The sequence below is a fragment of the Kluyvera cryocrescens NBRC 102467 genome (genome assembly GCF_001571285.1).
Taxonomy (GTDB): Bacteria; Pseudomonadota; Gammaproteobacteria; order Enterobacterales; family Enterobacteriaceae; genus Kluyvera; species Kluyvera cryocrescens.
In genome coordinates this window covers 115344-172087 of sequence record NZ_BCTM01000012.1, presented here as the reverse complement: position 1 = coordinate 172087, position 56744 = coordinate 115344, and the positions used below count along the sequence as shown (strand labels likewise).

Below are 56744 nucleotides of genomic sequence, written 5' to 3'. Positions count from 1 at the left end.
GCATGGTTTCCCCTCACCCCGACCCTCTCCCCACAGTGGAGAGGGTTAGGGTGAGGGGTATGCTCCAGACGAAAAAAAACCTCTCCCGGTTGGAAGAGGTTTTTTTATGCGTGCAATCTTACGCTGGCATCGCGTCGCGCGGAATAATTGCCCCACGGTGCTGGATCACGGTGCTCGCTGTCTGATGACCACGTTTTGCCGCCGCCTGAGCGTCGCCGCCGGTGAGACGTACGGACAAATAGCCGGCACTAAAGGAGTCGCCCGCCGCGGTGGTATCCACCACTTTCTCTTTTGGCAGCTTAACCGCAGGCACATCAACCAGCGCTTCGCCAACAACGGAAACCAGGCAGGAGTCCGCTCCGCGTTTGACCACCACTTCGCTAACGCCTGCAGCGTGGGTGCGTGCGATAACCTCTTCAACCGGCTTCTCGCCCCACAGCGCGTCTTCGTCGTCCAGCGTCAGGAAGGCGATATCGGTGCATTCCAGCATCTGCTGATACACTTTCTGCGTCTCTTCTTTGCTGGCCCACAGGCGTGGACGGTAGTTGTTATCGAAGATAACTTTCCCCCCGTTGGCGCGACACTGGCTCAGCAGTGCCAGCAGCTTTTCACGGCTGGACGGGCTTAAGATCGCCAGACTAATGCCGCTCAGGTAGAGGTAGTCAAAGTTTGCCAGCTGTTCGCAAATAGCTGCAGACTGCGCGCTCTCCAGCCAGAATTTTGCCGCCGCTTCGTTGCGCCAGTAGTAGAACGTACGCTCGCCGGTGTCATCGGTTTCGATGTAGTACAGGCCCGGCATGCGGTCACTCATACGTTGAATCAGGTCGGTGTTGACGTTCTCCGCCTGCCATGCGTCCATCATTTGCTGGCTGAAGGTATCGGTGCCTAACGCCGTGACGTAATTGACGCTGAGTTCAGCCGGGGAGACCTGACGCGCGATATAGACGGACGTGTTTAAGGTGTCGCCGCCAAAACCGCGGTTAACTTGTGAGCCCTTCTCGGACAGTTCAATCATGCATTCGCCAATCACGGCAATTTTTTTAGACATAGTCATCAACCTGAATCGGTAAATTTTTCGTAGTGTGCGCTGTGGCTAATCGGTGGTCAACTATATTAAAACATCGTTCCATTATTTTTTTTGAGCTAGCGCGTGTTACGGCGTATTAGTCATCCTGGCAGAAAAATAAAATGGCTAAGTCTGGACATAAAGTTATCAAATACCCCGCCGATAACCTTATGACCAGACCCTCTGACCCTCTATTCACAGGAAGCTTAAATGACGTTAAAGCAGGTGAGCCAGCGGGCGAGAGTTCCTGATACGGAGCTGGATAGCCTACAGCAGCTGCGTTATTGGCAAGAGTGTGAGCGCGTCTATACGTATCAGCCTATCTACACCACCCAGGGTCGCCTGATGGCGATAGAGGTGTTAACGGTAGTGACCCATCCCTCTGACCCCCAAAAGCGTATCGCACCGGATCGTTACTTCGCCGCAGTCTCTATCGGTCAGCGAATTCATGTCATCAAAGAACAGGTGGCAATGCTGGCAAAAAAGAAACATTTCTTTGTACAGAATAAGGTGCTGGCCTCGGTTAACGTTGACGCGCCCACGCTGCTGGAAATGCGGCAGGACCGGATCCTGAAAACGATGATTGAAACGCTGCCGTGGCTGCGTTTTGAACTGGTTGAACATATGGCGCTACCGCAGGATTCAACTGTCGCTTCTCTGTGCGAATTCGGCCCGCTGTGGCTGGATGATTTTGGTACCGGGATGGCCAACTTCTCGGCGCTTAATGAAGTCCGCTATGACTACATCAAAGTGGCGCGCGATCTGTTTATCATGCTGCGTAAAACGCCGGAAGGCCGCAAGCTGTTCATTTTGCTGCTACAGCTGATGAATCGCTACTGCGAAGGGGTCATCGTTGAAGGCGTAGAGACGCTGGAAGAGTGGCGTGAAGTGCAGCAGTCGCCGGCGTATGCGGCGCAGGGTTATTTCCTTTCCCGACCGGTACCGATGTCAACCTTAGATAATTTGATGATTCACCTGGTATAACGCTGGCCTACGCGAACGTAGGCCAGAGAGAAGGGCTTACAGCGATTCGTGACGGGTTTCGTGCGTCAGCAGCAGTGCAATCAAGGTTAGGGCCGCCATGGCCGCCAGATAAACACCCACGTAGAACAATCCATAGCTACTCTGCAACCAGGCTGCGATATACGGTGCAACTGAGGCCCCCAGAATCGACGCTACGTTGTAAGAGAAGGACGCGCCGGTATAGCGGACTTCCGTTGGGAACAGCTCCGGCAGCAGCGCCCCCATCGGGCCAAACGTCAGCCCCATCAGGCTTAAACCCACCAACAGATACAGCATAATCAGCGACGTGTCCCCTGAGCCCAGCAGCGGCTGGAAGAAGAACAGCGCGAAAACGATGATCAGACTGGTGATGACGATCATGCTTGGACGACGGCCAAAACGGTCAGCCAGCATGCCGGCGATCGGAACCATCACGCCGAAACCGATAACCGCCAGCATCAACATCCACAGCACTTCATTACGCGGCAGGCCCAGACCATTCGGCGCGGCAGCGGTAGAGTACGTCATCGAGTACACGGTCATGATATAGAACAGCGTGTAGGTCGCCAGCATGATAAAGGTGCCGAGGATCGTGACGCGCACGTGTTTGCTCAGCAGGGTGCCCATGGGCACTTTAACCTGTTTCTTCGCTGCGGCGATTTTGGCGAATACCGGCGTTTCATGCAGCGAAACACGCACATACAGGCCGATCAGCACCAGCACGGCGGAGAAGATAAACGGAATGCGCCAGCCCCAGCTCATGAACTGCTGGTCGGTCAGCAGCCAGGAGAGCAGCAGGAAGGTGCCGTTGGCAAAGAAGAAACCAATCGGTGCGCCCAACTGCGGGAACGAACCGTACAGCGCACGCTTGCGCGGTGGTGCATTCTCGGTGGCCAACAGCGCAGCGCCACCCCATTCACCCCCTAAACCCAGACCCTGGCCAAAACGCGCCAGCGCCAGCAGCATCGGTGCCAGAATGCCAATGGACTCGTAGGTTGGCAGCAGGCCAATCAGCACGGTTGAGATCCCCATGGTCAGCAGCGAAGCCACCAGAGTGACTTTGCGTCCGACACGGTCACCAAAGTGGCCGAATAGCGCGGAACCGATAGGACGCGCGACGAAGGCAATAGCGAAGGTGGCCAGCGATTGCAGCGTCGCCGCCGTCGGATCGCCCTGAGGGAAGAAAATATGCGGGAACACGATCACCGCGGCGGTGGCGTAGATATAGAAGTCGAAGAACTCAATGGCGGTGCCAATGAGCGAAGCCACGACGACTTTATTACGTGAGTTAACCGGAGCGGAAGCCTGTTCGTTATCGAGTGTTGTGCTGGTCATAGTCTTTTCTAATATGTATAGCGAACGAAAGGCCATATTAGACATAGCAAAAGCGACATTTCAATGTGTAACGGGAATGTAAAAACAGGCAAAAATAGCGAAAAAGTGGATAATTTTTATACCCGCAGATTATCAAACATGAAATGCTTCACATTTTTTGTCAATTAGATGATAAAACTGGTTTTTGGTTAAATAAAAGTTACAGGCTGGATTTATATGCTGAAACGATGTGTTGGGCTGAAATTTTTCATTATCTCTCAGCCCAACATCGTGTTTAACGGTGGGTTTTTCCCGGCATTCTTGGGTCGTCTTTGTATTCGGCGGTGGCAATCCACGCCGCACAGAACAGGGTCAGTCTCGCAAAGAAGTAGAAGAATGCCATCAGCCCCAGGACCGAGCCAAACGCCGCGCCGGATGGGGATTTCACCAGTGTCGGCAGTGTCCAGGTCATGATAATTTTAATTACCTCAAAGCCGACGGCTGCGATAAATGTGCCGCGAATCAGGGCTTTTTTACGCGGACGATGGCGCGGTAGCCGCCAGAAAATCCAGAAGAACAGCAGGTAGTTAGCGAAGATGGATATCGCCAGGCCAATCAGCCGCCAGGCCGGTTTAAGCCATTCGATGCTATCGAGATACAGCGAAGAAATAATCAGCTGCTGCGCGGAGCCGGCAACCGAGGTAATCGACAGGGTAACGATCAGCGCGATGAGCAGGCCAATCAGCGAGATAAAGTCACGCAGATATTTCAGCCACAGCGCTTCCTGATCCTGCGGCGTGCGCTCCCAGACGTCGCGCGACTGCGCGCGAATAGCCTCGCGCAGGTTGCCCATCCAGTTGATACCGGAGTAGAGCGCAACCCCCAGACCGACCAGCCCGACGGTGGTACGCTGCTGCACGGCGGTGTTGATGGTGCTCTTCAGCGTCGCGGCGAGCGTGGGGTCGCTGACGTTGACGAGGATTTTATTGAAAATGTCCTGCAAGAGCGTCGGGTGTGAGGCCAGTACAAAACCGGCGGCAGCGAACGACACCATCATAATGGGAATCATGGATAGGAATGAAAAATAGGTAATCGCGGCGCCAAACTGGTTGCCCATGCGATCGTTAAAGCGCTCGGCGGCGCGAATCAGATGGGCGATAACCGGGCGGCGCTGGATCTTCTGCGCCGTGCTGGTGACGGTGTCCAGCGCTTTGCTGGCCTTTTGCTGCGTTCGGGAGAGGTGGCTTGGTTCCGCTTCCTGCAGCGGACGCTTCTCGTCATGTTCCGACGTCATCAGGGATATTTTCCTTTTTATTGCTTTTACTTAAGTATAGATCGTTCACCGGAGTCGGTGCTGGCGCGCCTCGTCCGGGTGATATTACAGCGCACCAGACACTGGGCTGAAATTAATCCACGTAATCCTGTAATGCCGCGGTTAACCACTCCATAAACAGGTGCACCCGGCGCGAGAGGTTACGGCGATGCGGATAAAGTAGCGATACCGGCATTGGCGCTGCCCGATATTGTGGCAGGATTTCCACCAGTTTGCCGCCGTGCAGCGCGTCGCGTACCCCCACGCGCGGAGCCTGAATGATACCCAGCCCTGCCAAACAGGCAGCGTGATAGGTTTCGGTGCTGTTTACCGTCAGGACGCCGCCAGCCTTAACCCACTGTGTCCCATTTTCTTTCGCCACTTCAAAGCCCGGCGGGCGCACGCCGATGTTGGTGGCATAGTGCACCAGCGCATGGGTGCTGAGGTCGTCCAGCGACTCTGGATAGCCAAAGCGCGATAGATAGGCTGGGCTTGCGCAGTTGATGACCGTGAGTTTACCGAGCGGTCTGGCGATAAGGCCAGAATCCTTTAACGTGCCAACGCGCACCACGCAGTCAAAGCCCTCGCGGATCACGTCCACCAGGCGATCGCTGCTGCTGAGCTCCAGTTCGATTCCCGGATACTGCTGCAGAAAATCTGGTAGCTGAGGGATGACAACGTGGCGAGCGACGGCGACCGGCATATCGACACGCAACCGCCCGCTGACGCTGCTGGGGTCGCTTTGGAACATGCTGTCCAGTTCGTCCAGATTGCTCAACAGATCTTTGGCGCGCTCGTAATAAACCATTCCATCCTGGGTTAACAGCACCCGCCGGGTCGTGCGGTGTAGCAGACGGCAGCCTAAGTGGTTCTCCAGCGCCTGGATCTGCCGCGATACGCTACCTTTAGGGAGGCCCAGCGTGTCCGCCGCGCGGGTAAAACTCTCCAGTTCGGCGACGCGTAGAAACAGCTGCATTGCGTGAATTTTATCCATCAAAACGGCCTATTGTTGTCGTAAATGAGACAGTGAAGCGTAACTGGCGATATTTATTGTTCTTTTATCACCTAATAAGCTTGTTCTCAACGTACATACCATCTGAAATGAGGTTCCTATGACCCAACGTATCGCATTAGTCACCGGCGGCAGCCGTGGTTTAGGTAAAAATGCCGTGTTGAAGCTGGCTGCGGCCGGAACAGATATTATTTTTACCTACAATAGCCAGCGTGAAGCAGCTCTGCAGGTTGTTGCTGAAATTGAGCAAATGGGCGCGAAAGCGGTGGCATTGCAGCTGAACGTCAGCGATGTCGCAAGCTTTAGCGAATTTGCTCAGCAGGTAAAAGCGCAGCTGCATCAGGTGTGGGGACGCGAAAGTTTTGATTATTTAGTGAACAACGCTGGTGTTGGCCTCTACGCTGCGTTTGCCGAGACTTCAGAAGCGCTGTTTGATGAGCTCATGAATATCCACTTTAAAGGACCGTTCTTCCTGACCCAACAGCTGTTACCGCTGCTGGCAGACGGTGGCCGCATCCTTAATGTTTCAACGGGATTAGCGCGTTTCGCCCTGCCGGGTTATGCCGCCTACGCTTCGATGAAAGGGGCAATGGAAGTGTTGACGCGCTATCAGGCCAAGGAGCTTGGCGCACGGGGTATTTCCGTGAACAGCATTGCCCCGGGGGCAATTGAGACCGACTTTGGCGGTGGGCATCTGCGGGATAATGCCGATCTCAATCGCTACGTTGCTTCGCAAACTGCGCTGGGCCGCACGGGATTACCGGACGATATCGGTGATGCCATCGCCGCTCTGCTCAGCGATAACCTGCGCTGGATGAACGCCCAGCGTATTGAAGTTTCCGGTGGGATGTTCTTGTAAACGAAGACGTTCTGCCATATTGCCGTGATAAACAAATAATGCTGAAATAAGTTCGGAGGCGGACTTATTTCGTTTTTTATTTCCCATGATAGCGGTAATCCGATATATTTTTATTAATTAATATTATTAACCCTTACTCTATTTTAATCATTTTCTTAATTCATTTGTGATGAGTTATGTGAATGCGTAATTGATGAGAAAGGGTTGTAAGCATTCATAATTATGATGTTTGCATTATTCGGTATCTACGTAGAATGCCCTGGCCAAATGGCGAGCCCTTATTCTATGCCGCGAGAAATAACTTCTCCGGCCATGAAGGGGCTTTTTATTTTTTAATGGGGGGAACCGTTATGCAGGTAATCATGTTTGACAGGCAGTCAATATTTATTCATGGAATGAAAATCAGCTTACAGGAACATATTCCAGGAATTGATATTTCTGCCGTCAGTCAGGCCGATGACCTCTGGCGGCAGCTTTTACGCTATCCGGATGCACTGTTGATCCTCGATGGTGAGATGGATTATGGTTTTTGCCAATGGGTATTACAGGAAAAGTATCAGCAGTTTCCTGATTCGAAGGGCATTATTGTCGCCAATACCCATCACCACGCCTGGCTGCGCGATATGATGGCACTGAACGTGCAGGCCATTGTCTCGCGCACTGCCAGTATTGAGATCTTTGTTAAAACGATCAGAAGCGTGATGTCTGGCTTGATATGCCTGCCGGGAGACTGGCGATTGGAGTATGAACAGGAAAAATGTGGAGTGGATAACCTGAGCCATCGTCAGCGTGAGATATTAACGCTGTTGGCAAATGGTGAATCTAATAAAGAGATTGGCCGAGCATTGAATATCAGTGCCGGTACCGTCAAAGCACACCTGGAATCACTGTACCGCCGTTTGGATGTCAGGAATCGTACCCAGGCGGCTATGCTGCTCAATACCCGCGATGTGTCATCGCATATCTGTCTGGAATAAAGCTGACTCGGCCTGGCGCTGTCTGGCCAGGCTGTTTTGCTGCTGATCTTCGGCCCGCCAGACGGCCAGCGCCTTGCGATATTCTCGCCGATTAACGCTATGGACGACAGAGGACAGTTGTATGGCTTCTGGCCCCAGGCTAAAGGCCAGCGACAGCAGGGCATCGAACTGATTCTGCGTCAGCGGCGTCTGTACACAGCGGTTTAAAACCTGCCGATAGTAGCTCACATCCTGCACAAAGAGACTCTCTGCCTGTAAACGGGTAATGGGCTGAGCAAACGTCTCATGATCGCGAATCAGATGGCCATAGCCAATAATCCACAAACCGTCTTGATCCTGATATTTCTCCAGCGAAAGTCCCTGATAGCGTTTAATAAAATCCAATCCCTGTGGGCTGGGCGTAAGGGAAGAAAGTGACATCTTTTATCCTCAAAAAACGGAGGGCTGAGTGTAAAAGAATCCCTTGATAGCGGCTATCGGCCGGATGGCGATGACTTATCATACTCATGGCTAAGTAAGCCAAAAAGCCAGTCATTGTGCCATTCGCCAGCCAACGAATAGCTTTCGCGCAGCTCGCCTTCCAGGCGGAAGCCGATTTTCTCCAGGGTTCGGCGGGAAGCCACATTGCCCGCCGTAACCGTTGCGGTGAGTCGGCGTATGCCCCCTTCCCGAAACGCATAGTCGCATACCGCTCGCAGCGATTCGCTGCCATAACCCTGGCCCTGGGCTTCAGGCGCAAATAAAAACCCCACTTCGGCGCAGTCAGCTTCCCGGTGAATATATCCGGTGACGCCGAGCGCCATATTTTGCGCATCGCGTACGACCAGACAAAGCCAGTGTGATGCGCCGGGAGACCACGGATGCAGACGCGAATCAAAGGTTTCGCGGATCTCACTTTCGCTACGATTATCCGCGACATAGCGCATCACCTGTGGGTTTTGCTGCAACATGAGAAAAAAAGGCCAGTCGGCGGGCGTGATTAAGCTGCAGGTTAAACGTTTCGTGGTGAGCGCGATCATAAATTCACCTTCTCAAGGTGGGGACAGGACTGTTAATTTGCCTGATTTGCTCTATGGTGTAACGACAAAAATAACAAAAAAATAACACGTTAATCCTAAGGCTGAATAGCCTTGTTGTTGATTAAGGAAATTGAAGATGTCGACCCCATCGCATCAGATTGACCAGCAATTTGAACATTGCCTGAATGTCATTCGTCAGGCCTCTGTCGAGATCCTCACGTTACTGAAAATGCGCGTCACGGAAGGCAAAGATCCGCGCTGGTTTCTCGAACAGTTGGACCAGGCACGTCTGAACTTGGGCGGATGGGGAGCGGTGGCCCAGCGTTTGAAGATTAACGACAGTCAGCTCAGCGAATTTATGCTCCAGCTACGCCATTTGCAGCAGGGAACTGTTTCTTACGAACATGGGCTGCACGCGACGGAGAATCAGCTCATCGCTGCCGAACGTTTTGTGGTCACGCTGGAACAGATAAAACTGCAACAGACGCTGCTGAGATATACCACCGGTTACGAGAGTGACGCCGACCAGCTTCAGGAGCAGGCGGAGCGTCATATTCGGACAATCCATCTGATGCTCAGTGGGTTAGTGACGCAGATATGGCCTGATACGCCGCATCTTCACCATCATCTTAAATCCCTGTTTGGCGAGCAGGAGGTGGCTCGCTGGCACTCGCGTAGCCCGTCAGGTGAAATTCTCAATGGCATGTCTTTTAGTGAACTGGCGCTGCTGGTGGTGGATAAAAAGACTTTTTCCCGCCATTACGCTTCGCTGTTCAACTACGGGAATGCGCTCACCTTTCTGATTGAACAGCGCCTGACGCTGCATGCTTTTCTTGATGATATTCGCCGAATGCGCAATAAGCTGCTGGCGCACCATCCGCTGACCGAGATTGAATGCCTGCTGCTCGACCACTACGCGCAGCAAATTACCGCACCGGTGCAACGCGCCTATGAACAGGGGCGTACGCGGGTCAACCCCGCAAGCCTGATGGTGGCTGACGGCAGTGAAGTTCAGCATTACTGGCAGGACGCTGCCGAATATACCCATGCCTGGGGGGCGGACGCCCACCCCATTGCCGACAGCATTGAGCGCGTTCATCACAAAACGCGCGAACACTCGGACACCCATGAACGGATTATTACCGCCATTTTGTGGGGGGCGGTGGGCGTTGTAGTGCTGGGGATTCTCTTCGGTGGGCTCAGCATTTTTCTGTCGCCGCCTGATGCCGCGCAGCCGATCGTACAGCGCTACGCCACTCATGTGATTGATGAAGCGGTCGGAGAGATCCCTTCTCCCCGCGAAATTCTCGCCCGACGAGGGATCTTGTGGGATAACAGCGCGCTCCGTTCGGCTATCGATCGAAATGATATTGAGGTGGCCGAGCTATTTTTGCGTGCTGGAATGAACTGGCAGCTGGCGTGGACGGATCTGGCGATGGCATCTCAACATGAGCCGGTACTTAATCTGCTGCTGCGCTACCGTAACCAGATGGATGAATCCAAGCCCTGTCGACGTTTTATCAATACGCTGACCCACGAGCTCGCGCGTGGTAAGCGGCTTGATGCGGTGCGTAAATCCTATCTCCAGACCTTTTGCACGACGCCGGCGGTTGTCACCCGGCAGCGGCTGGCGGTAGATAGCGCGCAAAAGCGCAGTAAAGCGACAGGAGACGCGCAAAGCAAGAAATGGCTGCTGATTCAAAAGTCGGTGTACGACGTCATTAAATAAGTCAGGCGCGCTACGTAAAACTTGCTGAGTACACCCCCGTACCCCAGCGCCTTTCACGTAGCGCAATGCGGGCTACAGCAGACGGTAATGGGCGTCTGGCTTTATTTTTACCGGTACGACGCTCTCTTTCAGCATCTCCCGCAGATCTATCTCTATCGCATTACAGATGGCGTTTAACGGCAGATCGTTGTCTTCTGTGCCGAACGGATCTTCCAGTTCGGTGGCGATGGCATCTAGCGCCAGTAGGGCGTAGGTAGTGAAAATAGAAAACAGCAGCGTGAGAAAGCCAAAGTCGTGGATCAGCAACAGCGGATAAACTGCGCAGAAAATACCCACTGTACGGTGCAACAATAGCGAGTAGGCGTAGGGAATAGGCGTGTTGCTGATACGCTCGCAGCCGCCCTGAATGGCGCTAATTTGGTTGAGATAGGTATTGAAATTCCGATACACAAATTCATTCGGGCGATGCTGATAAAGCCACTGGCTGATGTTTTGCAATAGTGCGTTACAGGGCGTGGTCAGGTGCTGATAGTCCAGCGCTCTGCATACCGGAACCGGCCCGTGGCGTAGTTTAGATTTGAGCGTCTCGCAGTAGGTGACCATCAAATCCAACACCACTTTTTTTTCCTGCTGGGTGGTTTGGGTCGTCGTCATGATTTCCCGCATCAGCGATCGGTTGACGATTAATAAATCCCCCCACAGCTTACGGGCCTCCCAATAGCGTAGCCAGGCGGTATTGTTGCGAAATCCGAGAAATACCGAGATTGAAATAGAGATCCCGATGAAATAGAACGAGCTCTCTTTGACAATAATTCCGTGGAGGTGCAAGAGCGGCAGCATAAAGAGATATGCGATATTGAGCATGATAAAAAAGCACAGCTGCGGCGATATTTTTCTCATGATGGATCCGCGCCATGAGAACAGCTTTCTAAACCAGGTTTGCTCCGGCCTGACAATCATGATGAAGCCTTATCCTGCGACAGCGCCAGAATGGCGTCATAAATGACCTGCAGACGTTGCAGATAGTGAGCAAAGACGCCGGCTTTATCTTGTACCGAAATGATGCCATCGAGATTGCCCTGTGCATCAATGTGCGAAGGCTGAAGCTCCAGGCCGCTCAACTCATCAGACTCTACCTGAAAATCAATACGGACTTCACCAAAGGTATGCGAGCGGATGATATTGATATTGACGCAACCGAACAGGTTAACGCTGAGGCGGCCTTTCTCACTGGGTTGGATCTGATGGTTGTAGAGACGTTCGGTGGCGGTAATCTGGGTTATCAACTCCATGGAGTAGGTGTTCCAGTATTTATCCATTTTGTTTTTATGATTGAAAATTTGGATGGATTTTTCTTCCAGGGAAGTCGCGCTGTTCATCATGGTTTACTTATCAATAAAGAGTTTGAAAATATCTGATGTAATGGAAGTAACGTGATATGGCGTTATTGGCATTGCATCTACCGGGAGCTTAAATGTCCACGTATACAAAATACCATGGTTTATATGATGGCGCGGCAACTACTGACCGTAAATAATAAGGTAGACGCTGGCTGCCTATTATGGGTTATTTTAATAATCAATGATGAGTAAGCTATTAATATTAGCAATGATGTTAGCGGGCTAATGAATAGGCGTCGCGAGGAAAATATTAACAGGATATTTTCGGTGTTTTATTTCCCACTTGAGTGCGATGAAAAACGATGCATCTCGGCTGCGGGTAAAATAGGGTGCCGGAACGAGGCATGCAGTACGTTCCGACACCGCGGTGGATTAACGGCGTAAATTAATCCAGCTTAATACGTGCGATGCTATCGAGGCCTTTGGTCGAGTAGTCTTTGTTGAAGTCAGTTTTGAGCGTGACGAACAGCGTTTTACCATCGTCGGACAGCAGCAGGCTATTTGGGCGGCTGGTGAAGTCCCAGCTTTGCTTCACGGCGTAACTGGTGGCATCCAGGCGCAACACTTTCTTCGACTCGCGCTGGCTAATGAATATCTCATTGCGCTTCGCGTCAAATTTGATGGCTAACGCGTCGCCATCGATGCGCTTAATCACTTTACCGGTGTGCTCATCGAACACCAGCGTCGTTTTCGCTTTTGAATCGTCGGTGACAAACAGACGGCCGGTTTTCGGGTCTTCCGCCATGTTTAGCAGCAGGTACTCTTTGCCGTCGCCTGGCGTCCAGCGCTGCTCAATTTTGTAGCTCTGCGGGTTGATCACCAGCACTTCGCCAGCGCCGTTGGTGGCGTAGATGCGTTTGGTGAGCGGAGAGTAGATAATCCCGGTAACCCATTTCCCTGCGTTATCGATGCGCCCTTTGAGGGTCATGGTGTTGGCATCCACGATGGAGATAAAGCCAGGCTCTGCTACGCGGCCGATAAACAGCAGACCATCGTGGAACAGCACTTCACGTGCGCCCGTCGGATCGCCATCTTTGTCTTTTTTACCGTCCAACACTAAACGCTGTAGCACTTTACCGCTTTTGGCATCGACCTTCGACACCGCGCCATCCAATGAGTTGGTGGTGTAGAACACTTTGCCATTGTCATCGACGGCCATACCGAAGTTTTTCAGATCCGTGTGGGTGGTGCCTTTGGTGGCGAGAGTGGCCGGGTCGAGACGATAAATCACGCCGCCATTTACATCTTTGAAACTCTGCGCGCTGGCGACAAACAGTGCATTTTCTGCTGACAGATAGGCCATTTCATACAGGCCATCGCCCAGTTCGCGCTGGGTTACGGAAGATGCCGTCTTCAGCGCAGCGGCGCTTTCGACAGGCTGCGCATTATCAGCAGCAGCAGGCAGTGCGGTCAGGGTTAAAGCGGCAACGAGCGCGGCGGAAAGTGCCGTTTTCCGTGGGCTGAATAACGATACCATTCGAAACTCCATCAGTGGATAAGCCATTCCCGAGTGAGGCGAAGCCGCGGCGGGAGTATTTTAATAAGAATGAGAATAATAATTATTTATGTAGAGTGAGCAAGCCCCCCGATCGCGTAGTGCAGGATGAGATCTCCTCGTCGGCATGCTCTTGATGACAATATTTCCCCCAACCAACAGTGAAAATCTTCAGCAATGCGCTGATATAAAAGGAATATACATTTACTTACATTTAACCAATAAAAGCACCTGCGTTATTTAAAGCGAGTAATTATCATTAGCGTTCTCATTTGTCGCCATGCTCGCTTTTTATGCAGGCCAATTGCTTATGGAAAAGCGGGTCATTCCTTGGTGCTGCGGGCGGAAGGGCTTCACTCACAACAACAAGATTTGATGGGAATACTTATGCATTTTTATGGCAGGGAAATAAGCGGCAAACCGCTTACCGTTTTGCTGCTGGCGCTGGCCATTCACGGCTTCGTCCAGCAGGCGTATGCAGAAGAAAAAAGTCAGGAGATGGTGGTATATGGCAGTACGGAAAGTGCCGCTGATGAACAGCAGGACTATGCCGTCAAAACTACTCGCGCAGGGACCAAAATGAATCTGGCACCGCGCGATATCCCGCAGTCCGTCAGCGTGGTCACGCGCCAGCGCATGCAGGACCAGAACCTGCAAACGGTGGATCAGGTACTGACTAACGCCACTGGGATTTCATCACAGCAAATCGACTCCGAACGCTCCTACTACTACTCGCGCGGTTTTGAAATCACCAACTTTTCCTATGATGATATTCCGACCTCAATTGGCGATGCGTGGAACTACGGCGACGCCGCAGAAGATACCGCGATCTACCATCGTATCGAGGTAGTGCGCGGTGCCAATGGCCTGATGACCGGCGCAGGTGACCCAGGTGCAACGGTCAACATGGTGCGTAAGCGTGCGGACAGTAAAACGGCGACCGGCAATATCAGCGCCAGCTACGGAAGCTGGAATACGCAACGCTATGTGGCCGATATCTCGACGCCGCTCAATAGCGATGGCAGTCTGCGCGGACGCGTTGTCACTGGCTATCAGGACCAGGACAGTTGGCTCGACCGCTACCATAAAACCAAGAAATTCCTTTACGGCGTGGTCGATGCCGATCTGACCGACCACACGACCGTATCGCTGGGCTGGGACTACCAGAAAACCAATACCGGTAACCCAACCTGGGGCGGCCTGCCAAGCCTCTACAGCAACGGCACGCGCACGCATTATGATCGCAGCACCAACTCGGCGGCAGACTGGACGCGCTACCAGATTGAATCACGCAAGGTATTCGTTGACCTGACCCATGACTGGGATAACGGTTGGACCTATCGCTTTAACGGCACCCACGGTGAGCAGACCTTCAATGACACGCTGTTGTACGTGATGGGTAATCCGGATGCCGATACCGGCGACGGTGCTAGCGGCTGGGGCAGTAAAGACAAAGGCAAACGTACCATCGACTCTTTCGATACCTATGCCAGCGGGCCGTTCAATTTACTGGGCCGTCAGCATCAGCTAATGGCTGGGGCCAGCTACAGTCGACAGCATAACGCCACCGAAAGTCAGGATGGGCCGATGGATGCCAGCCAGATTGGCATTTTCGACAACAACTGGAACGGTAGCGTCGCGCAGCCGACGTGGGGGGACTGGTATCAGAACGCCAATGATATTGTGCGACAGAAATCAGCTTACACCGCGGCGCGCCTGTCGCTGGCCGATCCGCTGTCGCTGATAATTGGCGCGCGCTATACCCAATACAGTACCGACGGTAGCAGTGGCGATATGCGTAAATACAACATCACGCCATACGGTGGTCTGGTTTACGATTTGACCGAAAGCCTGTCGGCCTACGCCAGCTACACCTCCATTTTCTCACCGCAGACCAAACGTACCGCCAGCGGCACATGGTTGTCGCCGATAACCGGCAAGAACTATGAAACCGGTCTGAAAGCGGATTGGATAGATGGGCGACTGACCACTAACTTTGCCGTATTCCGCATTGAGCAGGAGAATGTGGCCGAAGAAGTGAGCGGCGAGTTCGTGAATGGCGGCAGCGAGCAGGCGTACCGGGCGACCAGTGGCGCGGTAAGTAAAGGGGCCGAGTTTGAGGTCAACGGCGCGGTGACCGATAACCTGCAGCTGACTTTCAGCGCCACGCGCTATGTCGCGACGGACAGCGATGGCCGCTACAACAGCTTTGCACCGCAGACGCAGCTCAAGCTGTTCACCCGCTACCGCGTGCCGGTGATGCCAGCGCTGACCATTGGCGGTGGTGCCAACTGGCAAAACGGCGTCTACAAAGATGTGACCGGGCCGGATGGTGAAACGCAGCGCCTTCGCCAGGGTAGCTACCCGCTGGTGAGTCTGTTTGCCCAGTATCAGGTCACCAAACAGCTGGCGGTACAGGCGAACGTCAACAACCTGTTTGACCGCGAGTATTACTCTTATCTGGATGATTCCGCGGTGTACGGCGAACCGCGCAATGTCTCGGTGAGCATGAACTACTCATTCTAAAACCATACCCCCGGCCAGGCCGGGGGACGCCGCTAGCTGGGCTGTGCCACCTGGCGGCGAATCTCTTCCAGCACCGCGTCGAGAATGAACTGAACGCGCCATGGCTGATATTCGCGTTTACGGTAAATGGCCACCAGATCGAGCCACCACTCATACTGTTCAGCAAAGCACGGCGCGAGTACGCCGCATTGAATGTCAGCCTGCACGCTACTTTTGGGGGCAAATACAATGCCGAGGCCATTGCGAGCCAGCTCGAGCGCCGATTGGTTATTGTCGCAAATGTAATTGCCGGTGACGCGAAAATCGCGGATATCCTCGTTTCCCGCCAGGCTAAAGCGCCAGATATTGGCGTCATCAATCATCATCGAATCCAGCAGAATGCACGAGTGCTGCGTCAGCTCTTCCGGGGAACCAATGGGATGCTGTGCCAGATATTGCGTGCTGGCGTAGGTGCTGACGGCGTATTTGGTAATGAAGCTGGCAACCAGCGATTCGTTTTTGGGCTGGACGCAGGAAATTAAAATATCGCAATCATCGGGAAATTCTGAGCCATCATAAAATGATTTAGGCTCAAGATTAAATGTTTTTAAATAAAGGCTAATATTACCGATGTCTTTAATGGTGTTAATGACATTGCGCGCTAAATAGGCATTGATCATGGTCGGCGAATAGAGGGTGACGCGCCCACTTTTCTCGTGCTTATAATCATCAATGAAATTATTAAGCTGGTTTTCTTTTTCCAGTAAATCGTTCACATAGGGTAGCAGCGACTCACCAAAGCGCGTCAGCGAGAGTTTTCGCGAACTGCGCTCAAAGATCTTTAAGCCAATTTTTGATTCAACATCAGTGAGATATTTGCTTACATTGGCCTGCGCCATGCCGAGCGCAGTGGCAGCGCGGCTGATGTTTTCACTGTCTGCAATCACCGAAATTACTTTTAATTCCTGCGGCTTAATTTGGCTTTTCTTCATCGTCAGGCTCTATATATAAAACGATATAGTGTTATATAAATATTGAGATTGCAGCAATATAAATACGAACATTATCATATTTGACATCAGGATATGATATTAGGTTGGAACAACAGGAATGTCAATTAAGCGTAATGCTACGCTGCTTATGATGCTATCTTTTATTGGTAGTGCGTCGGCAACGGAATTATCTCTCGGGGTGGCGGTAATATATAATGAATCAGCCTATCGCGGATATAATAAAAATACACATGTGGTGCCTATCGGGCATTATGAAAGCGACGCATTCTATGTTCGACAAACCACATTAGGCTACGCCTTATTTAAAGATAAACGTGATGAATTGAGCCTGACGGCATCGTGGGTACCGCTGAATTTTGACCCGGCGGATAACGACGATCGCGCTATGCGGAGGCTGGATAAACGCGACGGCACGGCGATGGCTGGTGCCGCGTGGTATCACCATGAGCAGTGGGGCAGTCTGAAGCTGTCAGCGGCGGCGGATATTCTGGATAACAGCAATGGCTGGGTAGGGGAGTTGACCTATTTCCGCGTGCTGCCCGTGGGTAAATTGTCGATTACGCCTGCGCTGGGGGTCTATTACTACGACGCAAGCTTTAACCGTTACTACTACGGTGTGTCGGGCGCGGAGTCCCAGCGCAGCGGTTTGTCCCCGTGGTCGCCCGAAAGCAGCTGGATGCCGTATGTGGGATTAACGCTGAAATACCCGCTTACCCGCAATCTGGTGCTGCTGGCGAATGCCTCCTACAGCGTGCTGCCAGATGAAGTCAAAAACAGCCCGATGGTTGACCGGGATGACAGTTTTACCCTGCTGACCGGCGTGAGCTGGCGCTTTTGATGGCAATTGCCAACAGAATACCGACATAAAAAAGCCAGACCGCGGTCTGGCTTTTTTGTTTTATCTCGTCGCGCGGGCTTAACGCATGGTCACAAACTCTTCCGCCGCCGTTGGGTGAATCGCCACGGTGTTGTCGAAGTCTTTCTTGGTTGCGCCCATTTTGAGCGCCACGGCGAAGCCTTGCAGCATTTCATCCATCCCGAAGCCGATACCGTGAATGCCGACAATTTTCTCATCCGGACCGACGCAAACCAGCTTCATACGGCACGGCTGGCGGTGTGAGGTCACGGCGGTATACATGGCAGTGAAGGACGATTTATACACCTTCACGGCGTCGTCACCGTACTGCTCACGCGCCTGTGGCTCGGTTAAACCCACGGTGCCAATTGGCGGGTGGCTGAAGACCACGGTCGGAATATTGCTGTAGTCCAGGTGCTCGTCCGGTTTGTTGTTAAACAAGCGCTCGGACAGGCGACGGCCCGCGGCCACTGCGACCGGCGTCAGCTCAACGGCTCCGGTGTTATCGCCCACGGCATAAATTCCTGACACGTTGGTGTTCTGGAACTTATCTACCACGATATAGCCTTTATCGTTGGTTTTTACGCCGGTTACCGCCAGGTTGAAATCATCGGTAGCCGGTTCACGGCCAATCGCCCAGATCAGGCAATCAACGGTCTGGCTGCGGCCATCTTCCAGCTCCAGCGTCAGGCTACCATCGGCATTTTTCACCACGGCTTTTGGAATGGCGTTGGTATGCAGCTGTGGGCCTTCGGCGTTCATCACTTCGACCAACGTCTCAACGATCAGCGGATCAAAGGTACGCAGCGGCGCGTGTTTACGCACGAACAGGTGCGTCTCCGCGCCCAGGCCATTAATCACCCCGGCCAGCTCAACGGCAATATAGCCTGCGCCGACGACCGCAACGCGTTTTGGCAGCGCGGGTAGCTCGAAGAAACCGTTAGAGTCGATACCGAACTCGACGCCAGGAATATTCGGGTGGCTTGGACGGCCACCGGTAGCGATCAGAATGTGATCAGCGGTGATCGTTTCGCCGTTTACTTCGATGGTTTTCGCATCAACGAAGCGGGCAAAACCTTTAATCACGTCGACCTTGTTCTTACCCAGTACGTTGTCGTAGGAGGTATGAATACGGTCGATGTAGGCGGTACGGCTGGCGATAAGACGGTCCCAGTCGAAGTTATTGATGGTGGCGTCGAAACCGTAATCCGGGCCATACAGGTGGATGGCTTCGCGAATTTGCGCGGCATGCCACATCACTTTCTTCGGGACGCAACCGACGTTGACGCAGGTACCGCCAAGGTCTTTGGCTTCAATCAACGCGCACTTCTGGCCGTACATGGCCGCACGGTTAATCGAGGCGATACCGCCGCTGCCGCCGCCGATGGCGATGTAGTCGTAATGTTTGGTCATGGCCGCTCCTCAAACGTTCAATGTCGGACGGGTGAGCGTCATGCCCACCGTCAAAATACTCGCGATTGTATACCTGAAATTAATAGGTTCCACCGATGTCTGCGATTACTCCGGCACAATCCAGTTGACCAGCGTATGGCCGATACCGGTCGGTACCAGTTTGCTGTGCAGCCACGGCAGAACGTTATTCATCTGCGCTTCGAGCTTCCACGGTGGGTTGATCACAATCATCCCGGAAGCGGTCATGCCGCGCTGATCGCTGTCGGGACGAACCGCCAGCTCGATCTGCAGAATTTTGCGAATGCCGGTGGCCTCAAGGTCTTTGATCATGCGCTTGATCTGCGCGCGCAGTACCACGGGATACCACAGCGCGTAGGTGCCGGTAGCAAAACGTTTGTAGCCTTCGTGAATACCGGCAACTACCGCCTGATAGTCGCTTTTAATTTCGTACGGCGGATCGATAAGGATCAGGCCGCGGCGAGAAGCCGGTGGCAGTTTGGATTTAAGCTGCTGGTAGCCATCGGCTTTTTCCACACGCGCACGATTGTCTTTCTGGAACTCAGAGCGCAGCAGCGGGAAATCGCTTGGGTGCAGTTCAGTCATCTGCAGGCTGTCCTGCTCGCGCAGAAGCTGGCGGGCAATCAGCGGTGACCCCGGATAGTAGCGAAGCTGGCCGCTGCGGTTGAAGTGCTCCAGCACGGAGATGTACGGCTTGAGCTCTTCCGGCAGATCGTCTTGTTGCCAGATACGAGAAATGCCTTCCAGGTATTCACCGGTACGCTCGGCGTGCTCGCCGCTCAGTTGGTAGCGGCCAGCACCGGCGTGGGTGTCCAGATAAAGAAACGGTTTTTCTTTCTCTTTGAGTGATTCAATGATCAGACTCTGAACGGTATGTTTTAGGACGTCGGCGTGGTTGCCAGCGTGAAAGCTGTGGCGATAACTGAGCATGGATGCAGAGATTCCGGGAATTAAACAAGATAACCCACAGTTTACCGCAGATCCGCTCAGATTACCGCTGTACTACGACGTCGTTTCTATTGTGGCAATAATGTTGCAAAACATGACCGTGTCATAAAAACGTCAAGCAGTAGGATTAGCGTCAACGGCAGGCAAGGTAATTGTTTGAATAAAAGGAAAAATAATGAAACTGCAAATCACGCTATTGGCATCGGCGCTGGTGCTGGCGCTGCCGGTACTGGCAAAAGACGTTTCGGTGTCTCAGGCGGGGGCAATCGCCAACAGCGTCACGCCGACGGCGGAGCGCCCGGCATTTGATGCGCTGGAAGGCCAGTCGCTCACCGCGCTGCGTGCGGCGCTAAAAGGCTCTGCTGCCGTGCTCAGCCGCGACCGGTTAGAGAGCGCGAAACAGAGCAAAACGCAGGCCGACAAAGCCTGGCTTAAAGCCAGCGGCTATGATTTCCAGGCCAAAACCAATCAGCAGGCCGGAATCGAACTGCTCTCGGCTTTCAGCACGCTGCCGGAAACGGTGGTAAAGCAGAACCTCGCGACGGTCACCGACATTAACCGCGATGCCAGCCAGAGCGCGCGCCATCAGGCGCTGGCCGATGCCGAAGGCATCAACTATCTCTACTTCCTCAGCGATGCGATGGGGCCGCGGCTGGGCAAAGCGTTTATCGCCGCCTACGACAAAGGGGAATTGAGCAAAGCGGCGGCGCTGATTAAAGCTTCAGAGGTCAGCACCGGGGCGGCAAAAAAACACTTCAACAATCCGCGGCCATTCCTTATCCAGGGCAATACCATTCACCTGGTCCCGGATGACGTGGTGGTGAAAGATAACCACCCTTACAGCGCGGATGCGGGCTCGTTCCCCAGTGGCCACACCAATACCGGCTATACCGACGCGCTGCTGATGGCGCAGATGATCCCAGAGCGCTTCGATGCGCTGGTCACCCGCGGTGCGCGCTATGGCTATTCGCGTATTGTTCTTGGTGTCCACTATCCGTTGGATGTGATGGGCTCTCGCATGGTGGCAGAGCGCAATGTGGCCCACTACCTGAACGATGCAAAATACCGCGCGCTGTTTAATGAAGCGCGCGATCAGCTGCGCACGGCGCTGGAAAAAGAGTGTGGTACAACGCTTGCCGAATGTGCGAAAACGGCGGGCAAAGATGACCCGTATCGCGACCCGGCGATGCGGAATTTCTATCATTTTACAATGACTTATGACTTGCCGCAGCACAAAGGCGAAAAGCAAACGCTGACGGTGCCGGATGGGGCAGAAGTTCTGCTGGAGGCGGCGCTGCCAAACCTTTCAGCGGCCCAGCGCCGCGCGTTGATGGTGAAAACAGCGCTCCCGGCGGGCTACCCGCTCTCCGGGACGACCGCCGATCAGCAGTTCTGGCAGCGCGTGAACCTGCCTGCCGCTTACCAGATGGCGAAAAAAGCGCATTAATCTAGCGTAGATAGTTGAGCGAGGGCGGTACCGGCTGCGGTATCGCCTGTTTTAACCCCTGATACAGCGTATCGATGGCCGGTGCATGGGGTGTCCCCTTCGGCCACACCAGCCAGTAGCCGTCGCCTGTCGCTACTGCCTCGTTAAACGGCAGCGCCAGCAGGCCGCTGGCAATGGCTTCGAGACTTAACAGCAAATCGCCAACCGACACGCCGTGGCCGCCGATGGCCGCCAGATAGCCGTGCTCAAGGGTATCGAACACTTTACCGTGCGCGGTATTGAGAGCGTCGTGCTGCTGCGTCCGCTTGAGCCAGCGCCGCCAGTCCCGCCGGTCGGGGGAGGGATGAATCAACTCACAGCTCGCGATTGCGTTTCGTGCTTTATCGACGAGCGTGGGTGAGCAGATAGGCACCAGCCACTCGTCGAACAGCAGGCGGCCCTCAGTGTCCGGGCCAAAATGCCCATCACCGAGCAAAATCGCACAATCGTATGGTTCACGCTTAAAGTCCACCGTATCGGTATCCATCCAGACGCTGGCCAGCTCGACCGGCGGCGTCGGGTGGTTTTTTAGCGCCGCTAATAGCCAGCGCAGCGTGAGCGTGGAGGGGGCTTTTAGGCGCAGCTCCTGGCGTCGGCGGGCAAATGCCTCGCAGGCGAGCTCCAGGCTATGAAACCCCTCGCCGAGCTGGGCGGCGAGAACGCGACCAGTCGCGGAAATCGCCACGCGCGGCCCGTGGCGGCTGAAAAGTTCGCAATCAAACCACTGCTCCAGCGTGCGGATATGACGGCTGATGGCTCCGGGCGTGACGTTGAGCAATTCGGCGGCTTTGCTGAATGAGCCTAAGCGGGCAGCGGCTTCAAAGGCGCGCAGGGCATACAGAGGGGGTAAGGGCATGGGATTGCCTATGTTGAGTTTTACTCACATTGAAGCGCAGTTTTTTACGTTTTTCAACGCGCGCTTCCCTCCCTAATAATGGCGGCCACTGTTTGTCTTATTGAAGGCTTAACTGGATGAATGTCCCCCTGCTGACGGCCTATATGCTGGCCGTCTTACTGCTGCTCATTACCCCTGGCCCCGTGGTGGCGTTGATTACGGCAACCGCCGCGCGCGATGGCCGACGTCGTGCGTTTGCCACGCTAGTGGGCACCAATTCGGCCTCGCTGGTGCTGATGCTGCTGGCGATGTTGATGCTGTTGGGTGTGGTGGCGCTATCGCCCACTTACCTGTCCCTGCTGGGCATTGTCGGTTCGCTTTATATTGGCTGGAGCGCGCTGGGCGGGCTGATGAACCAGCCCCAGCCTTGCGAGGCGGTGAACCATCGTGGCGGCATCATCAAAGGCTTTCTGACTGGGATTGCCAACCCGAAAGATATCCTGTTCTTCGTGGCCTTTTTCCCACAGTTTATCGCCGTGACCGATGATTTCACCCTCAGTATGGTGACGCTATCGCTGGTGTGGACGGTTTTTGATGTGCTGGTGCTGTCGCTGTACATTCTGGCGGTGACGCAGTGGCTACCAGGACGGTATCATCGCCGTCTGGAATGGCTTTCATCGCTGATTTTGCTGGCTATCGCAGCGGTCGGTCTGTTCTACAACGTGGGCGAAATGAGTACCTACTATCATTGAAATTCCCCCAACTATCCCCCATTCTAGATCTATCGCTAAAGCGCCGCTGAGCGCTTCATTTCTTTCTTAGACCAGGACTGCGCATATGACCAATCCATTACTGACCCCCTTCGAGCTGCCGCCGTTTTCCCAGATTCAGCCAGAACATGTTGTGCCTGCCGTCACTAAGGCGCTGAACGACTGTCGTGAAAATGTGGAACGTGTCGTCGCGCAAGGGGCGCCGTATAGCTGGGAAAACCTCTGCCAGCCGCTGGCGGAAGTGGACGATGTGCTGGGGCGGATCTTCTCGCCGATTAGCCACCTGAACTCGGTCAAAAACAGCCCGGAGCTGCGTGAAGCCTATGAGCAGACGCTGCCGCTGCTGTCTGAGTACAGCACCTGGGTTGGGCAGCATGAAGGTCTGTACAAAGCCTACCGCGACCTACGCGACGGCGATAACTACGCGACGCTGAGCGTGGCGCAGAAGAAAGCGGTGGATAACGCACTGCGTGATTTTGAACTGTCCGGCATTGGTTTGCCGAAAGAGAAACAGCAGCGCTACGGTGAGATCGCCACCCGCCTGTCGGAACTTGGCAACCTCTACAGTAACAACGTGCTCGACGCGACCATGGGCTGGACCAAGCTGGTGACCGATGAGTCAGAACTGTCCGGTATGCCGGAGAGCGCACTGGCTGCGGCCAAGGCACAGGCGGAAGCCAAAGAGCAGGAAGGGTATCTGCTGACGCTGGATATCCCGAGCTACCTGCCGGTCATGACCTACTGCGACAATCAGGGGCTGCGTGAAGAGCTATACCGCGCCTACTCGACTCGTGCTTCCGATCAGGGGCCGAACGCCGGTAAATGGGATAACAGCCCGGTCATGGAAGAGATCCTCGCGCTGCGCCACGAGCTGGCACAGCTGCTGGGCTTCGAAAGCTATGCCTTTAAATCTCTGGCGACCAAAATGGCCGAGAACCCGCAGCAGGTGCTCGACTTCCTGACCGATTTGGCGAAACGCGCTCGTCCGCAGGGTGAAAAAGAGCTGGCCCAGCTACGCGCTTTTGCCAAAGCCGAATTTGGCGTTGATGACCTGCAGCCTTGGGATATCGCTTACTACAGCGAAAAACAGAAACAGCATCTGTACAGCATCAGCGATGAGCAGCTGCGCCCATACTTCCCGGAAAACAAAGCCGTTAACGGCCTGTTTGAAGTGGTAAAACGCATTTACGGTATCACCGCCAAAGAGCGTACCGACGTCGACGTCTGGAATCCGGAAGTGCGCTTCTTCGAGCTGTACGATGAGCAGAATGAACTGCGCGGTAGCTTCTACCTTGACCTGTACGCGCGCGAACACAAACGCGGCGGGGCGTGGATGGATGACTGCGTCGGGCAGATGCGCAAGCTGGATGGCACGCTGCAAAAACCGGTTGCCTATCTGACCTGTAACTTTAACCGTCCGGTTAGCGGCAAACCGGCGCTGTTCACCCACGACGAAGTGATCACTTTATTCCATGAATTTGGCCACGGTCTACACCACATGCTGACCCGCATTGAAACCGCAGGCGTGTCCGGCATTAGTGGGGTACCGTGGGATGCCGTCGAGCTGCCAAGCCAGTTTATGGAGAACTGGTGCTGGGAGCCGGAAGCGCTGGCGTTTATCTCCGGCCACTATGAAACCGGCGAACCGTTGCCAAAAGAGCTGCTGGATAAAATGCTGGCGGCGAAAAACTACCAGGCGGCGCTGTTCATCCTGCGTCAGCTGGAGTTTGGCCTGTTCGATTTCCGTCTGCACGCCGAATTCAGTCCACAGCAGGGGGCAAAAATTCTGGAGACGCTTGCCGAGATTAAAAAGCAGGTTGCCGTGGTACCTGGCCCAAGCTGGGGCCGCTTCCCGCACGCCTTCAGCCACATCTTTGCTGGTGGCTACGCGGCGGGCTACTACAGCTATCTGTGGGCTGATGTGCTGGCGGCCGACGCCTTCTCCCGCTTTGAAGAGGAAGGTATCTTTAACCGCGAAACCGGGCAGTCGTTCCTCGATAACATCCTGACCCGCGGCGGTTCTGAAGAGCCGATGGCGCTGTTCAAACGCTTCCGTGGCCGTGAGCCGCAGTTGGACGCGATGCTGGCGCATTATGGGATTAAAGGCTGATTATTCGCGTGAAAATCTGCTTAATGGATGAAACGGGCGCCGGAGACGGCGCCTTATCTGTTCTTGCCGCTCGCTGGGGGCTGGAGCAGGACGATGACAACCTGATGGCGCTGGTGATGACGCCGGAACATCTTGAGCTGCGTAAACGCGATGAGCCAAAGCTTGGCGGCATATTTGTTGATTTTGTCGGTGGTGCGATGGCGCACCGCCGCAAATTTGGCGGTGGTCGCGGCGAAGCAGTAGCGAAAGCCGTAGGCGTCAAAGGTGACTATCTGCCGGATGTGGTGGATGCGACGGCTGGGCTGGGGCGCGATGCGTTCGTCCTGGCTTCGGTAGGCTGTCACGTGCGGATGCTGGAACGTAACCCGGTGGTGGCGGCACTGCTCGACGATGGTCTGGCGCGCGGTTATGCCGACCCGGAAATCGGCGGCTGGTTGCAGGAACGCCTACAGCTCATTCACGCCTCCAGTCTGACGGCGTTAACCGATATCACGCCGCGGCCGCAGGTGGTCTATCTTGACCCGATGTTCCCGCATAAGCAGAAAAGTGCGCTGGTGAAGAAAGAGATGCGTGTGTTTCAGTCGTTGGTGGGGCCGGATTTGGATGCCGATGGGCTGCTGGCGCCGGCGCGCCAGTTGGCGACCAAACGGGTGGTGGTGAAACGCCCGGATTACGCGCCGCCGTTGGCAGACGTGGCCACGCCGAATGCGGTGGTGACCAAAGGGCATCGCTTTGATATTTATGCCGGGACGGCGGAGTGAATTTCCCCTCACCCTAACCCTCTCCCCACAGGGGAGAGGGGATCGTTCAGAACGGGCTGTGGGCTGGGGTGAGGGCAACAGCAAGCGCCACTGCCCCTTATCGCTTAAACAAACGGCGCGTACGGATCCGCCATGTCAAACGCCGCCTTTCTCTCCGCTTTCGGCGGGTAAATCAGCTCGCTGACAATCGATACCTTCAGTTTTTTCGCCTCTTCGCGGGTCAGTTTCACCTGCTGATCCCAGCCTTCAGAGTACACCGCACCCCATGCGCCCAGATCCAGACAGGTGACGTACATCTCCTGACGATACGGGAGCGGCTCGACGTCCAGCAGGCTTGCCGCCGCATTGCTACCGGCAAATTTACCCAGCAAAATCGCATGTTGGCAGGTCATCAGCGCATGATTGCCTTTGTCATCGGTCGCCGCGTAGGCCACGTCTCCGGTGGCATAGATATCTTCGTGGCCCTGTACCTGGAGATTGCTGTTCACGTGCAGACGGCCCTGACGGTCGCGCGGCGCGTCAATCTGTGCGGTCAGGCCGCTCGCCTGGACACCAACTGTCCAGATGACGGTCTGTGACGTGATGACCTGACCGTCCTTGAGCGTTACGCCAGAGGCATCAACGCTTTCCACTTCGGCATTCACCAGCCACTCAACGCCCAGCTCGGCTGAGGCTTCGATAATCACATCGCGCAGTTCTTTGCTCCAGCGACCGCCTGGTTGCGCACCGCGTTCAACTACGACCACTCTGGTCTTAGCATCGGCACCCAGAATTTCACGTAGACGGCCCGGCAGTTCCAGCGCCATTTCAATCCCGGTAAAGCCACCGCCGCAGACCACGACGGTATTGCGAGCGTCGCTTTCTGGCTGATTGGCTAGATCCAGCAGGTGTTGTTCCAGCACGCTGGCGCTTTCCAGCTGATCGAGATCGAAGGCGTGCTCTGCGGCACCCGCGACCATATCGCGATTGACGTGGCTGCCGCTGGCCAGAACCAGACGGTCGTAGCGACGCAGACGGACTTCACCGCTGTCATCTTTCCAGCTTACCTCTTTGGAGGCGGGAAGAATTTGTTCAACGGTACCGCGCAGGAATTTAACGCCCGTCACATCGAACAGCGGCTGCAGCGGAGCAACCAGCGTCTGCACGGCGCTTTCATAAAAACGTGGACGCACGCGCAGCTCGGGCTGTGGCGCAATCACCGTAATATCAATGGACTGCTGGTTAATTTCCGCCAGGCGCGCGGCGCTCAGGGCTGCCCACATACCGGCAAAGCCAGCACCGACGATCAGAATTTGTTTACGCATTGCTTTTTCTCACTGGTGACTACGATTTGTTGACTCGGATTTTATTTGTCGTAGTTAAGAATTGCAATGCGGATCCACATTTAATGACAAAGTTGTGCGGTGATTTTTGGTTATCTGATTGATATTTAATTAGTTAAAATTTTGATTGAATTGAAGCTATGTTGACCGTATGGCATCTGTTAGCTGAAAAAGATACAATTAACTCAGATTAATTTTGGCTGAGATAAAAGCATGGCATTCTACAGTTCTGGGGTTGAGTACGGCATTCATAGCTTGATGTGTATGGTGGACAGCAAAGGCGACGCCCGCGATATGAGCGTGCGTGAAATCGCTGAGCTGCAAAGCGTGCCTTACGACTACCTGGCCAAAATTTTCACCCGCCTCTCTAAGGCCGGGCTGGTACGCAGTATCGAAGGCAAGGGCGGCGGTTTCCAACTGGCGAAACCTGCCGAGCACATTACGGTGCTGGACGTGGCGAATGCGATTGATGGCGATAAGCGTATTTTTGAGTGCCGCGAGATTCGCCAGCGCTTAGCAGTTTTTGACGAGCAGCCGCCCGAGTGGGCCTGTGAAGGCATATGCGGCGTGCGTTCGGTGATGGATATGGCGCAGCAGCGTATGGAAGAGGCGCTGGGGCAGCATACGATTCTCGATCTGGCGCGCAAAATGTATCGCAAAGCACCGGATGAATTTGTTATTGAAGTGCAGGAGTGGATTGCCGCGCGAAAAGCGTAGCGCTGCCTGACAAAACGCCCGCAAAAGCGGGCGTTAGCATCATGTGCGCAGCGGCTTATTCTTCTTCGTCGTCGCGCAGCGGGACAATCAGCATATCGACGTGGACGGTGTTGATCAGCTGGCGTGCAGAAGACATCAGCTTACTCCAGAAATCCTGGTGGTGACCGCAAACAACCAAGTCCATATCGTATTTCTTAATGGCATCAACCAGTACCTGGCCCAGATCGCCGCTGCCGCTCAGGGTTTCAGTGATTGGATAGCCGGCACCCGTGGAGAGTTCGCTCAGCGCGTGGTGAGTCTCTTCGGAGATGCGTTTTTGCATATCCCCCAGGTTAACGTCGATAAGACCGGTATACAGGTCTGAATAGTTCACATCAACGTGAATCAGGGAGACTTTGGCATTGTAAGGGCGAGCCATAGATACCGCTTTTTCGACCAGTACTTTGCTTTCTGGTGAAAGGTCGACGGCAATGAGTATGTGTTTGTAAGCCATGGTGTTACTCCTTCCATAAAGTTGTCGATGACTGTTGGACCAGACAGCCCATACGCTGTCCCTTGCCCGCGTCCTGCGTGCAACATGCGCGGGGTTTGCCATTAAAGACCTAATTGTAGTAGATATTTCTACCTTATCTTGGCCTTTAGGCGCCGTCAATCCATCCGGTTCGCCAATTAGTTAAACAAATTATTCCATTCTACGTATTGATAACGATTAACCTTGTGGTAAAAAATTTAACTGATCTCCTACACTATTAAATGAGCCGATCGAATATTTAAACGTGATCGGTATCGCACTCTTTTACTGAGCCGTTGGTTGGATATGGGGAAGCGGGATGTTCCTGGAGAGGTCTTTGGGAACTGGTCGCCGGGGAGGCGTTATGATCAGCACGATTGCGCTGTTTTGGGCCCTGTGTATCGTTTGTGTTGTGAATATGGCACGTTATTTTTCATCACTGCGTGCATTATTGGTTGTACTACGTGGTTGCGATCCCTTGCTTTATCAGTACGTTGATGGTGGCGGTTTCTTTACCTCCCACGGCCAGCCTGGCAAGCAGGTGCGCCTGGTCTGGTACATATACGGACAGCGCTACCGCGATCATCATGACGACGAGTTTATCCGTCGCTGCGAGCGGGTGCGTCGGCAGTTTATTTTAACCAGTTCCCTCTGCGGACTGGTGTTGATTAGCTTGATTGGCCTGATGATTTGGCACTGAGCAAAAAAAAACGGGCCAGTTTCCTGACCCGTTTTTTTTGCGCCTGACGCTTAGATAAGCTTCAGGGACAGCCAGTACAGCACGCCGGACAACAGGATTGATGCCGGTAATGTGAATACCCAAGCCATCAGGATGTTGGTCACGGTTTTTCTTTGCAGACCACCGCCGTCAACCACCATGGTACCCGCCACGGAGGACGACAGTACGTGGGTGGTGGATACCGGCATCCCGGTATAGCTCGCCAGGCCGATGGAGACTGCAGAGGTCATCTGTGCCGCCATACCCTGTGCGTAGGTCATGCCTTTCTTACCGATTTTTTCACCGATAGTGGTTGCGACGCGACGCCAGCCGATCATCGTACCCACGCCTAACGCCAATGCTACGGCCATAATAATCCAGATTGGCGCGTACTCGATGGTGCTCAGCATGTCGGTTTTCAGCTTTTTCAGCAGACGCTGGTCGTCAACATTCACTTCCGGCATCTTCGCCACTTTATCAGTGGTATCAGAGATGCAAAGCATAATGCGGCGCAGCTGGCCACGCTGTTCAACGGAGAGCTTATCGTAGCTTTCAATGTTGGCCAGCATCGCTTTAGTGCGGTCGAGCGCGTTGATGGTATTCGCTGGGTGACAGTGGAACTCCACCGCCGCCATCGCTTCCGGCGTCAATTTCTCAGCGCTGTCGGCCACTTTTTGCAGCAGCTCAGGGCGTTGCTGGAAGAAGGTTTCAACGTTGTTGACCGCATCGCGGGTACGGGTAATTTCGTAACCGGAAGCGTTCATATTGACCACGAAACCTGCCGGTGCAACTCCAATCAGCACCAGCATAACCAGACCAATGCCTTTCTGACCGTCGTTGGCGCCGTGGGAGAATGCCACGCCAATCGCCGAGAGGATCAGTGCAATACGGGTCCAGAATGGCGGCTTTTTCTTACCGTCTTTCTTTTCACGTTCAGCAGGAGTCAGGTGGATACGGGCGCGTTTTTTGGTACCGCTCCAGTAACGACGCAGCAGGAAAATCAGACCGCCAGCGACGACCAGACCCACGATTGGCGAGATGATCAACGACGCGAAAATGTTAATCACTTTCGGGATGTTGAGTGCATCAACCACTGACGTGCCGGTCATCAGCGCATTGGTTAAACCAATACCGATGATAGCGCCGATCAGCGTGTGGGAACTGGACGCAGGCAGACCGAAATACCAGGTGCCGAGGTTCCAGATAATGGCAGCCAACAGCATGGAAAAGACCATGGCGAGGCCGTGCGCGGAGCCCATATTGAGCAGAAGATCCGTCGGCAACATATGCACAATGGCATAGGCTACACTCAGACCGCCCAACAGAACGCCGAGGAAGTTAAAGATTGCCGCCATAGCAACCGCAAGCTGCGAGCGCATGGCGCGGGTGTAAATTACGGTAGCAACTGCGTTAGCCGTATCATGGAAGCCGTTAATGGCTTCATAGAATAGAACGAACACAAGTGCCAAAACTAACAACAGCCCGGTATGTAAATCCAGGCCAGCGAACAAATGTAACATAGGACGTTACGCCATTTTGAGGACATGAACGCGCGGCATTATCAGGGACTTTGGCAGCGCGGGCAAAGTGAAATCTCTATTTTTTTTGATAATTATCCGCACCTTGTCAGCGAGTGCAAATAATTATTTCCATTGTATCAATCAGATAAGTCGGCTTTGTGGATATTTCACTGGTATGACATCCATGAAAAATTTACACTTCCCGACAATACCTATGTTGAGGATAGTGCGTGGAAAGGTTTGATGCCATTGTAGTGGGTGCCGGAGCGGCGGGAATGTTTTGTGCAGCCATGGCCGGGCAGTCAGGACGTCGTGTTTTGCTGCTGGATAACGGCAAAAAACCGGGGCGTAAAATCCTTATGTCCGGAGGCGGACGCTGCAATTTCACTAACCTTTATGTCGAACCCGCGGCCTATCTCAGCCAAAACCCGCATTTTTGCAAATCTGCGTTAGCGCGATACACCCAGTGGGACTTTATCGACATGGTCGGTAAGCACGGCATTGCCTGGCATGAAAAAACGCTGGGCCAACTGTTCTGCGATGATTCCGCCGAACAGATTGTCACGATGCTGGTGGCCGAGTGCGAAAAAGGGAAGGTGACCACTCGTCTGCGCAGTGAAATCCTCAGCGTGACTCAGGATGATGCGGGCTACACCCTTCAGCTTAACGGTGACGTTGTGGCCGTAGATAAGCTGGTTATTGCCAGCGGAGGCCTGTCGATGCCGGGCCTGGGGGCGACGCCATTCGGTTATAAAATTGCAGAGCAATTCGGGCTGAAGGTGTTGCCAACCCGCGCAGGTCTGGTGCCGTTTACGTTGCATAAACCGATGCTGGAACAATTCCAGGTTTTGTCCGGCGTCTCCGTGCCGTCAACGATAACCGCTGAGGACGGCACGCTTTTCCGCGAAAGCCTGCTTTTCACCCACCGCGGGCTTTCTGGCCCGGCAGTGCTGCAAATTTCCAGCTATTGGCAGGCGGGGGAGTTTGTCAGCATTAACCTGCTGCCCGACGTTGATCTTGCCGACTTCCTCGACGTGCAGCGGGCTGAGCATCCAAATCAAAGCCTGAAAAACACCCTGGCGATGCAACTGCCAAAACGTCTGGTAGAGTGCCTGCAGCAGCTTGGGCAAATCCCAGACGTCATGCTCAAACAGCTCAACGTACGTGAGCAGCAAACGCTGGTCGATACGCTGACGAACTGGCGCGTGCAGCCAAATGGCACCGAAGGCTACCGTACGGCGGAAGTCACCCTCGGCGGCGTTGATACCAATGAGCTTTCCTCGCGCACGATGGAAGCGAAGAAAGCGCGGGGTCTGTATTTTATCGGTGAAGTGATGGACGTGACCGGCTGGCTTGGTGGCTACAACTTCCAGTGGGCGTGGTCGAGCGCCTGGGCCTGCGCGCAGGCGCTGGCCGAGTAAACGCGCTATCTCTCCTGCTGGCTAAACAGCGCCAGCAGCATTTCGACCTGTTCGTCGAGCGGGGCTAAATCCTGTTTGACGATCAGATGCAGCGGGGTGGCGCGCCTGGATCCATGATTTAACGGCAGGGGCTTTAATATCCCCTGCGCCAGCTCCGCCTGAATTCGCTCCTCCGGCAGCCAGCCATAACCTACCTGATACATCACCGCGTCGATCGCAGCATCAATCGTGGAGAAGGTCCATGCATCGCGGCCTGCCTGACGATCGCTGTCGCTTTCGGCAATGCGAATCAGCGGCCACGGGCGCAGCAGCTCATCGTTGAGCGGCCCTGGCTGACTGAATAAAGGGTGGTCGCGATGGGCCACGGCGACAAAATCAATATTCATAAGCCATTCCCCGCGCCCGGTGATGTCCTGACGGCGCGTCAATACCATGACATCGGCTTCGGTCTGGGCGACGTCATTCCCACTGGCATTCTCCAGTACTTCGGTGAGTCGTACCTGAGTCTGCGGGTAGCGTTGCTGAAACTGGCGCAGGATGGCAAACAACCGCTGGCGGGGGAAAATACTGTCGACCACCAGATCTAACCGGGTACGCATCCCCTCACGCAGGGTAGCGGCGCGGGTCTCAACGCGACTAAAGGCTTTGAGCAGCGGCTTCACCTGGCCCAGCAGCAGCTCACCCGCTGGGGTTAATACGGCCCGCCGGCCTTCCGGAACCAGCAGCGCAACGCCCAGCCGTTCTTGCAGCAAGGCGAGGTTATAGCTGACCGACGATTGGCTGCGGTTTGTCTGCTCTGCAGCTTTGGCAAAGCTACCCAGCTCCACCACTTTTTCCAGCAGCGCCCATTGTTCCAGGGTCGTTTTGTGCATGATTGATTCAAAAATTAGATGAATTTCATTAAAACATAGCGTTATTCATTCGCTTTTTAAAGCAATAAGATCTCTGCATCGACACAAGGAGATTTCATTATGAGCAACTTTGATAAACATGATTTGAGCGGTTTTGTGGGTAAACATCTGGTCTATACCTATGACAACGGCTGGAACTACGAAATTTACGTCAAAAACGACAGCACTCTGGACTACCGTATTCACAGCGGCATCGTGGCTAATCGCTGGGTGAAAGATCAGCAGGCGTACATCGTGCGCGTTGGCGAAAGCGTCTACAAAATTTCCTGGACCGAACCGACTGGGACCGACGTGAGCCTGATCGTCAATCTGGGCGACAAACTGTTCCACGGTACGATCTTCTTCCCGCGTTGGGTGATGAATAACCCAGAGAAAACGGTGTGTTTCCAGAATGAGCATATTCCGCTGATGAACGCCTATCGTGATGCGGGGCCTGCCTATCCGACAGAAGTGATTGATGAATTTGCGACAATTACCTTCGTGCGTGACTGCGGTGCCAATAACGATAACGTGATCAACTGTGCCGCCAGTGAATTACCCAAAGATTTTCCCGCTAATTTGCATTAATTGTTAAGTGCGGCTACATGCATTATTTATTACACTAATATGCAACGAAGGTTAATTTACTCATTAAATAAAATATCTGTTTAGACTGCGTTGAATAATGTGATTTTGCGCTCAGTTAGCATGTAAGCTGGGCGCTTTATTTTCATTGCATAAAGAATGTAATTAATTGATAAACAATTAAATTTGTTTATTCCTCATTTATTGTCTCAACCCCTCCACCTTTCTTAATCTTATCCTAAGATAACACTGATACTTTAATCGCCATCGAATGTTGCTGGCTTAAATATCATGTCTATTCACCCCTGATTTTAACAAAACAACTATCGTTAAGTTTATTCACCATTCAGGCGTGCTCATTTGAGTAATAGGGTAAGGAACATTCATGAGTGACTTTCTGCCGTTTTCCCGCCCTTCTATGGGTGAGGCGGAGTTTGCGGCGCTCAAAGAGGTGCTGCAATCCGGTTGGATCACCACCGGGCCGAAGAATCAGGCGCTGGAAGAGGCGTTCTGTGCCTTAACCGGCAACCGTTTTGCTATCGCCGTGAGCTCGGCCACCGGTGGGATGCACGTGACGCTGATGGCGATGGGGATTGGCCCCGGCGATGAAGTGATCACGCCATCCCAAACCTGGGTTTCCACCCTCAATATGATCGTCCTGCTGGGGGCGACGCCGGTGATGATCGACGTGGATCCTGACAACCTGATGATCACCCCTGAGGCCGTTGAAGCGGCGATCACTCCGCGCACGAAAGCGATTATCCCGGTGCACTATGCTGGCGCGCCAGCGGATATCGACGGCATTCGCGCCGTCGCCGAACGCCACGGTATCCCGATGATCGAAGATGCCGCTCACGCTGCCGGCACCTACTACAAGAATCGTCACGTTGGCTGGCAGGGGACGGCGATTTTCTCTTTCCACGCCATCAAAAATATGACCAGCGCCGAAGGCGGACTGATTGTCACCGACGATGAACAGCTAGCGAACCGTATTCGCAGTCTGAAATTCCACGGCCTGGGCGTGGATGCCTATGACCGCCAGACGCACGGGCGCGCCCCACAGGCGGAAGTTATCAGCCCGGGATTCAAGTACAACCTGGCGGATATCAACGCTGCGCTGGCATTGGTACAGCTGGGCAAACTGGGTCAGGCCAACCAGCGCCGCAGCGAAATCGCGACGCGCTATACCCAGGAACTGGCCGATACCCCGTTCCAGCCGCTGGCCGTTCCGGGCTGGGCGCATCTGCACGCCTGGCATCTGTTCATAATCCGCGTTGATGAGCAGCGCTGCGGCATCAGCCGCGATGCGCTGATGGAACAACTGAAGGCGAAAGGGATTGGTACGGGGCTGCATTTTCGCGCCGCACATACGCAAAAGTATTACCGCGAGCGCTTCCCGGAGCTGTCGTTACCCAATACCGAATGGAACAGCGCGCGTATTTGTTCGCTCCCCTTGTTCCCCGATATGACCGATGACGATGTCACCCGCGTGATGACGGCGCTCCATCAATTGGCAGGACGTTGAAATGTTTGAATACCCGAAGGTTAAAAAAGTCTCCGTGGTGATCCCGGTATACAACGAGCAGGAAAGCCTGCCGGAGCTGATCCGCCGCACCGATGCGGCGTGCAGCTTGTTAGACTGTGAATATGAAATTCTGCTGGTCGACGACGGTAGCGCCGATGACTCGGCGCAGATGCTGGTTGCGGCCGCCGAAGCGCCGGATAGCCACGTGGTGGCGGTGCTGCTCAACCGTAACTACGGCCAGCACTCGGCAATTATGGCCGGGTTCAGCCATGTGACCGGCGATCTGATTATCACCCTTGATGCCGATCTGCAAAACCCGCCGGAAGAAATTCCGCGGCTGGTTGAGAAAGCAAACGAAGGCTATGACGTGGTCGGTACTGTACGGCAAAACCGCCAGGACAGCGTGTTCCGTAAGACTGCATCGAAAATGATTAACCGCCTGATCCAGCGGACCACCGGTAAAGCGATGGGCGATTACGGCTGCATGCTGCGCGCCTATCGTCGCCATATTATTGACGCGATGCTCAACTGCCATGAGCGCAGCACCTTTATTCCGATTCTGGCGAATACCTTCGCCCGCCGCGCCGTGGAGATCCCGGTGCATCACGCCGAGCGCGAGTTTGGCGACTCCAAATACAGTTTTATGCGCCTGATTAACCTGATGTACGACCTGGTGACCTGTTTGACCACCACGCCGCTACGTCTGTTGAGCGTGGTCGGCAGTATTATCGCCGCCCTCGGTTTTGCCTTCTCGATCCTGCTGGTGGTGCTGCGTCTGGTACTCGGTGCGGAGTGGGCGGGCGACGGCGTGTTCATGCTCTTTGCCATTTTGTTCATGTTCATCGGCGCCCAGTTCATTGGTATGGGGCTGCTTGGGGAATATATCGGCCGTATCTACAACGATGTGCGTGCCCGTCCCCGTTACTTTATTCAACGTGTTGTACGCCAGGAAAGCCTGGTGTCTGAAGAGGAAAATCAGTAATGAAAGCTGTTGTATTTGCCTATCACGACATGGGTTGCACTGGTATTCAGGCACTGCTGGACGCCGGGTACGACATCGAGGCGATCTTCACTCACCCGGATAACGCGGGTGAAAATAACTTCTTCGGCTCCGTTGCCCGTCTGGCGGCCGAGCAGGGGATTACCGTTTATGCTCCGGAAGATGTTAATCACCCGCTGTGGGTTGACCGTATTCGCGGCATGTCGCCGGACGTGATTTTCTCCTTCTACTATCGCAACCTGCTGTGCGACGAGATTCTACAGCTTGCGCCAAAAGGCGCATTCAACCTGCACGGTTCTCTGCTGCCGAAGTATCGTGGGCGGGCGCCGCTGAATTGGGTACTGGTCAACGGTGAGAGTGAAACGGGTGTGACGCTGCACCGCATGATTTCCCGCGCTGACGCCGGGGATATCGTGGCTCAACAGCCTGTTGCAATTGCTGATTCCGATGTCGCGCTGTCGCTGCACCGTAAGCTGTGTTCTGCCTCCCAGATGCTGCTGGGCGATGCGCTGCCGAAAATCCGCAGCGGCCAAACCGAGGAACGTGCGCAGGATGATGCGCAGGCCACCTATGTGGGCCGTCGCACCCCGGAAGACGGGCGTCTGGAGTGGGAAAAACCCGCGCAGACGCTGCATAATCTGGTTCGTGCGGTTAGCGATCCGTGGCCGGGTGCGTTTGGCTTTGTGGGAACCAGCAAATTCATCGTCTGGAAATCCCGTGTGCGTACCGATCTGCCGGCGGCAAAACCGGGCACCGTGCTTTCCGTCGCGCCGCTGGTTGTCGCCTGTGGCGAAGGGGCGCTGGAAATCGTGACCGGCCAGAGCGCTAACGGCGTGTACATGCAGGGCGCACAGCTGGCACCGGCGATGGGCCTGGTTGCTGGCGCGCTGCTCTCCAGCCGTCCGTTTACCGCCGTGAAACGCCGCACTCGCGTCTTGATCCTCGGGGTTAACGGTTTTATCGGTAATCATCTGACCGAGCGCCTATTGCAGGATGATAGCTACGAGATTTATGGCCTGGATATTGGCTCCGATGCCATTAGCCGTTTCCTTGACTGTCCGCGTTTCCACTTTGTGGAAGGCGATATCAGCATCCACTCCGAGTGGATTGAGTATCACATCAAAAAATGTGACGTGGTGCTGCCACTGGTGGCGATCGCCACGCCGATTGAGTACACCCGTAACCCGCTGCGCGTGTTCGAGCTGGATTTCGAAGAGAACCTGAAGATTATTCGCGACTGCGTGAAGTACAACAAACGCATCATCTTCCCATCGACTTCAGAAGTGTACGGCATGTGTACCGATGCCAACTTTGACGAAGACACCTCCAATCTGGTGGTGGGGCCCATCAACAAACAGCGCTGGATCTACTCGGTGTCCAAGCAGTTGTTGGATCGCGTGATCTGGGCCTACGGTGACAAAACCGGTCTCAAGTTTACGCTGTTCCGTCCGTTTAACTGGATGGGGCCACGCCTTGATAACCTGAACGCTGCGCGTATCGGCAGTTCACGTGCGATTACCCAGCTGATCCTGAATCTGGTTGAAGGTTCGCCGATTAAGCTGATTGAAGGCGGTAAACAGAAACGCTGCTTCACCGATATTAGCGACGGTATTGAAGCGCTGTTCCGCATCATTGAGAACAAAGATGGTCGCTGCGACGGGCAGATTATCAACATCGGTAACCCGGACAACGAAGCGAGCATCAAAGAGCTGGCGGAAATGCTGCTGGACTGCTTCGAGCGTCATCCTCTGCGCGACCGTTTCCCACCGTTTGCCGGCTTCCGCGAAGTGGAAAGCAGCGACTATTATGGTAAGGGTTATCAGGACGTTGAACACCGTAAGCCGAGCATCCGCAACGCGAAACGCTGTCTCGACTGGCAGCCTACCGTTGAGATGCAGCAGACGGTTGAAGAGACGCTGGACTTCTTCCTGCGGACGGTGGAACTGACGGACGAAAAACCATCATGAAAAAAGTAGGTTTGCGCGTTGATGTGGATACTTTTCGCGGTACGCGCGAAGGCGTTCCCCGGCTGATGGCGGTGCTGAAAAAGCACCGTATCCAGGCCAGTTTTTTCTTCAGCGTCGGGCCGGATAACATGGGGCGTCATCTGTGGCGCCTGGTAAAACCGAAGTTCTTGTGGAAGATGCTGCGCTCGCGCGCAGCTTCGCTGTATGGCTGGGATATTCTGCTCGCCGGGACCGCCTGGCCCGGGCGGCGCATTGGCGCAGCGAACGCGGAGATTATCCGCAGCGTGGCGCAGGGACATGAAGTTGGCCTTCACGCCTGGGATCACCATCGCTGGCAGCAGTGGAGCGGCGTATGGAAGGAACAGCAGTTGATCGATGAAATCGGCCGCGGCCTGCACGAGTTGGAAGCCATTCTTGGGCGCCCGGTCTCCTGCTCTGCAGTAGCCGGCTGGCGCGCCGATCAGCGGGTGGTGAAGGCCAAAGAGTCGTTTGATTTTCATTACAATAGCGATTGTCGCGGCACGCAGCCGTTTCGCCCACAGCTGAATAACGGTGATTTTGCCACGGTGCAAATTCCCGTGACGCTGCCGACCTGGGATGAAGCGGTAGGAACGGTAGTGAGCGCAGAAGGCTTTAACCGCTGGCTGCTGGAGAAAATCCGTCTCGATACCGGGACGCCGGTTTATACCATTCATGCTGAGGTGGAAGGCGGCGTTTGCGCCGAGCAATTCGACCATTTGTTGACGCTGGCTAGTCAGCAGGAAATTCATTTTTGCCCACTAAGCCAACTGCTGCCGGATGACTTTAGTCAGCTACCGGTTGGTAAAGTGGTACGTGGAGAGATGGCCGGCCGTGAAGGCTGGCTAGGTTGCCAACAACTTTTGAGCCCCGATGTATGAAATCCCTTCGCTATGGAATTTCGTTAGTTGCATTGTTCGTGCTGTATTACCTGGTTCCGCTCAATTTTCGGCTGCTGTGGCAGCCGGATGAGACTCGCTATGCGGAGATAAGCCGTGAAATGCTGGCAACCGGCGACTGGATCGTGCCTCACTTCCTGGGGCTACGCTATTTTGAAAAGCCGATTGCCGGTTACTGGATCAACAGCATTGGCCAATGGTTATTTGGTCATAACAATTTTGCCGTTCGCTTTGGCGTGGTGTTCTCGATTACCGTTTCTGCGCTGCTGGTGGTCTGGCTGGCGTGGAAAATCTGGCGTGACCGCAAGGTAGCGCTGCTCTCCGGCGTGATTTTTTTAACCGCATTTCTGGTTTATGGGATTGGCACCTACGCGGTACTCGACCCGATGATCACCCTGTGGATGACCATGGCGATGGCCAGCTTCTGGCTGGCGGCGTCGGCTGAAACAACCGGTCAGCGATTCTGGGGCTACGTGCTGCTCGGCGTTGCCTGCGGGATGGGGGTGATGACCAAAGGTTTCCTCGCGCTGGCGGTGCCGGTGATTGGCGTGCTGCCGTGGGTGATTGCGCAAAAACGCTGGCGGGAAGTGCTGGTCTGGGGCTGGCTGTCGGTGCTGGTTTGCGTGCTCACGGTGCTGCCGTGGGGGCTGGCGATTGCTGAACGTGAAGGCGATTTCTGGCGCTATTTCTTTTGGGTGGAACATATCCAACGTTTTGCCCAGAGCGATGCGCAACATAAAGCCCCGTTCTGGTACTACATTCCGTTCCTGATTGCCGGGAGTTTACCGTGGCTGGCGCTGCTGCCGGGCGCCTTGAGGCGCGGCTGGCGTGAGCGTGAAGGACAGGGCGGGGCGTGGTATCTGTTGGGCTGGGTTGTCATGCCGTTCCTGTTCTTTAGTATCGCCAAAGGCAAGCTGCCAACCTACATTCTGCCGTGCTTTGCACCGCTGGCGATGCTGATGGCCCGCTATGCGGTGGAGGCCGCAAAAACGGGCGCGAAAGCGCTGCGGGTAAACGGCCTTATCAACATCGCGTTCGGCGTTGTGGGGCTGGTGGCGGTGTGGGTCGTCTCGCCGTGGGGGCCGATGAAGCACCCGGTGTGGATGAAAATTGAGCTGTATAAATGCGTGCTGGCGGCGGTGGCTTTTTTTGTCTGGGCGCTGATGGGCTGGCTGTCGATAAAACCGGGAACCCAGCGCTGGACGCTGGCCGCGCTCTGTCCGATTGGGTTGGCGCTGCTGGTCGGTTTGGCGATACCTGACCGTGTGACCGACAGTAAGCAACCGCAATTTCTGGTGGATATAGTTAACGAGTCGCTGACGCCAAGTCGCTACGTATTGAGTAACAGCGTCGGCGTTGCGGCAGGGCTTGCCTGGGAGCTTAAACGCAGCGATGTGATGCTGTATGGTCAGCAGGGAGAGCTGAAATACGGGCTCTCGTATCCTGATGCTAAGGGCCGCTTTGTTGACAGTGATGAGTTCCCGCAGTGGCTGGCGGCGCACCGCCAGGAAGGCCCTATCTCGCTAGTGCTGCTGCTGTCGCGCAACGTGAAGTTGGCGGATCTGCCGCTGCCGAAACCTGATGAGGTGTACATGATGGACCGCACCGTCTTTATTCAGTATCGCCCGCAATGATTGTCTGGGGCTGTCTGCTGCTCGCCAGCCTATTGAGCTGCGCGGGGCAGCTATGTCAAAAGCAGGCGACGCGCCCCGCGCCGCAAGGGAAGCGTGGCCGTCACCTGCTCACCTGGCTCGGGTTAGCGCTGGCGCTGCTTGGGCTGGGAATGCTGCTGTGGCTGCTGGTGTTGCAGCAGATCCCGGTCAGCGTGGCCTACCCGATGCTGAGCCTGAACTTTGTTTGGGTCACGCTGGCGGCGCGAATCATTTGGCGTGAACCGGTAAGCCGCCGTCACTGGGCGGGTGTGGCGCTGATTATCATTGGCATCATGCTCGTGGGGAGTAGCGTCTGATGGGACTATTGTGGGCATTAATGAGCGTGGCGCTGGTGAGCGCCGCTCAGTTGACGCTACGAACGGCGATGACCACGCTGCCATCGGCGGATGAGCCGTGGTTATTGCTGCAGCATTTGCTGCACGTTGGCGATGGCACACTCGCGCTGCTGCTGGGGCTTTCCGGCTACGTGGCATCGATGGCCTGCTGGTTCTTTGCCCTTAAGCGCCTGCCGCTGGCGAAGGCCTATGCGTTATTGAGCCTGAGCTATATGGTGGTGTGGCTGGCCGCCATTTGGCTTCCCGGCTGGCATGAACCGTTCTCCTGGCGCGGACTGTTGGGCGTCGTGGTGATTGTGGCAGGGGTGATCACCATTTTCTGGCCGAACAAACCTTCCTCCTCCGCCTAGCGCGGTCTCGACCCGGCGACAAAATATGCAATAATGCCCTTTTGGTTTTGTTTATACACAAAATAATTCGAGTTGCAGGAAGGCGGCAATAGAGAAAATCCCGATGAGCTTACTCGAGTAAGTGATTCGGGTGAACGAACGCGGCCAACGCACATGCAACTTGAAGTATGACGAGTATATAAGGGATTATCTATGCCAGCGGCCGACGCAGAGGTGCAGCTTAGCGGCTTGCGCCTCAATCTGCGTATTGTCTCCGTCGTTATCTTCAACTTCGCCAGCTATCTGACCATTGGCCTGCCGCTGGCGGTGCTGCCAGGCTATGTCCATGATGTTATGGGATTTAGCGCCTTTTGGGCGGGGCTGGTGATTAGCCTACAGTATTTCGCCACTCTGCTCAGCCGCCCGCATGCCGGACGCTACGCCGACCAGCTCGGGCCGAAAAAAATCGTCGTCTTTGGCTTATGCGGCTGCTTTCTCAGCGGGTTGGGGTATTTATTGGCCTCGTTTGGCAGCGGCTGGCCGCTGGTGAGCCTTGTGCTGCTGTGCGTCGGGCGGGTGATCCTGGGGATTGGACAAAGCTTTGCCGGAACCGGCTCGACCCTGTGGGGCGTTGGCGTGGTCGGTGCTCCCCATATTGGCCGGGTGATCTCCTGGAACGGTATCGTCACCTACGGTGCGATGGCGATGGGCGCGCCGCTGGGCGTGCTTTGCTACCGTTACATCGGCTTGCAAGGATTGGCGCTGGCGATTATGGCGGTCGCTGCGGTGGCGATTCTGGCGGCGCTGCCGCGTGCGGAGGTGAAAGCCAGCAAAGGTAAACCGATGTCGTTTCGCGCCGTATTGGGCCGCGTCTGGCCCTACGGAATGGCACTGGCCCTGGCATCGGCCGGGTTTGGCGTTATCGCCACCTTTATCACCCTGTTTTACGATGCCAAGGGCTGGGACGGTGCGGCCTTTGCCCTCACGCTGTTTAGCTGCGCCTTTGTCGGTACCCGACTGCTGTTCCCCAATGGTATTAATCGTCTTGGCGGCCTGAACGTGGCGATGATCTGTTTCGCCGTTGAAGTGTTGGGCCTGCTGCTGGTGGGCATCGCGGCGACTCCGCTGATGGCCAAAGTTGGGACGTTCCTGGCCGGGGCCGGTTTTTCACTGGTCTTCCCGGCGCTGGGCGTGGTGGCGGTAAAAGCGGTGCCACAGCAAAACCAGGGCGCTGCGCTGGCCACCTATACCGTGTTTATGGATTTGTCGCTAGGGATCACTGGGCCGCTGGCTGGGCTGATGATGGCGTGGATGGGGGTATCGACGATTTATCTTGCGGCCGCGGGGCTGGTGACGCTGGCGCTGCTGTTGGGATGGCGGTTAAAAAAACGGCCTCAAGCGTAATCACGCCAGAGGCCGTTGGGTCATCAGGCTAGCTTAGTTGATGACCAGAGTATTAATGATTTTTTCCGCGTCGGTCTGCGCCTGCTGCTGGTTGTCCGCTGGCAGCGTCACCTGCAGAGTCAGCAGTTTGCCGTCGACTTTACCCAGCACCACGGAAGAGTATGCGGTCTGCCCTTTGGCAGAAATGATGCTATCGAGCTGCTGTAGGGAATGACCCTTCACGTCGATGGCTTTGTTGGTCACAACCTGCAGCTGCGGGTCGCGGTTGCGCTGCTGCTCTTCCAGACGCTTGGTCAGCACGGCCAAATCTTCATTGGTGCCGTCGCCCACGATGACGATGATCGCTTTCTGGCCGGTGGCATCGGAATAAACGTGCATGTTGTTGCTTTGCGTGCCGAGCTTACCGCTCTGGTCGGTCATCCCGGCCGGTAACGTGAAGCTGAGTTTACCGTCTAGCAGGCTGATAGCCTGACCGGCGGTGTCACTTGCGGCAGCAGAACCCTGTGCAGGGGTGCTGGTATCGCTGTTGTCACAGGCAGCAAGACCCACAACCAGCAGGCCAATACCAACATATTTCACCAATTTGCGCATTGACTTCTTCCTTTCGATAAACAGCCACTAACGGCTCATTCTGCTATCTTATCACAACCAATGTCATGAACTCTTAACCGGGCTGTGCTGCGGATAAATCGGATTTATCTGCCAGCTTCTTCATCAGTAAGTTCAACAACACGCCATACATCGGCAAGAAGAACACAATGCTAATCAGCACTTTGAAGGTGTAGTCCACCAGAGCGATCTCCACCCAGTGTGCAGCCATGAAAGGATCGGTGCTGCGCCAGAAAGCGATGAAGAAGAATGCCAGCGTGTCGCTGATATTGCCGAACAGCGTGGAAGCCGTCGGTGCCAGCCACCAGTGTCGGCTCTTCCGCAGGCGGTTAAAGACGTGGACGTCGAGGATCTGCCCCAAAGCGTAGGCCATAAAGCTGGCCGCGGCGATACGCGCGACAAACAGGTTGAAGTGCGCCAGCGCGCCGAAGCCCTGCCATTCCCCCATATAAAACAGAGAAGAAATAACGTAGGAGATCATCAGCGCTGGGATCATCACCGCAAAGACGATGCGCCGCGCCAGCGGTGCGCCAAAAATGCGCACGGTGAGGTCAGTAGCCAGGAAGATAAACGGAAAGCTAAACGCGCCCCAGGTGGTGTGGAAGCCGAAAACCGACACCGGCAGCTGCACCAGATAGTTACTGGAGGTGATCACCAACAGGTGAAATAGCGATAGCCAAACCAGCGCATGTTGGCGCTGAATGGAGGTAAAGGGAGTCATATTGTACCTTTTTAGTGGTTGGGGTGAGGGAACCCAATAATCTGCAAACCTATTGCAGGGGCGGAATGATACTGCTTTCGCATTTCATTGCAATGGTTGTTTTTCACGCAATCGTTAACCTTGTTGCGTTGCGAGTGGGTCGGCGTAAACTAATGCCGTTTTTTCACATGACGAGATGATAATGACCGATTTGTTCTCCAGCCCCGACCACACCTTAGATGCGCAGGGCCTCCGCTGCCCGGAGCCGGTAATGATGGTGCGTAAAACCGTGCGTACGATGCCGGTGGGTGAAACGCTGCTGATTATTGCCGACGATCCCGCCACCACGCGCGATATTCCCGGTTTTTGCCGTTTTATGGAACATGAGTTGATTGCCGAGCAGACCGAGTCGCTGCCGTATCAATACCTGTTACGTAAAAGTCACTAATGACGAATGGCGGCTGCGCCTCTATTAATGAGCATGCTTATCATAACGCATTGATTTTATTTGTTTGATAGGCGCGGCCATTCTCAGCTCCCTTCACGAGAGCATTCGTAGGGCTAATCTTGAGCTGCCTCTCAGTTTCAATGTCTATCCTGTAAAGCCGCTAGCCAATTTATTGATGTGAATCGCATAATTTCCCCTTGTTTCCCTTCCGGCACATCAAATAAAAATGAAAAAATCGATTCTTGCGCTTTTACTTGGCTTAAGTACCTCTGCGGCGATGGCTGACCCCGTCAATATCACTATCCTCGGCACCTCCGATCTTCATGGTACTTTTGTGCCGTGGGACTATTCAACGGACACCGAAAATCTGGCGGGTAGCCTGAGCCAGATTGCTACCCAGGTGCGCAAAGTGCGCAGTGAACAGCCTAACGTCATTCTGGTCGACGCAGGCGATACCATTCAGGGCAACTTTGTCGAGACCTTCAAGCACGACAAAACCAGCCCGATGATCCTCGGATTTAACGCGCTGGACTATGACGTTTGGGTGATGGGCAACCACGAATTCGACTTCGGCCTGAAATCACTGTCGACCTCGCTGAACCAGTTTAAGGGCACGGCGCTGGCCGGCAATATTCTATGGGACAGCGGAAAACCGTATCTCCCGGCATCTAAAATCATTGAACGTCAGGGCGTGAAAATTGGCATTATCGGTATGGATACCCCGATGACCGCCGAGTTCGCTAAAGGCACCGACCGGGTGAAAGGGCTGAACTTTACTGACCCGGTTGACGCGGTGAAAAAGACTATCCAGCAGCTCCAGGGGCAGGTCGACGCCATTGTGCTGGTGGCGCATATGGGGATCGATAACGAAAACCAGCGCCCGGGTACAGGCGTAGGCGATATCGCGCGCGCGAATCCTGAACTGGCGGCTATCGTTGCCGGGCACATGCACGTGAAGGTCGACAAAGAGGTGATTAATGGCGTGATTGTCACCGAGCCGGACAAATATGGTCGCGCGCTGTCGCGCATCGATCTGCAGTTCGAACAGCACAACGGTAAGTATGTGCTGATCAATAAAGACAGCTACACCTATACCATCAAGGGCATGGCTTCTGATAAGAAGCTGGAAGAGGTGTATCAGCCGTATCACAAGATTTTGCGCGCCAATGCCAATCGCCCGATTGCCCAGTTGAGTGGTCAGGATCTGGTGCCACCGGATGCGGTGAAGGGCATTCCGCAGGTGCATGTTCAGGATACAGGCATCAGCAAGCTGTATCAGGAAGCCAGCCGCCACTATGCGCCGAAGGCGCAGGTGATTGCGCTGCAAATTGATAACGATCGTCCTAAATTAAACGTCGGCACCATCACGGCGAAAGATATTGCCTTCAACTACCAGTATGCGGGGGGTGAAATCACCGTGTATCAATTGACGGGCAAAGAGCTGAAGAAATACATGGAGTGGTCTGCGGGTTACTTCAATCAGCTCCATGACGGCGACGTGACCTACAGTTTTAATCCGCAGCGTCGGGCCTCAAAATACTCCACCAATGATTTCTTCGACGGGGTGACCTACAAAATCGATCTGCGCCAGCCGGCCGGGCAGCGTATTCAGGATCTGAAAATGGCCGACGGCACGCCGGTAACGGACAGCACGCCGATTCGCCTCGGGATGAATAGCTATCGCATGGGCCATCTGACGCAAAAAGGCGGCGCGCTGGAAGGTATGCAGTTCCCGGTGCTCTCTGACAGCAAAGCAGAGTATGGCGAAGAGGCCGGTACGATACGCAATCTGACGATCCGTTATCTGAGCGAAGTGAAAAAGGGGCAATATCAGGGCGTGACGGAGCAGCGCTGGCAGTTGGTCGGTCTACAGGGTTATGACCGTGAGCGTAAAATCGTCGAAACGCTGCTCAATGAGGGAAAAATTAGCGTCCCAACCAGCGAAGATGGGCGCTACAGCAACGTTGCATCCTTCAATGTGAAGGCATTACTGTTTAGCGATCCGCAGGCAAAGCAGCAGAAACAGGTGGCATTGCAGGCGGAGCTGGCGGCGGCAAGCTCTCCAGCGGCGAAGAAATTCATCAGCGATCAACTGGTGGTGCTTGATGCGATAAATCAGCCTGGATGATATCGACGTGCCGGGCGCTCAGATTGAACGCCCGGCACGGTGTTGGTGTCGACGGGTGTGCTTACCCGGCCTGCACGTTTTACGTCATGTGTAGGCCTGACTCGCTCACCATTAAGCGGTAAATTTCCCTCGCAGCAGACGCAGCGCATTGAGCGTCACCAGCACCGTAGCCCCCGTATCGGCCAGCACGGCCAGCCACAGCCCGGTCATTCCCAGCAGGGTTGTGATAAGGAAAATCCCTTTTAGCCCCAGGGCGATGGTGATGTTTTGCCGCACGTTGGCATGGGTGGTGCGCGCCAGACGAATCATCTGTACCAGCCCGGTTAATCGGTTGTGGGTCAGCGCCGCATCGGCGGTTTCCAGCGCCACGTCGGTGCCGCTGCCCATCGCAATCCCCATCGCAGCCGCTTTCATTGCCGGCGCATCGTTGATGCCGTCGCCGACCATCGCCAGCGGCCCCCTGGCGTTAAGCGCGGTGACCTCTTTGACCTTATCCGCTGGCAGCAGGTTAGCGCGGTACGCCATGCCGAGTTCATCGGCTATCGCTGCCGCGGCGCGCGGGTTATCACCGGTCAGAATCACGCCCTGAATGCCCAATTCGCGCAGGCCTTCAACCGCCTGGCGTGCTTCCTGGCGTACCGTATCGCGCAGCGCCAGAATCCCCAGCAGCGTATCGTCGCGGGTTACCAGCACCACCGTGTTACCCTGGCTTTCTAGCTGCTCAATCTGCGTCTGCTGCGCCTCGGCGGGGAACTTGCCCGCCGCGCAAATAACGATACGTTGGCCGTTAACTTCTGCCTCGATCCCCGAACCGACCAGCGTGCGCTGAGCCAGTGCTGGCGCAATGGTGAGGTTGCGCTGCTGGGCTTCGCGCACCACCGCCTGGGCCAGCGGATGAGTGGAACCCTGCTCGACGGCGGCGGCCATCGCCAGCAGCGTCGCTTCATCAACATCCGCCGTAGGGATAACCGCTGTGACCTGCGGTTTCCCCAGCGTCAGGGTGCCGGTTTTATCAAAGGCCATCTGAGTGATGCGACCTAATTGTTCCAGCGCGGCGCCGCCTTTAATCAGCGCACCGTGGCGCGCGGCGGTCGCCAGGCCGGAAGTAATGGCTGCCGGCGTGGAGATCACTAGCGCACATGGGCAACCAATCAGCAGCAGGGTTAGCCCTTTGTAAATCCACTCTTCCCATGAGGCTGAGAGCAGCAGCGGCGGGACAAGCGCAACCAGCAGCGCAATCGCCATGATGACCGGCGTGTAGATCCGACTGAAACGGTCGATAAAACGTTCGATCGGCGCGCGGCGCTCTTCGGCCTCTTCGATCAGGCGCAGAATACGGTCAATGGCGCTGTCGCCGGGTTTGGAAATCACGCTGAGCTGTACCAGGCGGTCGGCGCTGGTGGCGCCCGCCGGCACGCTTTCACCCGCGCTGCGCTCAACCGGAATCGACTCCCCGGTTAAGGCACTTTCATCAAAGCTGGCAAACGGAGTGATCAGCTTACCGTCGGCCGGGAGACGTCCTCCGGCAGCCACCTCAATGACATCACCGGGCTGTAAATCTTTCTGCGCCACGGTCTCACGCTGGCCATCTCGCACCCGCACGGCGGTATCCGGTTTGAGCGCCATCAGCGCGCTCACGCCCTGACGCGCGCGGTTGGCGGCCCAACCTTCGAGCCGTTCGCCGATTAAAAACAGCAGCAGTACCATCGCCGCTTCTGCCGTTGCACCGATAAACAACGCGCCAATTGCCGCGACGCTCATCAGCGTTTCGATAGCAAACCAGCTACCGCTCTTAATCAGGCGCAGCGACTGGCGAGCAATCGGGAACAACCCGACAAGGGTGGTGGCGATAAAGGCTAAATTGCCGAGCGGATGGTTGAACTGCTCCAGCCCCCAACTGATGGCCATCATGACGATAAGCGCAATCAGCGGCAGGTTTTCCCGCAGGCGGGAGGTTTTTACTGCCGGTGCGGGAGCGTCCTCGCTGCGCAGGGTATAGCCCGCGGCGCTGACCGCTTTTTCGATCTGTGCGCGGACGTCTTCATCGGCATCAACCAGCAGTTTTTCCGTGGCGAACAGCACTTTGGCTTGCTTCACACCCGTGACCTGGCGCGCGGCGGTTTCCACTTTGCGGGCGCACGCGGCGCAGTCCATACCGTTAACCACCCAGCTGTAGCGTGCATCCAGCGCGCTTTCTACCGGCTCCTGCGCGGTGGCACATTGGCTGTCGCAGCAGCAATCGTCCTGCACCTGTGGGACAGGAGCCAGCTTGAATGAGGAGAACTGCGGGGCTTTTTTGTCATGCGTCTCTGGAGTCGACATCGTATCCTCCGGTTAATGATCGTTGTTTCATTAAGCGCAGCATACACTCTGGAGTCGACTCCAGAGTCAAGCGAGAAATTACAAATAAAGTGCGCGAACGATAAAGAAGTGTCCGGCAAAGTAGCAGGCGGCGTAAATGGCGGTATCCGCGCGGAAGCGGCCACGGTACTGGCTCACCAGCCAGACGATATTGCCCAACAGCAGCAGCGCGGCACCGAAGAAGCCAGACAGCGCGGTGTCGGTTGGGCGCAGGAACCACAGCTCGCCCGCCACCCAAACCATCACCAGCGTCATACCGATAAACGCCAGCACCGGCAGGCGCATCTCTTCCAGCCTTGTCCAGATTGTGACTAGCAGCAGCGCACCGATCACCAGTAATATCACCGGCAGTGGCCAGAAGAAGGTGAAGGTCAGCTGGCCGGCAAACCAGATGGTATAAAGCAGGTGCGAGAGGAAAAAGGCCCCCACCGCGTAGAGCATGCGCTGGCGCGGCAGGAGCGTTAGCGCATCGCCGACCAGCGCGGCACACAGACCCGCCAGCACCAGATAGCTGATGGCGTTAAACATTGGCGCCTGCCAGGCGAGAAACAGCAGTAAAATGAGGGTGATAGGTTTGAATGCCCAGCGCTGCCAGGTTGGGCCACGATAGGCAGCATCAACGTAGAGCCACCCGGTAAAGAAAACTGCGATAAACGACCAAAGCATATTAAGTCCCTGTATCTGTTATCTTAATAGGTACGGTATTGCCAGTCCTGAATGTCCAGTGTAGTAGTGGGGATGGTTGGATGACAATGACTGACTGCGTCGTTTACTCTGATTTGCGTAAATTCTTATGAGAACCTGAAATGAGCAAGATGCCTCTGTTTTTTATCGTTGTGGTGGCGGCCATCGTCATTGCCGCTTCGTTCCGCTACGTCCAGCAGCGCCGGGAAAAGATGGATAACGACGCAGCACCGCTGCTGCAAAAGCGAGTGGTGGTCAGCAACAAACGGGAAAAAGTGCTCAACGATCGCCGCTCGCGTCAACAGACCGTGGCACCCGCGGGCAGCGAGATGCGCTATGACGTGAGCTTTAAGCCGGAACAGGGCGGGCTAGAGGTGAGTTTCCGCGTGGAAGCGGCACAGTATCATCAACTGACCGTCGGGGATAAAGGGACGTTGAGCTATAAAGGCTCGCGCTTTGTCGATTTTAAGGCGGAATAGAGAATACCGGCCTGTTGTTGCCACCAGGCCGGAGGGATTATTTCTTCTTTTTCAGGCTGGCAGCCGTTTTCTTTTGCCATACCAGCAGTTCAAACACGCCGAAAAGGAAGATACGCACCTTCTCGCCAAACGTCATTTGCGGCCCATCCTTTGGCATTGTGGATTGCAGCAGCGCCATTTGCATCCCGTGCATTAACACCATAAAAATCAGCGCAACGTTGACGAAAATATTCAGCGGGCGCGGGAACGGCTGAATGACGTTCAGCACCAGAAATGCCCATACGCACAGCATCAACAAACGACCCAGATTAATCAGCATCCTTTTCTCCCTGCACTTCACGATGATAGAGGCGATAAGCAACCTGACCGGCGATTTTCTCCCGGTGTAATTCCCAATCGGCGGGGACCGGCGGCATACCGTTTTCCACTTCGCTTTCGACGTAGATCAGCGCGCTATCCGCCAGCCAGCCGTTCACTTCCAGCAGGTTTAGCGTCTCTTCCAGCAGCCCTTTACGGAATGGCGGATCGACAAACACGACATCGTGCGGCGTGCCGCTTTGGTTAAGGTAGGTCAGGGTGTTGGTGTTCACCACTTTACCGTGTTCGGCTTTTAGCGTGGCGAGGTTTTTTTGCAGCTGTTGAGCAACGTGGCGCTCCATCTCCAGCAGCGTCGTGCTGGCGGCATAGCGGGAGAGTGCTTCCAGTCCTAATGCGCCGCTGCCGGCAAAACAGTCCAGACAGCGGGCGTCTACCATGGACGGCGCCAGCCAGTTAAAAAGGGTTTCACGCACGCGGTCGGTGGTGGGTCTAAGACCTGGGCTGTCGGGGACAGGAAGTTTTCGGCCGCGCCACTGTCCGCCAATAATGCGGATCTGACCACTGCCGCCGGAGGTTGGTTTTTTCATTTGTTCGCTCTGATCGCTCTTTCAGCCTGCTATTCTAGCGATCTGCTCTGCCGGGTGAAAGCGGTGAAGCCAGGGAAGTTAAGTGGTAGACTAAGCGACTAATTTCATCATTATTTCAGCCTTCGCGTCGATTGTGGCGAAGTGGCGCCATCAATTATCAGCGGGGAGTGTGGTTGCAAATGGCAAAAGAAAAAAAACGCGGGTTTTTTTCCTGGCTGGGCTTTGGTCAAAAAGAACAGGATCAGGTTGTTGAATCAGAAGAAAAAATTGAAGAACAGGCGGCGGTAGAAACGTCGGCGGTTGAGCCTGAAACGGTCGCCGAAACGCCTGCTATTGCAGACGTTGCTGCTGAAAAGAATGCTGACGCGCATACGCTTGAAGAAAGTGAAGTTTTCGCCGCTGATGTGGTTGATGTCACTGAGCAGGTAGCGGAAAGCGAAAAATCGCACGCGCTTGCTGAAGACGCTGCACCTGCCGTTGAAGAACCTCTGGTCGCCGAAGAGTCTGCACCGGTGCAGGTGGAAGAGCTGCCGGTGGTTGAGGACAACGCGCCGGCCGCCGTTGCCGAAACGCCGAGCGTCGAAGAGCCTGTCCGGGTAGAAGATCTGCCGGTGGTGGAAGAAAACGCACCTGCCGCGGTAGAAGAAGCGCCGGCTGTCGAAGAGATTGCCCCTGTATTGGTGGAAGAACTGCCGGTCGTTGAAGACAACGCGCCAGCGGCCCCTGAAGAAACGCCGGTTGTCGAAGACACTGTGCCGGAACGCGTTGAAGATCTGCCGGTCGTTGAGGTGATTGCGACTGATGTTGAAACCGTTGCGACCGAAGAAGCCGATGCCGAAGATGCTGAACTGACTGACGAAGAGCTGGAAGCGCTGGCGCTGGCCGCCGATCCACAAGATGAAGCGGCAGTTGAAGAAGCAGAAGAACAGGCGGGGGATGAAGAGCCCGCGGCGGCGCAGGAACAGGAAAAACCGACCAAAGAAGGTTTCTTCGCGCGTCTGAAACGCAGCCTGTTAAAAACCAAAGAAAACCTCGGTTCCGGATTTATCAGTCTGTTCCGCGGCAAGAAAATCGACGATGATCTGTTTGAAGAGCTGGAAGAGCAGCTGCTGATTGCCGACGTCGGCGTGGATACCACCCGTAAGATCATTGCCAGCCTGACCGAAACGGCCAGCCGTAAACAGCTTAAAGATGCGGAAGCGCTGTACGGCCTGCTGAAAGATGAAATGGGCGAAATTCTCGCAAAAGTGGATGAACCGCTTAATATTGAAGGCAAAACCCCGTTCGTGATTCTGATGGTCGGCGTCAACGGTGTGGGGAAAACCACCACCATCGGTAAGCTGGCGCGTCAGTTCGAACAGCAGGGCAAAACGGTGATGCTGGCGGCGGGTGACACCTTCCGTGCGGCGGCGGTTGAACAGCTTCAGGTCTGGGGCGAGCGCAACAATATTCCGGTGATTGCGCAGCATACCGGCGCCGATTCTGCATCGGTGATTTTCGATGCGATTCAAGCCGCTAAGGCGCGTAATGTGGATGTGCTGATTGCCGATACCGCTGGGCGCTTGCAGAACAAGTCGCACCTGATGGAAGAGCTGAAGAAAATTGTCCGCGTGATGAAGAAGCTTGACGTTGATGCACCGCATGAAGTGATGCTGACGATTGACGCCAGTACCGGGCAAAATGCTATCAGCCAGGCCAAACTGTTCCATGAAGCGGTGGGCCTGACCGGCATCACGCTGACTAAACTCGACGGAACTGCGAAAGGCGGGGTGATATTCTCCGTGGCAGATCAGTTCGGCATTCCGATTCGTTACATCGGCGTCGGCGAACGTATTGAGGACTTACGTCCGTTTAAAGCGGGCGATTTTATAGAGGCACTTTTTGCCCGAGAGGATTAATCATGATTCGCTTTGAACACGTCAGCAAAGCCTATCTCGGCGGGAGACAAGCGCTGCAGGGGGTGACTTTTCACCTGCAGCCAGGCGAGATGGCATTCCTGACCGGTCATTCCGGCGCAGGTAAAAGTACTTTGCTGAAGCTTATCTGTGGGATTGAGCGGCCAAGCGCCGGGAAAATTATGTTCAGCGGCCATGACATCAGCCGCCTGAAAAACCGTGAGGTGCCGTTCCTGCGCCGCCAGATCGGCATGATTTTCCAGGATCACCATCTGCTGATGGACCGCACCGTGTTTGATAACGTGGCTATCCCGCTGATTATTGCGGGTGCGAGCTATGATGATATTCGACGCCGCGTTTCGGCGGCGCTGGATAAAGTCGGCCTGCTCGATAAAGCGAAAAATCTCCCGATTCAACTCTCCGGCGGTGAACAGCAGCGCGTCGGGATTGCCCGTGCGGTGGTGAATAAGCCCGCGGTACTGCTGGCGGATGAACCGACCGGTAACCTTGATGATGCGCTGTCGGAAGGCATTCTGCGTCTGTTCGAAGAGTTTAACCGCGTCGGGGTGACGGTGCTGATGGCGACGCACGATATCAATCTGATCTCTCGTCGTTCATACCGTATGTTGACGCTGAGCGACGGTCACTTGCATGGAGGCATGACGGGTGAATAAGCGTGATGCAATGAATCAAATCCGCCAGTTCGGCGGCCGTCTTGATCGTTTTCGTCAGTCGGTCACATCATCTGGCGATGCGGGACGTAACGCGCCGAAGCGCGGTAAGCCGGCGCCGAAACCGAACTCGCGTAAAACCAATGTATTCAATGAACAGGTTCGCTATGCCTGGCAGGGTGCCTTGCAGGATCTGAAAAGCAAACCACTCGCCACTTTTCTGACAGTGATGGTTATCGCAATCTCCCTGACGCTGCCGAGCGTTTGCTACATGGTGTACAAGAACGTCAACACGGCGGCTTCGCAGTACTACCCTTCACCGCAGATTACGGTCTATCTGGAAAAAACGCTGGACGACGATGCGGCGGCGAAAGTGGTTGGGCAGCTGCAGGCCGGACAGGGCGTCGATAAGGTTAACTATCTCTCCCGTGATGAAGCGCTGGGCGAGTTCCGTAACTGGTCGGGCTTTGGCGGCGCGCTGGATATGCTGGAAGAGAACCCGCTGCCCGCTGTGGCGGTCGTGATTCCGAAAATCGACTTCCAGACTACCGATGCATTAAATACCTTACGCGACCGCGTGGCGCAGATTCAGGGCGTTAATGAAGTGCGTATGGATGACAGTTGGTTCTCCCGCCTGGCGTCCATTACCGGACTTGTTGGCCGCGTATCGGCAATGATCGGCGTGCTGATGGTGGCGGCAGTCTTCCTTGTCATTGGTAACAGCGTGCGTCTGAGCATCTTTGCCCGTCGCGACACCATTAACGTACAGAAGCTGATTGGCGCAACGGACGGCTTTATCCTGCGCCCGTTCCTCTACGGCGGCGCGCTGCTCGGTTTCTCCGGCGCGTTCCTGTCGCTGATTCTGTCGGAAATTCTGGTGATGCGCCTGTCATCGGCGGTGACGGATGTGGCGCGGGTGTTTGGTACCCAGTTTGAGCTGAGTGGGCTGTCGTTTGACGAGTGTTTGCTCCTGCTGCTGGTGTGCTCAATGATTGGCTGGGTGGCAGCCTGGCTTGCCACGGTCCAACATTTACGCCACTTTACTCCCGATTAATAAAGTTCTGTTATACTCTTCCCCTGCGACGACTCACGTCCGCAGGGGATGCGTTTTAAACCCCATCTTTCTGCCCTCGCGGCTATCGCGTGTCACATTTTGTGCGTAATTTGTTCACACTGTTGCATTGAACTTGTGGATAAACTCACTGTCTGATACAAGAGCGGATGATATTCTCGTTGCTCATAGAGCCTGGCATGTTTGTTGCGTAGAGCGGCAAGCCACCGCCAGTATGAAGTGAATTGAGAGGATTTGAATGACCAAAGAAATGCAAAATTTAGCGTTAGCCCCTGTCGGTAACCTGGAATCTTATATCCGGGCTGCGAACACATGGCCGATGTTGACGGCTGATGAAGAAAAGGCGCTTGCTGAACGGCTGCATTACCAGGGCGATCTGGAAGCAGCTAAAACGCTGATCCTGTCTCACCTGCGCTTTGTTGTTCATATTGCTCGTAATTACTCGGGCTATGGCCTGCCGCAGGCGGACCTGATTCAGGAAGGCAACATTGGCCTGATGAAAGCGGTGCGTCGCTTTAACCCAGAAGTGGGCGTGCGCCTTGTCTCCTTTGCCGTGCATTGGATCAAAGCGGAAATCCACGAATACGTGCTGCGTAACTGGCGTATCGTTAAAGTCGCAACGACTAAAGCACAGCGTAAGCTGTTCTTTAACCTGCGTAAAAACAAGCAGCGTCTGGGTTGGTTCAACCAGGATGAAGTTGAAATGGTGGCCCGCGAGCTGGGCGTATCCAGCAAAGACGTCCGCGAGATGGAATCCCGCATGGCGGCGCAGGATATGGCGTTTGATATGTCTTCTGATGATGACTCAGAAAGCCATTCCGTTGCACCGGTGCTCTATCTGCAGGATAAATCGTCCAACTTTGCCGATGGCATCGAAGATGATAACTGGGAAGAGCAGGCAGCCAACAAGCTGACCGACGCAATGCAGGGTCTGGACGAGCGTAGTCAGGACATCATTCGCGCCCGCTGGCTGGACGAAGACAACAAGTCCACGCTGCAAGAGTTGGCCGACCGTTACGGCGTTTCCGCCGAGCGCGTTCGCCAGCTTGAAAAGAATGCGATGAAAAAACTGCGTGCGGCGATTGAAGCCTGATAACGCCGGTTAGTTCACCGCCCCGATAACCCCTGGATGCCCATCCGGGGGTTTTGTTTTTTATCCCACCGTCATCACGCTTTCCTCTGTTTATTTCCGTTTTGCTGCTGGCGTTAATGCAAACAATCGCAAAGACTGAATATGCGCTACGTTTTTTTCCGTCTTTTATCGGCAGGGGGTTTACCGTGAGTAACGAGTCACTGAATCATCGGCGTTTACAGGCGACGCCACGCGGCGTTGGCGTGATGTGCGGTTTCTACGCAGAGCGCGCGGAGAACGCCACGCTGTGGGATATTGAGGGCAACGAGTATATTGATTTTGCCGCCGGAATTGCGGTGCTGAACACCGGCCATCGCCACCCGCAGGTGATTGCCGCCGTGGAGAATCAGCTCAAGGCGTTCACCCATACCGCCTATCAAATCGTACCCTATGAAAGCTATGTATCATTAGCAGAACGTATTAATGCCGCGGCGCCAATTGCCGGGAATGCCAAGACCGCATTCTTCAGCACCGGGGCAGAGGCGGTGGAAAACGCGGTGAAGATTGCCCGCGCCTACACCAAACGTCCAGGGCTTATCACGTTTGGCGGTGGCTTTCACGGCCGCACCTTTATGACCATGGCCCTAACCGGCAAAGTCGCGCCGTATAAAATTGGCTTTGGTCCGTTCCCTGGCTCGGTCTATCACGGTATTTATCCGAACGCCGCCCACGGCGTGACCACTGAAATGGCGCTGAAAAGCCTGACCCATATCTTTAAAGCCGATATCGCGCCCGACCAGGTGGCGGCGATTATCCTCGAGCCGGTGCAGGGCGAAGGTGGTTTCAACGTCGCGCCAGCCGACTTTATGCAGGGGCTGCGCGCGCTGTGCGATACCCACGGTATTTTGCTGATCGCTGACGAGGTGCAGACCGGTTTTGCCCGTACCGGCAAGCTGTTCGCCATGGATTACCATAGCGTGAAGCCT

Annotated in this window: 52 protein-coding genes and 1 pseudogene (1 of these 53 only partly in view); 30 read left to right on the top strand and 23 right to left on the bottom strand. The window is 54.9% G+C overall.

Annotated elements, in window-relative coordinates; translation table 11 throughout:
• Positions 1 to 118: 118 nt before the first annotated feature.
• Positions 119 to 1048, bottom strand: a complete 930-nt coding sequence (gene kdgK, locus KCR01S_RS10395; protein ID WP_061282643.1) for a 2-dehydro-3-deoxygluconokinase — start codon at positions 1046 to 1048, stop codon at positions 119 to 121.
• 228 nt (positions 1049 to 1276) lie between these two features.
• Here kdgK and pdeH point away from each other — a divergent pair, with 228 nt between their 5' ends.
• Positions 1277 to 2050, top strand: coding sequence for a cyclic-guanylate-specific phosphodiesterase (gene pdeH / locus KCR01S_RS10390; protein ID WP_061282642.1), 774 nt, complete (start codon positions 1277 to 1279; stop codon positions 2048 to 2050).
• A gap of 36 nt (positions 2051 to 2086) precedes the next feature.
• On the opposite strand, the gene KCR01S_RS10385 is transcribed toward pdeH, so the two are convergent.
• The 3 genes from KCR01S_RS10385 to KCR01S_RS10375 form a co-directional block, all read right to left on the bottom strand.
• Positions 2087 to 3403: an MFS transporter gene (locus KCR01S_RS10385; RefSeq protein ID WP_061282641.1), complete on the bottom strand. Its 1317-nt coding sequence runs from the start codon at positions 3401 to 3403 to the stop codon at positions 2087 to 2089.
• A 274-nt stretch (positions 3404 to 3677) separates the two neighbouring features.
• Positions 3678 to 4676, bottom strand: a complete 999-nt coding sequence (gene yhjD / locus KCR01S_RS10380; RefSeq protein WP_061282640.1) for an inner membrane protein YhjD — start codon at positions 4674 to 4676, stop codon at positions 3678 to 3680.
• A gap of 112 nt (positions 4677 to 4788) precedes the next feature.
• A complete protein-coding gene (locus KCR01S_RS10375; protein WP_061282639.1) occupies positions 4789 to 5688 on the bottom strand; it encodes a LysR family transcriptional regulator in 900 nt (299 codons plus the stop codon).
• A 118-nt stretch (positions 5689 to 5806) separates the two neighbouring features.
• On the opposite strand from KCR01S_RS10375, the gene KCR01S_RS10370 reads away from it, so the two are divergent.
• Together KCR01S_RS10370 and KCR01S_RS10365 are read left to right on the top strand one after the other, a co-directional pair.
• Positions 5807 to 6565 carry an SDR family NAD(P)-dependent oxidoreductase gene (locus KCR01S_RS10370; protein WP_061282638.1) on the top strand — a complete coding sequence of 253 codons (759 nt, stop codon included), beginning with the start codon at positions 5807 to 5809 and terminating at the stop codon, positions 6563 to 6565.
• 350 nt (positions 6566 to 6915) lie between these two features.
• Positions 6916 to 7542 (top strand): response regulator transcription factor, encoded by a 627-nt coding sequence (locus KCR01S_RS10365; RefSeq protein ID WP_061282637.1) that lies wholly within the window; start codon positions 6916 to 6918, stop codon positions 7540 to 7542.
• On the opposite strand, the gene KCR01S_RS10360 is transcribed toward KCR01S_RS10365, so the two are convergent.
• Positions 7519 to 7962, bottom strand: a complete 444-nt coding sequence (locus KCR01S_RS10360; protein ID WP_061282636.1) for a lysozyme — start codon at positions 7960 to 7962, stop codon at positions 7519 to 7521. The two genes, KCR01S_RS10365 and KCR01S_RS10360, sit on opposite strands and share 24 nt — an antisense overlap.
• Positions 7963 to 8015: 53 nt before the next feature.
• Positions 8016 to 8561 (bottom strand): GNAT family N-acetyltransferase, encoded by a 546-nt coding sequence (locus KCR01S_RS10355; protein ID WP_061282635.1) that lies wholly within the window; start codon positions 8559 to 8561, stop codon positions 8016 to 8018.
• A 136-nt stretch (positions 8562 to 8697) separates the two neighbouring features.
• Here KCR01S_RS10355 and KCR01S_RS10350 point away from each other — a divergent pair, with 136 nt between their 5' ends.
• Positions 8698 to 10290: an STY4199 family HEPN domain-containing protein gene (locus KCR01S_RS10350; RefSeq protein ID WP_061282634.1), complete on the top strand. Its 1593-nt coding sequence runs from the start codon at positions 8698 to 8700 to the stop codon at positions 10288 to 10290.
• A gap of 72 nt (positions 10291 to 10362) precedes the next feature.
• On the opposite strand, the gene KCR01S_RS10345 is transcribed toward KCR01S_RS10350, so the two are convergent.
• The 3 genes from KCR01S_RS10345 to KCR01S_RS10335 all read right to left on the bottom strand — a co-directional run bounded on the left by KCR01S_RS10345 (position 10363) and on the right by KCR01S_RS10335 (position 13167).
• Positions 10363 to 11190: a bestrophin family protein gene (locus KCR01S_RS10345; protein ID WP_233269651.1), complete on the bottom strand. Its 828-nt coding sequence runs from the start codon at positions 11188 to 11190 to the stop codon at positions 10363 to 10365.
• 56 nt (positions 11191 to 11246) lie between these two features.
• A complete protein-coding gene (locus KCR01S_RS10340; protein ID WP_265094849.1) occupies positions 11247 to 11669 on the bottom strand; it encodes a hypothetical protein in 423 nt (140 codons plus the stop codon).
• A gap of 406 nt (positions 11670 to 12075) precedes the next feature.
• A complete protein-coding gene (locus KCR01S_RS10335) occupies positions 12076 to 13167 on the bottom strand; it encodes a YncE family protein (protein WP_061282631.1) in 1092 nt (363 codons plus the stop codon).
• A 405-nt stretch (positions 13168 to 13572) separates the two neighbouring features.
• On the opposite strand from KCR01S_RS10335, the gene fhuE reads away from it, so the two are divergent.
• Complete coding sequence (gene fhuE, locus KCR01S_RS10330; protein ID WP_167348824.1) at positions 13573 to 15711, top strand: ferric-rhodotorulic acid/ferric-coprogen receptor FhuE; 2139 nt, start codon at positions 13573 to 13575, stop codon at positions 15709 to 15711.
• Positions 15712 to 15743: 32 nt separating this feature from the next.
• Here fhuE and KCR01S_RS10325 read toward each other — a convergent pair whose 3' ends face one another.
• The gene (locus KCR01S_RS10325; protein WP_061282629.1) at positions 15744 to 16682 is read right to left on the bottom strand and encodes a LysR family transcriptional regulator; all 939 of its coding nucleotides are present in this window, start codon (positions 16680 to 16682) and stop codon (positions 15744 to 15746) included.
• Between the two features lie 118 nt (positions 16683 to 16800).
• On the opposite strand from KCR01S_RS10325, the gene KCR01S_RS10320 reads away from it, so the two are divergent.
• Positions 16801 to 17541 carry a MipA/OmpV family protein gene (locus KCR01S_RS10320; protein WP_061282628.1) on the top strand — a complete coding sequence of 247 codons (741 nt, stop codon included), beginning with the start codon at positions 16801 to 16803 and terminating at the stop codon, positions 17539 to 17541.
• 78 nt (positions 17542 to 17619) lie between these two features.
• On the opposite strand, the gene gorA is transcribed toward KCR01S_RS10320, so the two are convergent.
• Together gorA and KCR01S_RS10310 are read right to left on the bottom strand one after the other, a co-directional pair.
• Positions 17620 to 18972 carry a glutathione-disulfide reductase gene (gorA, locus tag KCR01S_RS10315; protein ID WP_061282627.1) on the bottom strand — a complete coding sequence of 451 codons (1353 nt, stop codon included), beginning with the start codon at positions 18970 to 18972 and terminating at the stop codon, positions 17620 to 17622.
• 105 nt (positions 18973 to 19077) lie between these two features.
• Positions 19078 to 19920, bottom strand: a complete 843-nt coding sequence (locus KCR01S_RS10310) for a 23S rRNA (adenine(2030)-N(6))-methyltransferase RlmJ (protein ID WP_061282626.1) — start codon at positions 19918 to 19920, stop codon at positions 19078 to 19080.
• Between the two features lie 193 nt (positions 19921 to 20113).
• Between KCR01S_RS10310 and KCR01S_RS10305 the strand changes: the two genes are divergently transcribed.
• Positions 20114 to 21385 carry an acid phosphatase gene (locus KCR01S_RS10305; RefSeq protein ID WP_061282625.1) on the top strand — a complete coding sequence of 424 codons (1272 nt, stop codon included), beginning with the start codon at positions 20114 to 20116 and terminating at the stop codon, positions 21383 to 21385.
• 1 nt (position 21386) lies between these two features.
• Here KCR01S_RS10305 and KCR01S_RS10300 read toward each other — a convergent pair whose 3' ends face one another.
• Entirely contained in the window at positions 21387 to 22280 is an 894-nt protein-coding gene (locus KCR01S_RS10300; RefSeq protein WP_061282624.1) for a LysR family transcriptional regulator, read from the bottom strand.
• A gap of 116 nt (positions 22281 to 22396) precedes the next feature.
• On the opposite strand from KCR01S_RS10300, the gene KCR01S_RS10295 reads away from it, so the two are divergent.
• The 3 genes from KCR01S_RS10295 to rsmJ all read left to right on the top strand — a co-directional run bounded on the left by KCR01S_RS10295 (position 22397) and on the right by rsmJ (position 25900).
• A complete protein-coding gene (locus tag KCR01S_RS10295) occupies positions 22397 to 23011 on the top strand; it encodes a LysE family translocator (RefSeq protein WP_061282623.1) in 615 nt (204 codons plus the stop codon).
• A gap of 85 nt (positions 23012 to 23096) precedes the next feature.
• Positions 23097 to 25139, top strand: coding sequence for an oligopeptidase A (gene prlC / locus KCR01S_RS10290; protein WP_061282622.1), 2043 nt, complete (start codon positions 23097 to 23099; stop codon positions 25137 to 25139).
• A gap of 8 nt (positions 25140 to 25147) precedes the next feature.
• Positions 25148 to 25900: a 16S rRNA (guanine(1516)-N(2))-methyltransferase RsmJ gene (rsmJ, locus tag KCR01S_RS10285; RefSeq protein WP_061282621.1), complete on the top strand. Its 753-nt coding sequence runs from the start codon at positions 25148 to 25150 to the stop codon at positions 25898 to 25900.
• A 104-nt stretch (positions 25901 to 26004) separates the two neighbouring features.
• Here the strand turns inward: rsmJ and KCR01S_RS10280 are convergent, their stop codons facing one another.
• Positions 26005 to 27204, bottom strand: a complete 1200-nt coding sequence (locus KCR01S_RS10280; RefSeq protein WP_061282620.1) for an NAD(P)/FAD-dependent oxidoreductase — start codon at positions 27202 to 27204, stop codon at positions 26005 to 26007.
• Positions 27205 to 27435: 231 nt separating this feature from the next.
• Between KCR01S_RS10280 and KCR01S_RS10275 the strand changes: the two genes are divergently transcribed.
• Positions 27436 to 27939: an RrF2 family transcriptional regulator gene (locus KCR01S_RS10275; RefSeq protein ID WP_061282619.1), complete on the top strand. Its 504-nt coding sequence runs from the start codon at positions 27436 to 27438 to the stop codon at positions 27937 to 27939.
• Positions 27940 to 27994: 55 nt separating this feature from the next.
• Here KCR01S_RS10275 and uspA read toward each other — a convergent pair whose 3' ends face one another.
• Entirely contained in the window at positions 27995 to 28432 is a 438-nt protein-coding gene (uspA, locus tag KCR01S_RS10270; protein WP_035894835.1) for a universal stress protein UspA, read from the bottom strand.
• Between the two features lie 382 nt (positions 28433 to 28814).
• On the opposite strand from uspA, the gene uspB reads away from it, so the two are divergent.
• Positions 28815 to 29150: a universal stress protein UspB gene (gene uspB, locus KCR01S_RS10265; protein WP_052282906.1), complete on the top strand. Its 336-nt coding sequence runs from the start codon at positions 28815 to 28817 to the stop codon at positions 29148 to 29150.
• Positions 29151 to 29200: 50 nt separating this feature from the next.
• On the opposite strand, the gene pitA is transcribed toward uspB, so the two are convergent.
• Positions 29201 to 30688 carry an inorganic phosphate transporter PitA gene (gene pitA / locus KCR01S_RS10260; protein WP_061282618.1) on the bottom strand — a complete coding sequence of 496 codons (1488 nt, stop codon included), beginning with the start codon at positions 30686 to 30688 and terminating at the stop codon, positions 29201 to 29203.
• Between the two features lie 230 nt (positions 30689 to 30918).
• Here pitA and KCR01S_RS10255 point away from each other — a divergent pair, with 230 nt between their 5' ends.
• The gene (locus KCR01S_RS10255; RefSeq protein ID WP_061282617.1) at positions 30919 to 32109 is read left to right on the top strand and encodes a BaiN/RdsA family NAD(P)/FAD-dependent oxidoreductase; all 1191 of its coding nucleotides are present in this window, start codon (positions 30919 to 30921) and stop codon (positions 32107 to 32109) included.
• 5 nt (positions 32110 to 32114) lie between these two features.
• On the opposite strand, the gene KCR01S_RS10250 is transcribed toward KCR01S_RS10255, so the two are convergent.
• Positions 32115 to 32981 carry a LysR family transcriptional regulator gene (locus tag KCR01S_RS10250; RefSeq protein ID WP_061282616.1) on the bottom strand — a complete coding sequence of 289 codons (867 nt, stop codon included), beginning with the start codon at positions 32979 to 32981 and terminating at the stop codon, positions 32115 to 32117.
• 96 nt (positions 32982 to 33077) lie between these two features.
• On the opposite strand from KCR01S_RS10250, the gene KCR01S_RS10245 reads away from it, so the two are divergent.
• From KCR01S_RS10245 to KCR01S_RS10205, 9 genes and pseudogenes are all read left to right on the top strand, one after another.
• On the top strand, positions 33078 to 33587 hold the full coding sequence (locus KCR01S_RS10245; RefSeq protein WP_061282615.1) for a phenolic acid decarboxylase: 510 nt from the start codon (positions 33078 to 33080) through the stop codon (positions 33585 to 33587).
• A gap of 382 nt (positions 33588 to 33969) precedes the next feature.
• Positions 33970 to 35109: a UDP-4-amino-4-deoxy-L-arabinose aminotransferase gene (gene arnB, locus KCR01S_RS10240; protein WP_061282614.1), complete on the top strand. Its 1140-nt coding sequence runs from the start codon at positions 33970 to 33972 to the stop codon at positions 35107 to 35109.
• Position 35110: 1 nt separating this feature from the next.
• On the top strand, positions 35111 to 36091 hold the full coding sequence (gene arnC, locus KCR01S_RS10235) for an undecaprenyl-phosphate 4-deoxy-4-formamido-L-arabinose transferase (protein WP_061282613.1): 981 nt from the start codon (positions 35111 to 35113) through the stop codon (positions 36089 to 36091).
• Positions 36091 to 38076: a bifunctional UDP-4-amino-4-deoxy-L-arabinose formyltransferase/UDP-glucuronic acid oxidase ArnA gene (gene arnA / locus KCR01S_RS10230; RefSeq protein WP_061282612.1), complete on the top strand. Its 1986-nt coding sequence runs from the start codon at positions 36091 to 36093 to the stop codon at positions 38074 to 38076. The genes arnC and arnA overlap by 1 nt, the downstream gene beginning before the upstream one ends.
• Positions 38073 to 38975, top strand: a complete 903-nt coding sequence (gene arnD / locus KCR01S_RS10225) for a 4-deoxy-4-formamido-L-arabinose-phosphoundecaprenol deformylase (RefSeq protein WP_061282611.1) — start codon at positions 38073 to 38075, stop codon at positions 38973 to 38975. The genes arnA and arnD overlap by 4 nt, the downstream gene beginning before the upstream one ends.
• A complete protein-coding gene (gene arnT / locus KCR01S_RS10220; RefSeq protein ID WP_061282610.1) occupies positions 38972 to 40627 on the top strand; it encodes a lipid IV(A) 4-amino-4-deoxy-L-arabinosyltransferase in 1656 nt (551 codons plus the stop codon). Before arnD ends, arnT begins: the two co-directional genes overlap by 4 nt.
• Complete coding sequence (arnE, locus tag KCR01S_RS10215) at positions 40624 to 40962, top strand: 4-amino-4-deoxy-L-arabinose-phosphoundecaprenol flippase subunit ArnE (RefSeq protein WP_061282609.1); 339 nt, start codon at positions 40624 to 40626, stop codon at positions 40960 to 40962. Before arnT ends, arnE begins: the two co-directional genes overlap by 4 nt.
• A complete protein-coding gene (arnF, locus tag KCR01S_RS10210) occupies positions 40962 to 41351 on the top strand; it encodes a 4-amino-4-deoxy-L-arabinose-phosphoundecaprenol flippase subunit ArnF (protein WP_061282608.1) in 390 nt (129 codons plus the stop codon). Before arnE ends, arnF begins: the two co-directional genes overlap by 1 nt.
• Positions 41352 to 41543: 192 nt before the next feature.
• A pseudogene (locus KCR01S_RS10205) lies at positions 41544 to 42766 on the top strand (MFS transporter).
• 1 nt (position 42767) lies between these two features.
• Here the strand turns inward: KCR01S_RS10205 and KCR01S_RS10200 are convergent.
• Together KCR01S_RS10200 and KCR01S_RS10195 are read right to left on the bottom strand one after the other, a co-directional pair.
• Entirely contained in the window at positions 42768 to 43325 is a 558-nt protein-coding gene (locus KCR01S_RS10200) for a DcrB family lipoprotein (protein WP_061282606.1), read from the bottom strand.
• 73 nt (positions 43326 to 43398) lie between these two features.
• Entirely contained in the window at positions 43399 to 44064 is a 666-nt protein-coding gene (locus KCR01S_RS10195) for a 7-cyano-7-deazaguanine/7-aminomethyl-7-deazaguanine transporter (RefSeq protein ID WP_061282605.1), read from the bottom strand.
• Between the two features lie 181 nt (positions 44065 to 44245).
• On the opposite strand from KCR01S_RS10195, the gene tusA reads away from it, so the two are divergent.
• Positions 44246 to 44491 carry a sulfurtransferase TusA gene (tusA, locus tag KCR01S_RS10190; RefSeq protein ID WP_061282604.1) on the top strand — a complete coding sequence of 82 codons (246 nt, stop codon included), beginning with the start codon at positions 44246 to 44248 and terminating at the stop codon, positions 44489 to 44491.
• Positions 44492 to 44717: 226 nt separating this feature from the next.
• On the top strand, positions 44718 to 46619 hold the full coding sequence (locus tag KCR01S_RS10185; RefSeq protein ID WP_061282603.1) for a bifunctional metallophosphatase/5'-nucleotidase: 1902 nt from the start codon (positions 44718 to 44720) through the stop codon (positions 46617 to 46619).
• Between the two features lie 111 nt (positions 46620 to 46730).
• Here the strand turns inward: KCR01S_RS10185 and zntA are convergent, their stop codons facing one another.
• Together zntA and KCR01S_RS10175 are read right to left on the bottom strand one after the other, a co-directional pair.
• Entirely contained in the window at positions 46731 to 48941 is a 2211-nt protein-coding gene (gene zntA, locus KCR01S_RS10180; RefSeq protein ID WP_061282602.1) for a Zn(II)/Cd(II)/Pb(II) translocating P-type ATPase ZntA, read from the bottom strand.
• Between the two features lie 78 nt (positions 48942 to 49019).
• On the bottom strand, positions 49020 to 49646 hold the full coding sequence (locus KCR01S_RS10175; RefSeq protein ID WP_061282601.1) for a lysoplasmalogenase: 627 nt from the start codon (positions 49644 to 49646) through the stop codon (positions 49020 to 49022).
• 140 nt (positions 49647 to 49786) lie between these two features.
• On the opposite strand from KCR01S_RS10175, the gene KCR01S_RS10170 reads away from it, so the two are divergent.
• Positions 49787 to 50143: a DUF2500 domain-containing protein gene (locus KCR01S_RS10170; protein ID WP_061282600.1), complete on the top strand. Its 357-nt coding sequence runs from the start codon at positions 49787 to 49789 to the stop codon at positions 50141 to 50143.
• A 37-nt stretch (positions 50144 to 50180) separates the two neighbouring features.
• Here the strand turns inward: KCR01S_RS10170 and KCR01S_RS10165 are convergent, their stop codons facing one another.
• Positions 50181 to 50462: a DUF1145 family protein gene (locus KCR01S_RS10165; protein WP_061282599.1), complete on the bottom strand. Its 282-nt coding sequence runs from the start codon at positions 50460 to 50462 to the stop codon at positions 50181 to 50183.
• On the bottom strand, positions 50452 to 51048 hold the full coding sequence (rsmD, locus tag KCR01S_RS10160) for a 16S rRNA (guanine(966)-N(2))-methyltransferase (protein ID WP_061282598.1): 597 nt from the start codon (positions 51046 to 51048) through the stop codon (positions 50452 to 50454). Before rsmD ends, KCR01S_RS10165 begins: the two co-directional genes overlap by 11 nt.
• Before the next feature lie 179 nt (positions 51049 to 51227).
• On the opposite strand from rsmD, the gene ftsY reads away from it, so the two are divergent.
• The 5 genes from ftsY to KCR01S_RS10135 all read left to right on the top strand — a co-directional run.
• Positions 51228 to 52946, top strand: coding sequence for a signal recognition particle-docking protein FtsY (gene ftsY / locus KCR01S_RS10155; RefSeq protein WP_061282597.1), 1719 nt, complete (start codon positions 51228 to 51230; stop codon positions 52944 to 52946).
• Positions 52947 to 52948: 2 nt separating this feature from the next.
• The gene (gene ftsE, locus KCR01S_RS10150; RefSeq protein WP_061282596.1) at positions 52949 to 53617 is read left to right on the top strand and encodes a cell division ATP-binding protein FtsE; all 669 of its coding nucleotides are present in this window, start codon (positions 52949 to 52951) and stop codon (positions 53615 to 53617) included.
• Positions 53610 to 54668, top strand: coding sequence for a permease-like cell division protein FtsX (gene ftsX, locus KCR01S_RS10145; protein WP_061282595.1), 1059 nt, complete (start codon positions 53610 to 53612; stop codon positions 54666 to 54668). The genes ftsE and ftsX overlap by 8 nt, the downstream gene beginning before the upstream one ends.
• Before the next feature lie 256 nt (positions 54669 to 54924).
• The gene (gene rpoH / locus KCR01S_RS10140; protein WP_061282594.1) at positions 54925 to 55779 is read left to right on the top strand and encodes an RNA polymerase sigma factor RpoH; all 855 of its coding nucleotides are present in this window, start codon (positions 54925 to 54927) and stop codon (positions 55777 to 55779) included.
• 185 nt (positions 55780 to 55964) lie between these two features.
• On the top strand, positions 55965 to 56744 hold the 5' portion of the coding sequence (locus KCR01S_RS10135; protein WP_061282656.1) for a 4-aminobutyrate--2-oxoglutarate transaminase. Its footprint extends 486 nt past the window's final position; only the first 780 of its 1266 coding nucleotides appear in the window; the start codon lies at positions 55965 to 55967; the stop codon falls past the right edge of the window.

What these genes read in the sequence shown, in the direction of transcription:
- kdgK (WP_061282643.1), bottom strand. Translation starts at nt 1,048, where the DNA reads ATGTCTAAAAAAATTGCCGTGATTGGCGAATGCATGATTGAACTGTCC.
- pdeH (WP_061282642.1), top strand. Translation starts at nt 1,277, where the DNA reads ATGACGTTAAAGCAGGTGAGCCAGCGGGCGAGAGTTCCTGATACGGAG.
- KCR01S_RS10385 (WP_061282641.1), bottom strand. Translation starts at nt 3,403, where the DNA reads ATGACCAGCACAACACTCGATAACGAACAGGCTTCCGCTCCGGTTAAC.
- yhjD (WP_061282640.1), bottom strand. Translation starts at nt 4,676, where the DNA reads ATGACGTCGGAACATGACGAGAAGCGTCCGCTGCAGGAAGCGGAACCA.
- KCR01S_RS10375 (WP_061282639.1), bottom strand. Translation starts at nt 5,688, where the DNA reads ATGGATAAAATTCACGCAATGCAGCTGTTTCTACGCGTCGCCGAACTG.
- KCR01S_RS10370 (WP_061282638.1), top strand. Translation starts at nt 5,807, where the DNA reads ATGACCCAACGTATCGCATTAGTCACCGGCGGCAGCCGTGGTTTAGGT.
- KCR01S_RS10365 (WP_061282637.1), top strand. Translation starts at nt 6,916, where the DNA reads ATGCAGGTAATCATGTTTGACAGGCAGTCAATATTTATTCATGGAATG.
- KCR01S_RS10360 (WP_061282636.1), bottom strand. Translation starts at nt 7,962, where the DNA reads ATGTCACTTTCTTCCCTTACGCCCAGCCCACAGGGATTGGATTTTATT.
- KCR01S_RS10355 (WP_061282635.1), bottom strand. Translation starts at nt 8,561, where the DNA reads ATGATCGCGCTCACCACGAAACGTTTAACCTGCAGCTTAATCACGCCC.
- KCR01S_RS10350 (WP_061282634.1), top strand. Translation starts at nt 8,698, where the DNA reads ATGTCGACCCCATCGCATCAGATTGACCAGCAATTTGAACATTGCCTG.
- KCR01S_RS10345 (WP_233269651.1), bottom strand. Translation starts at nt 11,190, where the DNA reads ATGAGAAAAATATCGCCGCAGCTGTGCTTTTTTATCATGCTCAATATC.
- KCR01S_RS10340 (WP_265094849.1), bottom strand. Translation starts at nt 11,669, where the DNA reads ATGAACAGCGCGACTTCCCTGGAAGAAAAATCCATCCAAATTTTCAAT.
- KCR01S_RS10335 (WP_061282631.1), bottom strand. Translation starts at nt 13,167, where the DNA reads ATGGTATCGTTATTCAGCCCACGGAAAACGGCACTTTCCGCCGCGCTC.
- fhuE (WP_167348824.1), top strand. Translation starts at nt 13,573, where the DNA reads ATGCATTTTTATGGCAGGGAAATAAGCGGCAAACCGCTTACCGTTTTG.
- KCR01S_RS10325 (WP_061282629.1), bottom strand. Translation starts at nt 16,682, where the DNA reads ATGAAGAAAAGCCAAATTAAGCCGCAGGAATTAAAAGTAATTTCGGTG.
- KCR01S_RS10320 (WP_061282628.1), top strand. Translation starts at nt 16,801, where the DNA reads ATGTCAATTAAGCGTAATGCTACGCTGCTTATGATGCTATCTTTTATT.
- gorA (WP_061282627.1), bottom strand. Translation starts at nt 18,972, where the DNA reads ATGACCAAACATTACGACTACATCGCCATCGGCGGCGGCAGCGGCGGT.
- KCR01S_RS10310 (WP_061282626.1), bottom strand. Translation starts at nt 19,920, where the DNA reads ATGCTCAGTTATCGCCACAGCTTTCACGCTGGCAACCACGCCGACGTC.
- KCR01S_RS10305 (WP_061282625.1), top strand. Translation starts at nt 20,114, where the DNA reads ATGAAACTGCAAATCACGCTATTGGCATCGGCGCTGGTGCTGGCGCTG.
- KCR01S_RS10300 (WP_061282624.1), bottom strand. Translation starts at nt 22,280, where the DNA reads ATGCCCTTACCCCCTCTGTATGCCCTGCGCGCCTTTGAAGCCGCTGCC.
- KCR01S_RS10295 (WP_061282623.1), top strand. Translation starts at nt 22,397, where the DNA reads ATGAATGTCCCCCTGCTGACGGCCTATATGCTGGCCGTCTTACTGCTG.
- prlC (WP_061282622.1), top strand. Translation starts at nt 23,097, where the DNA reads ATGACCAATCCATTACTGACCCCCTTCGAGCTGCCGCCGTTTTCCCAG.
- KCR01S_RS10280 (WP_061282620.1), bottom strand. Translation starts at nt 27,204, where the DNA reads ATGCGTAAACAAATTCTGATCGTCGGTGCTGGCTTTGCCGGTATGTGG.
- KCR01S_RS10275 (WP_061282619.1), top strand. Translation starts at nt 27,436, where the DNA reads ATGGCATTCTACAGTTCTGGGGTTGAGTACGGCATTCATAGCTTGATG.
- uspA (WP_035894835.1), bottom strand. Translation starts at nt 28,432, where the DNA reads ATGGCTTACAAACACATACTCATTGCCGTCGACCTTTCACCAGAAAGC.
- uspB (WP_052282906.1), top strand. Translation starts at nt 28,815, where the DNA reads ATGATCAGCACGATTGCGCTGTTTTGGGCCCTGTGTATCGTTTGTGTT.
- pitA (WP_061282618.1), bottom strand. Translation starts at nt 30,688, where the DNA reads ATGTTACATTTGTTCGCTGGCCTGGATTTACATACCGGGCTGTTGTTA.
- KCR01S_RS10250 (WP_061282616.1), bottom strand. Translation starts at nt 32,981, where the DNA reads ATGCACAAAACGACCCTGGAACAATGGGCGCTGCTGGAAAAAGTGGTG.
- arnB (WP_061282614.1), top strand. Translation starts at nt 33,970, where the DNA reads ATGAGTGACTTTCTGCCGTTTTCCCGCCCTTCTATGGGTGAGGCGGAG.
- arnC (WP_061282613.1), top strand. Translation starts at nt 35,111, where the DNA reads ATGTTTGAATACCCGAAGGTTAAAAAAGTCTCCGTGGTGATCCCGGTA.
- arnA (WP_061282612.1), top strand. Translation starts at nt 36,091, where the DNA reads ATGAAAGCTGTTGTATTTGCCTATCACGACATGGGTTGCACTGGTATT.
- arnD (WP_061282611.1), top strand. Translation starts at nt 38,073, where the DNA reads ATGAAAAAAGTAGGTTTGCGCGTTGATGTGGATACTTTTCGCGGTACG.
- arnT (WP_061282610.1), top strand. Translation starts at nt 38,972, where the DNA reads ATGAAATCCCTTCGCTATGGAATTTCGTTAGTTGCATTGTTCGTGCTG.
- arnE (WP_061282609.1), top strand. Translation starts at nt 40,624, where the DNA reads ATGATTGTCTGGGGCTGTCTGCTGCTCGCCAGCCTATTGAGCTGCGCG.
- arnF (WP_061282608.1), top strand. Translation starts at nt 40,962, where the DNA reads ATGGGACTATTGTGGGCATTAATGAGCGTGGCGCTGGTGAGCGCCGCT.
- KCR01S_RS10200 (WP_061282606.1), bottom strand. Translation starts at nt 43,325, where the DNA reads ATGCGCAAATTGGTGAAATATGTTGGTATTGGCCTGCTGGTTGTGGGT.
- KCR01S_RS10195 (WP_061282605.1), bottom strand. Translation starts at nt 44,064, where the DNA reads ATGACTCCCTTTACCTCCATTCAGCGCCAACATGCGCTGGTTTGGCTA.
- tusA (WP_061282604.1), top strand. Translation starts at nt 44,246, where the DNA reads ATGACCGATTTGTTCTCCAGCCCCGACCACACCTTAGATGCGCAGGGC.
- KCR01S_RS10185 (WP_061282603.1), top strand. Translation starts at nt 44,718, where the DNA reads ATGAAAAAATCGATTCTTGCGCTTTTACTTGGCTTAAGTACCTCTGCG.
- zntA (WP_061282602.1), bottom strand. Translation starts at nt 48,941, where the DNA reads ATGTCGACTCCAGAGACGCATGACAAAAAAGCCCCGCAGTTCTCCTCA.
- KCR01S_RS10175 (WP_061282601.1), bottom strand. Translation starts at nt 49,646, where the DNA reads ATGCTTTGGTCGTTTATCGCAGTTTTCTTTACCGGGTGGCTCTACGTT.
- KCR01S_RS10170 (WP_061282600.1), top strand. Translation starts at nt 49,787, where the DNA reads ATGAGCAAGATGCCTCTGTTTTTTATCGTTGTGGTGGCGGCCATCGTC.
- KCR01S_RS10165 (WP_061282599.1), bottom strand. Translation starts at nt 50,462, where the DNA reads ATGCTGATTAATCTGGGTCGTTTGTTGATGCTGTGCGTATGGGCATTT.
- rsmD (WP_061282598.1), bottom strand. Translation starts at nt 51,048, where the DNA reads ATGAAAAAACCAACCTCCGGCGGCAGTGGTCAGATCCGCATTATTGGC.
- ftsY (WP_061282597.1), top strand. Translation starts at nt 51,228, where the DNA reads ATGGCAAAAGAAAAAAAACGCGGGTTTTTTTCCTGGCTGGGCTTTGGT.
- ftsE (WP_061282596.1), top strand. Translation starts at nt 52,949, where the DNA reads ATGATTCGCTTTGAACACGTCAGCAAAGCCTATCTCGGCGGGAGACAA.
- rpoH (WP_061282594.1), top strand. Translation starts at nt 54,925, where the DNA reads ATGACCAAAGAAATGCAAAATTTAGCGTTAGCCCCTGTCGGTAACCTG.